Raw genomic sequence first — 57,671 nt, forward strand, 5'->3', positions numbered from 1 at the left:
GACTTTGCTGATATTGTTAACCTATTTGACGCCTTTGTTGAAATCTCATGGCATTTGACGGGGTATGGCACGCCGAAGGAGTGGGCGAGTGCGCGTTACCTCTTTGTCCTCCTGCTGACCGAGGGGGATGCGCTGTTTTTGGGTGTCGGGCTGGCCGGTTGCGGTGAAATCTCTGCTCTGTTCGTAATTTCACTTCATCAACCGGCATCAGACTGAAACGGTTTTATCAACGGGCTGCTACGCATGATGACCATGGGTAACCATTTCGATAGGAACCTGTTTGCCCGTAGCCCTAGAGAAAAAAGTGAATTGTTTCAGCGTGATTTGGAGATTCTGACAGTTTCCATTAGTTGCTGAGATCCTTGCGTCTCTGCCCTGCCATTCTCCCTCTCCATGATACAGAAGCGTTCGATTGTGGTCTCTCTCGCCCCCCATCTCCCTATTCGAACCGGGTATTTGAAAACTCCAACAAAATCGCGGGTGGGGTTGAACCCCACTCACCCCCGGTGCGTGGAGTCGGAATGGAGAAGAGAGGGCAAAATGGAGAGTTCGGGGGCCGAAATGGCATTGGGCAGGCGAAAAACAGGGCGGGATCTTCTCTAAGGCTGTTTCGTAACTGTTGAATTTGTTGGGGAAATTTCAGGAGCGCGCCAGCGCGTTGACAACTAAAGAATGATAGATAAAACTAAATGGCGGAGGAGCAGGGATTCGAACCCTGGGTGGGGTCACCCCCACAACGATTTTCGAGACCGTCCCATTCGACCACTCTGGAACTCCTCCGCAGGACTGAAGCAGCGGTCAAGGGTGAGATGTTTACCTCATTGGCTTGGGTTTGTCAAGTCTCGGACCGGGGGTTGCGAATGGTACGATAGCAGATCACCAGAAACAGGATGCCACCGATTACGGCAATCAGGCCGCCGGCGCCGGTCAAGCCCATGGCAGCCTTTTTGGTGAGGGTTTCCAGTCCCTGGGCCTCGCCGGCGGTTTTGCGTTGGATGCCCAGCATGCCCGACCAAGCCAGCCCGGCGACGTGCAACAAGGAGCCGCCGCCATACAGCCACAACTGTCGGGTCGCCCATTTCCGGTTTGGCACGTTGAATCCCAGACCGGGCAACAGGTGATAGGTCAGGCCCATATAGGCCACGGTCACCGAGACGATGGAGCCATGATAGTGGGAGGGAATGGTGACATTGATCCCCTGAATCAAAAATCCGATCACACCACCCACCCCGAACAGCACCAAGGAGAGAATCAATGCCAGTCGCAAGGGCTGAAAACGAATGTCGGGAGCGGTTTTTTTCCAGGCCATGAAGGCCGCCAATCCGGCGGGCAGGGCGGCGACACCGCCACCGTATTTCATCAAGTCGGCGAAGCCCGCCTGAAATCCCGGATCCCCGGGGATGAAACGCCAGTGCAGGATCGGCGCCAGGGCCACGGGCAGGGCGCCAAGCAGGAACAGGAAGGCCATTACCCGAGGGGTCAGACTGGGCATGCCCCCGGAGGCCGAAGCCAGCCACAACCACGCGACGATCACCAGTTGGGTATGGGTGAATTGCAGCACATGCCCGCCACCCCAGAACAAAGCCTCGTAGAAGATCACCCCGTCGAGTCCCTTGGTCAGGACTCGATAGCTCCATACCCAGGTGAGCAGCGAAATGATCAGGATGAGCAGACCGGTGCGTAGCCCGAAGCGTAACGCCCCCGCGCCTTTCGACCATCCTTCGGAAGGGCGTGAGACCAGCAGGGCGTAAAGGCTCATCACGCCGACCCCGGAGAGAAAAAGGATTAGGCCGAGGAAAAAGGCGCTGTTTTCGAGTACCGGCACATAGTTGTTCATGTAAGGGGCATCGGCCCCCAGAAACGGTGAAAAGGTGATCAGAAGGGCGCCTGTGGCGGCCACCCCCAAGGCGGCCAGTCCGATTCGTCCGGCTCCTTCCCGGAGGTTTAAACAAGCCAGCAGACCAGCGAAGGACAAAAACCATACCAGCACGGACAGATCGACATGAATCACCAGAGCGGTTTTGAAGGATCCGGTCCAGGGGATCATGTCATGGATCACCGGCATGCGGGCGATCAGAATCAGAATGACCACCAATCCGGCCCCGATCAGGGAATAAAGGGCCAGAAAGAGCCAGCCCACAGCCAGACGGCGCGCCGAACCGTCAGGAATCGGAAGGGTGTAATCATGATCCGTCATTTTGCGGGTGATCCTTTTTGCTTGGGAAAACCGGTCGATAAAGAAAGTGCGTATTGTATCCGGTTCGGGGCGGTTTGTCTTCCCTTTTACCGGTTGTCTTCCGGGGATCGGGGGATGGAGAATCCGCCGATCTTTGTGATAAGTTCCTTGCTCAAACCGGCTGGAGTCTGTCATGATTCGAGGTTCGCTCCCGTTCGTAGAGCATTCACCCGGTTTGATCTCCTTGGATTTCAGGCATGCCCCGGAATGAAACGTCCATTGTCCGACCCAGCATCCAGCCGTATTGACACGGCCCGTTTTGAGCAACTGCCCGATTTGTCCCTCTCCGAGGCGGCCTGGCTGGCCGGTGTCGCGGAAGAGGCGATGCAACGGTATCTGGAAGAGTCCAATACCCATTCCAATGCTGATGGTTTGCCTTTGTCCTCCCTGATGCGTGCGCTTTTCATGCTTCTGGGACGCAAAGAGACTCAGGCTTCCATGCTGCGACAACAACTCACCGCTGCCCTGGAAAGGGAACGGGAGCTTTCCGATACGTTGCGGACCGGATTGTTGGGTTCCGGCATTCCCTCGACGCGGGTGACGGAACCTCTCCCGCGTTTACCCGACCCTCGCCGGGTCGAACCTCCGGCTCAGCCGGTCAAAGCGGCCCCACCTGCGGCCAAAAAGAAAAAAAAGAAATGACCGCACCCATCAAGGAAATTCATCGTGCTTGACTTACTGCGCAACATCGCCATCATCGCCCACGTGGACCATGGCAAGACCACCCTGGTTGATAAACTGCTTCAACAATCCGGCACACTCGCCCAGCGGGGCGATGTCCAGGAACGGGTGATGGATTCCAACGACCTGGAACGGGAACGGGGAATCACCATTCTGGCGAAGAATACCGCCATCCAATGGCGGGAATATCGTATCAATATTGTGGACACTCCTGGCCATGCCGACTTCGGTGGTGAGGTGGAACGGGTGCTTTCCATGGTGGACTCGGTGCTGCTGCTGGTGGATGCGGTGGATGGTCCCATGCCTCAGACCCGTTTCGTCACCCGCAAGGCGTTTGACATGGGATTCAAGCCCATCGTGGTGATCAACAAGGTGGACCGGGATGGCGCCCGGCCTTTGTGGGTGCTGGATCGCACGTTCGATCTGTTCGATCGTCTGGGTGCCACGGATGAGCAGTTGGATTTTCCGGTGGTGTACGCCTCGGCTCTCGAAGGGTGGGCGTCGTTGCAGCCCGATGTCAAAGGTCGGGACATGGAAGCCCTGTTTGAAACCATCGTGGACCGCACGCCACCTCCCACGGTGGAGTTGGATGGCTATTTCCGTATGCGGGTTTCGGCGCTGGATCACAGCAATTATGTGGGAATCATCGGCATTGGCCGGGTGGAACGGGGCACGGCGGTGGCCAACAGCCTGGTGACCGTGGTGGCCCCGGACGGACAGCGTCGCAACGGCAAAATTGCCAAGATTTACAGCTTTCTCGGCCTGGAGCGCATCGAGGTGCAGTTTGCCCGGGCCGGCGAGATCATCGCCTTCACCGGGGTGGAAGGGTTGGGGATTTCCGACACTCTGTGTCATGTCGAGCATGTCGAGCCGTTGCCGGCTTTGGCGGTGGACCAGCCGACGGTGAGCATGACCTTTCAGGTCAACGACTCTCCCATGGCGGGTCAGGAGGGGAAATTCGTCACCAGCCGTCAATTGCGGGAGAGGCTTTTCAAGGAGTTGGAACACAACGTCGCCCTGCGGGTCGAAGAGACCGACAACAGCGATCGTTTCCGGGTATCGGGTCGGGGGGAGCTGCATCTGTCCATTCTGATCGAGAACATGCGGCGCGAAGGGTACGAACTGGGAGTCTCCCGGCCCGAGGTGATCCTGCGCAACATCGACGGGGAGTTCAAGGAACCATACGAATACCTCACCGTGGATGTGGAGGAGACCCATCAGGGTCCGGTCATGGAAGCGTTGGGCATGCGGCGTGGCGATTTGAAGGATATGGTTCCGGATGGTCGGGGTCGGGTCCGGCTCGATTATATCATTCCCGCCCGTGGCCTGATCGGTTTCCAGACCGAATTCCGGACCATGACCTCGGGAACTGGTCTGATTTCGCGGATTTTCCATGAATACGGTCCCCTGACCCAGGCCAATCTGGGAGGACGCCGCAACGGGGTGCTGATCGCCATGGATGTGGGCAAGACCGTGGCTTATGCCTTGTGGAACCTTCAGGAACGGGGCCGTCTGTTCGTGCCTCCGGGGGTTCCGGTCTACGAGGGGATGATCATCGGCATCAACAGTCGCAATCAGGATCTGGTGGTCAATCCCATGAAGGGCAAGCAGTTGACCAACATTCGCGCATCGGGTTCCGACGACGCCATTTTGCTGACCCCGCATATGAACTACTCTTTGGAGCAGTGCCTGGAGTTCATCAACGACGATGAACTGGTGGAGGTGACTCCCAAGAGCCTGCGCATGCGCAAGAAATTGCTCAAGGAACACGAACGCAAGAGGGGGCAGCGCGGGGTCTGACGATTTTGTCATGGTTGGAAAAGGGGAGGGGGGGCCAAGAGAATGATGACACGAAAGGAAGTGGCAACACTGCGGGAGGCGGCGGAGCAGGGTGAGGCCAAGGCCCAATGTCAACTTGGCACCCTGCACCTCAAGGGGGATCAGGATGGCGTCTCCAAGGATGACAAGGAGGCGTTGAAGTGGTTCCGGTTGGCGGCTGAACAGGGGCATCCCCTGGCCCAGCAGAATCTGGGCATGCTGTATCATCAGGGCAAGGGGGTGCCGAAGAATGGTCCTTTGGCCATCAAGTGGTTTCGTCTGGCCGCCGAGCAGGGCGCGGTACACGCTCAGTACAATCTGGGGGTGATCCTGGAGGCGGGCAAACTGGTTCCGGTCAATCTGCAGGAGGCGGTCCGGTGGTTTCGTCTGGCCGCCGAGCAGGGCAATGCCCACGCCCAGTATCATTTGGGTCTGAGCCATCGTCAGGGCAAGGGAGTGCCCAGGGATGAGCGGGAGGCGGTTCGGTGGTTTCATCTGGCCGCCGAGCAGGGATTGGCTTTGGCCTGTTTCAATCTGGGACTGATGTACGATGCCGGAGAAGGCGTGGCCAAATCCTCCCAACTGGCATTGAAATGGTTCCGGGCGGCTGCCGATCAAGGTTTGGCTCAGGCCCGGCTACAGTTGAGCCGGGTTTACAGCGAAGGCCGGGGGGTGGACCGGGATGACGCGGAGGCGGCCCGCTGGTGTCGTCAGGCCGCCGAACAGGGATATGACATGGCCCAGTTGAACTATGGTTGCATGCTCGCCATGGGGCAGGGGGTGCCGGAAGATCATGCCCAGGCCTACATGTGGCTGGAGTTGGCCGCCATGCAGGGCAACGCCGAGGCCGTCGCGCGGCGGGATCACTTGGCAGAGGTGATGAGTCCGGTCCGCATCGGACAGGCCCAATCCCGGGCGCGCCAGTGGAGACCCGCCGGACGTTGAACGATCCCTGTTTTGGAGGAATATAAACTTTTGAAAGAAAAGAAGGGGTCTGGGGAATTCATTCCCCAGGGTCTTGGTTTTTTTTAATTAATAAAATTTTGTGTTTTTAAAGTCCCAAGGGCTTCGCCCTTGGATTCCACCAGGGGCCATTGGCCCCTGGACCCCATCAGTGAGTCAAATCACGTACTTTCGTGACGTGCTGGTCTTTTTTTTGCATCGTGATGGATGGTCCATCTTGAGTTGATGCGTCTTTTGACGCTGACAAGGATGATCACTATCTTAAGCCATCAGGGGACAAACGATGCACGCTTCCACCCTCTCCGATTCCATGCGTTTGACCAATCCGGGGCTGCATGCCCAGGCTTTGCTCGAAGCCAACGAGGAGCGGATCAATGCCCTTCACCACACCCTGAAACTGCTCGAAAGCGAGCGCCGCACCCTGTGTGGTCAATTGCAGAGTCAGGTTGGTCTTTCGGCCAGCGAAATCAATTGGTTGTTTCGTCCCGCCGCCCCTCTGGGGGAACACCACTATTTCGCGGACCGTCTTGGCGTGATGCACGGAAGCTGTTAAAGAAAAGCTTTCCCGCCATCGATGGATGACCCCGGGCGGCAGGAGGTGGCGCCGCCCGGGGTTGGTTTATTGCAGGTTTGGGCTGGAACGTCGGTGATTTTGACCCATGGCCAGAATTTCCGGTGTTTCATCTGTCTTCAAAGCGGGTGCCAAGCGGCATGGAGTTTATTGCCGCTCTCTGCGGTCGCATCAATGGGGCGCCGACCACACGGTCCGGTTCACATAGTCGATATAGCTCAAGACAATGCGCAGCATCTGTTTGGAGACGGCTCCGGCTTCGTAGTCTGCCACGGGCCGCATGACCCGTTTGGTCCGGTCGTGCTGGGCGATGATCACCCGGACCGCATCCAGCACCCGATCTTTTTTCAGTCCGCTCATGATCAGTGTGCCCACATCCATTCCTTCCGGACGCTCATGGGCGTTGCGAATGGTGATGGCGGGCAGATTCAGCAGGGATCCTTCCTCGGTGATGGTGCCGCTGTCCGACACCACGCACAACGCCTCCATTTGCAACTTGATGTAGTCGCAGAAGCCGAAGGGTTTGAGAAATTGAATGTGGCGGTTCAACTGGCCCAGTTGCAGTGCGTCGAGCCGTTTCCGGGTGCGGGGGTGGGTGGAAACGATCACCGGAATGTTGTACTGCTCCGCCAGGGCGTTGAGGGTTTCGACCATATCCAGCAGGTTTTGCGGGGTATCGACATTCTCTTCCCGATGGGCGCTGACGATGAAAAATTGACCCGCTTTCAGTCCCATGCGTTGCAGCGCATCCGACTGTTCGATTTTCGGCATGTAGTGATCCAGCACCTCACGCATGTGGGAGCCGGTCTTGATGATGGTCTCGGGACGGATGCCTTCGGCGATCAGGTAACGGCGGGCATGCTCGGTGAGCACCAGATTGATGTCGCTGAGGTGGTCGAGGACCTTGCGGTTCAACTCTTCCGGCACCCGCTGGTCGAAGCAGCGGTTGCCCGCCTCCATGTGGAACACCGGAATCTTGCGGCGTTTGGCGGCAATCACCGCCAGACAGGAGTTGGTATCCCCGTAGAGCATCACCCCATCCGGTTTTTCCTGTTCCATCACCAAGTCGGCCTTTTCGATCACCCGGGCAATGGTCTGGGCCGCATTTTCCCCCACCGCTTCGAGAAAATGATCCGGTTTGCGGATTCCCAGGTCTTCAAAGAACAGTTGGTTCAGTTCATAGTCGAAGTTCTGGCCGGTATGCACCAGAATGTGTCGGGTGTGTTGGTCGAACTCGGCAATCACCCGGCTCATCTTGATCAGTTCGGGCCGAGTGCCCACAATGGTCATGATTTTAAACATTTTTCAATTCTTCCTTGATGTAATCCAGTTTCATCAGCAACGTTTTGACCTGTTCCACATTCAGGCGATGGGTGCTGTGTGACGTGTAATCGTCCTGATGCGAAATTTTTTCTTCGCCTTCGCTGAAATATTTCGCGTAGTTGAGATTGCGGTTGTCGGCGGGGATGCGATAGTACCCCCCCAGATCCTGGGCATGGGCCATCTCTTCCCGGGAGATGAGGGACTCGTACAGTTTTTCTCCGTGACGGGTTCCGATGATGCGAATCGGGTTGTCCTTCTGGAAGAGTTCCTGGAGCGCCTGCGCCAGAACCGCCACGGTGGAAGCCGGGGCTTTTTGCACGAAGATGTCCCCCTGCTGGCCGTGCTCGTAGGCGTACAGCACCAGATCCACCGAGTCTTCCAGAGACATGAGGAAGCGGGTCATGTTGGGATCGGTCACGGTCAGGGGTTTGTTTTCCTTGAGCTGGGAGACGAACAGCGGAATCACCGATCCACGGGAGGCCATGACATTGCCATAGCGGGTGGCGCAGAATACTGTTTCTCCTTCTTCTTGCATGCGGGCCTTGGCGATCATCAATTTTTCCGCCATGGCTTTGGAAATGCCCATGGCGTTGATGGGATAGACCGCCTTGTCCGTACTCAGCACCACCACCCGTTTGACCCCGTTGGCCGTGGCGGCGTTCAACACGTTTTCGGTGCCGGTCACGTTGGTGCGTACCGCTTCCATGGGATAGAACTCACACGAGGGCACCTGTTTCAGGGCGGCGGCATGGAAGACATATTCCACCCCTTTCATCGCCTGATGCACGCTGTCGTAATCCCGGATGTCGCCGATGTAGAACTTGAGCTTGTTGTGATTCATCGCGATGCGCATGTCTTCCTGCTTTTTTTCATCGCGGCTGAAAATGCGGATTTCGCGCACATCGGTCTTCAGAAAACGATTGAGCACGGTATTCCCGAAAGAACCCGTGCCACCTGTGATCATCAGCACTTTATCTTTGAACATGGCAGGTCCAGGCTTATTGGTAGGTATGCATGATGTGGATCAATTCAGGCCACCCGGGGGCGTGATAGCCTGTCGCCAGTTGAAAGCGTTGCGCGTTGAGGGAGCGGTCGATGACCAGACGGTCATCCGCTTCGATCTCGATGGTTTTGCCATACACGTCGGCGATCAGGCGCAGCAGGTCGAACTTGTTGATCGGTTCCGCCGCGACATGATACAGACCGGACAGTTCCGGATTGGGGATCACCACATCACGAATCACCTGGGCGAAAACCACCGTGGGCAATCCGGAAAAAATGGCGCGGGTGAACCCCTTGCAGCGTCCCTGCTGGGCCAGGAACCAGTCCAGCAGGCCGTATTGGCTTTGCAGTTCGTGTCCGATGGTAGAGGTGCGCAGGGTCACGGCGCCGGGCTGGTGGAGTTCCCCCAGGGCTTTGGATTTGCCGTAAACATCCCGGGCGTCGGCGAAATCCGACTCCACATATCCGCCTTTCTCGCCGGAAAAGACACAATCGGTGCTGACATGGATCAAGCGGGCGCCCGCCAGTTTGCACACTCTGGCCAGACGGTGGGGCATCAGGGCGTTGATGGGCAGGGTGATCAGTGGATCATCTGCTTCGGGTTTGTGTTTGGTCAGGCCGGCGCAGTTGATTACCACCTGGGGGCGAACGCGGTCCAGGACGGAAACCAGGGAATCGAAGGCTTCCAGCTCAATGCCGTGGATCAACCGGTCGGCGATGGGAGGGGCAAAGAACCGTTTCACCGTCGGATCGCGGACGCTGCCAAACACCTCCCAGTCCTGTTTTTCGCTGAGCACACGCAGTACGGTACTGCCGATCATGCCGCTGGCACCCAACACTAATGCTTTCATGATGACGCCTTGGAACCGTTTCAGTTAACGAGTATTTCCGGTCGGGTGACAGGTTTCGGGTGATTCGTTTCCTCACACAGCGGGTTCCCGGATGTGGTCGATGCGGATGGGCCGCGGTCGCTCAAGCGGGGGATGATGCTGGATGTGGGTGACACGATTGAGAATCGTCTGACGATTTTGGTGATGCCTCCAGATGGATAATTTTCTCAAAGAGCGGTTGCAGTGTCAATGGTGGAGGGACATTCCCCGGGAATGGGAATTCCGATTCGGGTTGATGGTACGCCTTCCGGTTTTTTGGACCGTGGGTTTTCGACGGTTGAGTGGATTATGCGGCGTTCGGTTTTTTTATTGATCAGAACCCTTGGCAGTGTCAGCCTTGTGAGGCACACTTTAGAGTGCTAAGTCGCAATTTTTCAAACCGTCAAGAGGGTGAATCATGAGCATACCCGGATCGGCTTTTGACCGATTGAGTGGCGATCTGACAATGGATGATTTCCGGAACATCGTAGATCAGGCAGAGCAGGGGGATGCCGAAGCGCAATTTTTTCTGGGTTTCACCTCTCAGGACGGCGGGGATACGCCCCGGGACGATCAAAAAGCGGTATTCTGGTGGACCAAGGCGGCGCAGCAGGGACATGCCAAGGCCCAACTCAATCTGGGCATCATGTACGAAAACGGTCGTGCGGTTCCCAAAGACGACGAACAGGCGGCCTACTGGTATCGTCAGGCCTCCAATCAGGGGAACCCGGGGGCGCAACTGAATCTGGGTATTCTTTATGACGAGGGGCGTGGTTTGCCTTTGGATCCCAGACAGGCGGTGTTCTGGTGGAGCAAGGCAGCGGCGCAGGGCAATGTCGGTGCGCAGTTGAATCTGGGCATCATGTATGAAAAAGGACGCGGGGTCTCCCAGGATGATGTGCTGGCGGTCTACTGGTGGACCAAGGCGGCGGAACAGGGGAATGCCAGTGCCCGGTTGAATCTCGGCATTCTGTTTGAAGAGGGGCGCGGCGTGCCGCAGGACTCCGTCCGGGCGGTTTACCTGTGGAGCAAGGCGGCGGAACAAGGCGAGGCCAAGGCCCAGTTCAATCTTGGCGTCATGTACGAACAGGGACGCGGTGGTCTGCCCAAAGACGAGCAACAGGCTTTGCATTGGTGGCGCAAGGCGGCGGAACAAGGGTATCCGAAGGCCCAGTTCAACCTTGGTGTGGTGTACGAGCATGGCTCGGGGGTGCCACAGGATGGTCAGCAGGCGTTGTTCTGGTATCTCAAGGCGGCGGGAGAGGGGGAGTCCGAGGCTCAATTTAATCTGGGCGCCATGTTCGCCCAGGGACGGGGTGGGCTGCCCCAGGATGATGCCCAGGCGGTACACTGGTACCGCAAGGCGGCGGAACAGGGGCACGCGGAGGCCCAATACAATCTGGGCAACCTGTATGTGAAAGGACGGGGTCTCCCCAACGATGACGAACAGGCGGTCTTGTGGTGGCGACAGGCGGCGGAACGGGGGGATGTGCGGGCGCGGTACAATTTGGGGGTGATGCATGAAAGAGGCCGTGGCGGTTTGCCGCAGGACGACGAGCAGGCGGTCTTGTGGTGGCGTCTGGCGGCGGAACAGGGGGATGTCAAGGCCCAGTACAACCTCGGGGTGATGTACGAACAGGGTCGGGGCGGTCTGCCCAAAGACGGGGCGGAGGCGGTAGTCTGGTATCGTCAGGCGGCGGACCAGGAGAGTGTGGAAGCCCGTTTCAATCTCGGCATTCTGTACGAGCAGGGTGTAGAGGTGGATCGGGACGACTTTCAGGCGGTGTACTGGTTCAAGAAGGCGGCGGAACTGGGAGATGCCAAGGCCCAATACAATCTGGGGATTTTGTGCGGCCTGGGGCGGGGCGGGGCCAGAGACGACAGTCAGGCGGTCTTCTGGTTTCGTCTGGCGGCGGACCAGGGACACGCCAAGGCCCAGTTCAATCTGGGCATCCTGTACGAGAGTGGTCGGGGTGGATTGCCCAGGGATGATCAGCAGGCCGTATTCTGGTGGCGGAAAGCGGCGGACCAGGGCCATGCCAAGGCCCAGTTCAACCTCGGGATCATGTTCGAAAACGGTCGCGGGGTTTTGAAGGATTTCACCCAGGCCCAGTTCTGGTATCGCCAGTCGGCGGATCAGGGAAATGCCAAGGCCCAGTTGAATCTTGGCTTCATGTGTGCGGATGCCCGGGGCATGCCCAAGGATGACCGGCAGGCTTTGACCTGGTTTTTCAAGGCCGCGCAGCAGGGGGATCCCGTGGCCCAGTACAATCTGGGGATCGCGTATGATACTTGGTCGGAATTGGCCGCGGACGCCAAGCAGGCGGCATTTTGGTATCGTCAATCCGCCAACCAGGGACATGCCGGTGCCCAGTTCAATCTGGCGATCAAGAACGCCAACGGCGACGGTGTGCCGAAAGATATGATCCAGTCGGTCTACTGGTTCCACAAGGCGGCGGACCAGGGGCATGCCGGGGCGCAGTTCAATCTCGGGGTGATGTATGCCATCGGGCGCGGTGTGGCTCACAACGACGAGTTGGCGGTCAGTTGGTATCGCAAGGCGGCCCAGCAGGGAGAAGCCAATGCCCAGTCCAATCTGGGCTTCATGTACGAACACGGATACGGGGTGCAGAAAGATGACAAACAGGCCTTCTCCTGGTATCGTTTGTCGGCGGATCAAGGACATGCGGGAGCGCAAATGAATCTGGGCACCTTGTACCTCAATGGTCGGGGTGTGAGTCAGGATTACGTACAGGCGTATGCGTGGCTGGACTTGGCCGCGTCGCAGGGGTTGGGGGATGCCATGGAAACCCGTCAATCGATCACCCGACACATGTCCCCGGAGCAGATCGAGGCGGCGCAACAGATGGCGCACGCCTGGGCTGAGAAACGGCCCTTCCTGGCGAGTGATGCCGCTGTCGGTGGTCGTGTCGGCATGGTGGTGGACGGATTCAATGCAACCGTGCATTTTTGACATCCAAAGACTGACACGGTTTCCTGTGCGGAGCTGGATTCGCCCATGTTGAGAATTTCGACCATCTGGTTTCTTCTGGTGCTTTCCTCCCCCTGGATCGTCATGCTTGGGGAGGAGAAATACCAGGTTGACGGGTGGTTGGCGATTGGACTGTATGAATTTGATTTGGCGGATGGTCTGTTCCGTTCTCTTTATTATTTTGTTGTTACAGTCCCGATTATTATCATGTTGTATCTGGGCAGGCCGAAACCTCAGAAGAACAGAAAGTTCATCTTTACAACACGATTTACAATCAGGATGTATCATATTGCTTTCATGATTCTGTTTTGTCTGGTTGCCTTTTATTTCAATCTGGGTATCACCGGGGTGGAAACCGATACCGGAGGCTGGAGGCTGTCGGGAATTGCCCATTACATTAGAAGTTATATTTTTTTATTGATCATTGCTATCTATGTGTTCGGGAAGCGTCCTCCTTCTATTCTGATTATTTTTATCTATTCCACGATTTCGGGCATCACGGCGGGATCCCGTTTTGTCGCGGTGGCTCCTCTGATGTTGTACCTGATGCGGTTGTTTTATGGCGAGGAGGGGGTGAAGAGAAACATACATCTGGCACTTTCCATGTTGATGATGTTCGCGCTGTTCGCCGCGGTGACCACTTCCAGACTGGTCTTGTTGGACGACCATTATTCTTTCGAGAATCTCTTCTTGTTGATTTCAGAATTGGATATGGATGATGTGGAAATTCTGTACCAGGGGTTCAATCAGCTTTTCTTGCGGTTGGGATTGGGACGGGATGTGATTCTTTCCTACGAGGTGGGGGAGAGGGATATCTGTCATTATTATTATGGATTGTATTTTAATGCCAGTTCATGCTTCAATCCGCCAATGGATTTTTATGGGTTGAGCCTCGCAACGGATAAATTCTATTTGGGAAATCCGATGCTGAGTAGTGTCTTCGTGGTCTCGAATGAATTTTTTGTGAAAATGGGTGCGGCACTGTTGTACGGGCTTGAAGCTTTCTTGATTTGTTTTGTCGTCAATTATTGTTTGAGAGGGATCCCCATTGGTGCGATCCTGGTTCATCCATTGTATTTTCTGCTTGTAGTTTTTGTTCTGGTTGGCCCCATCTTTTTTGCTGTCTATTTGATGTATGCGATTATATTTCTTTCTGTTTCTTATATCGTTGTGACCCGGTTCTATCGCGCTTTGAGAGCCGGATTGCTCACCGGTTAATGTTGGTTTTTGGAGGATGATTGCACACAAGATGAATGGACCGATGATCCTTTATGGAACCGCCTGGAAAAAAGAGCAGACGGCAAGGCTGGTGGAAGAGGCCATTGATCTGGGCTTTCGGGCCATCGACACCGCCTGTCAACCCAGGCACTACCATGAGGCCGGAGTGGGGCAGGGAGTGGCGGCGTGTTTGCAACGGGGGGTGGCCCGGGCCGACCTTTATTTGCAGACCAAGTTCACCTCCCTGGATGGTCAGGATCCCCGCACCGTGCCTTATGATCCCAAGGCGCCTCTGGCGGAACAGGTGGTCCAATCCTTTCGGGTTTCTCTTGAGAATCTGCAAACCACCTATCTGGACTGTCTGGTCCTGCACTCCCCCATGCCCACGCTGGTGCAGACCCTGGAAGTCTGGCAGGTGATGGAGCGGTTGGTCGGGGAGGGGGGGGTGCGACAACTGGGTATCAGCAACTGCTATGATCTCAATCTGTTGGACGGTCTGACCAAAGCCGTCCGGATCAAGCCGGCAGTGGTCCAGAATCGTTTTTACGCGGCCACCGGATACGATCGGGGCATTCGTGCGTATTGTCGACAACAGGGGATGGTGTATCAAAGCTTCTGGACTTTGACCGCCAATCCTGCGCTTTTGTCCCATCCCGTCCTGACCGCCTTGGCCGGGCAGTATCAACGCACGGTCCCCCAGGTGTTTTTCCGCTATTTGACCCAGGTTGGGGTTTCCCCTTTGACCGGAACCACCTCGGCCACGCATATGCGCGAGGATCTGGAAATTTTTGCGTTCGAGTTGACCGAGGCCGATTGCCAAACCATCACGGTTTTGCTGGAGTCGGTGGAGCGGAATTGAACCGGCCCTGAAAAAGGCATAGGGGCGCAGTCATGTGGTTTTTCTTTGCGTGTCGATACAGGAGATTGTGATGTCGGAATTGACGATTACGGGTGAAATCGATCCGTTTTTGCACGTGGCGTTGCAAAAAGGGGAATCGATTCTGGCGGAGTCCAATGCCATGGTCATGATGGAAGAGACCCTGACCCTGGACGGAACCTTGGGAAATCAAGGCATTCTGGGATCTTTGGTCCGGCGTTTCGCCAACGAGGAGAGCATGTTTCAGCAAAAGATCACCGCCCAGAACGGGCCGGGGGATCTTTTGCTGGCCGCGCCTTTTCCGGGGGGCATGCATCTGCTGGATATCGGGCAGCGACAATTTTTTCTGGCCGATGGGGCTTTTCTGGCCTGCACCGAGGGGGTGGTTGTGAAATCGGCGACCCAGAGTCTGGGGCATGCCCTGTTTGGTGGCACCGGTGGATTTTTCATCCAGAAAACCGAGGGACGGGGCAAACTGGCGGTGGCGGCTTTCGGGTCGGTGTTTTTGTTGGATGTGAAGCCGGGACAGCCCCTCACCATCGACAACGAACACATCGTCGCCTGGGAAACCACCCTGGAATATGAGGTCTCCACCCCCAACAGCGGACGGGGTTTTCTGGGCGGTCTGTTGAGCGCGGCCACCAGTGGGGAGTCGCTGGTCTTGCGGTTCACCGGTCAGGGACAGATTCTGTTGGCTTCCCGCAACAAGAAAACCCTGGTGGCTTGGCTTGCGGAAAATCTGCCCAAGCCCAGCGGTTCGTAAACCGGTGAGGTGGGGCCGCCGGAGCGGCTTCAAAAGGGGTGAGCGCTTTGAAGTCCATTTTTGACGCGGCCCTGGCAACGGTCATGGCCGAGCGGGTGGCGGCCCATCATCCGGATTTCGACGCGGCCCGTTTTGTCGCGGCAGTGGTGGCGGACCTTCCCGGCCTGGAACTCAAGGCCCGAGTGCAACGTTTGGCCGATGGGTTGCGGGAGCATCTGCCTGCGGATTTTCCCGCAGCCCTGGCGATCCTGCTGGCCAGCATGGGCGCAGACGATGGCACGGGGGGAATCGAGGGCGAGGGGTATGACGGATTCCGCCATTGGCCGTTTTTGGACTTTGTGGGCCGCTACGGTCTGGACCATCCCGTTTTGGCCTTGGATGCTTTGGAGCGGATGACGCTTTATTTTAGCGCCGAGTTCGCCATTCGGCCTTACATTCTGAACCATCCAGAGTTGACCTTGCAGCGGATGGGTCAATGGACGCGTCATCCGGACTGGCGGGTGCGGCGTTTGGCTTCCGAAGGCTCCCGCCCCCGATTGCCTTGGGGGATGCGTTTGTCTCCTTTCATCGCGGATCCCTCCCTTGGCTTGGCCATCATCGAACCGTTGTGTGTGGATCCTCATCCCGTGGTGCGGCGTTCGGTGGCCAATCATCTCAACGATGTGGCCAAGGATCATCCCGTGCGGGCGGTAGAGACCGCGAGACGCTGGCAGGCCAACGGTGACGCCGGAACCCGTTGGATCGTGGGGCACGGGTTGCGCACCCTGATCAAACAGGGGGATCCGGGGGCTTTGGCGCTGATGGGTTTTGCTGCCGGTGGGCAACCCCCGACGGTAACGCTGTTTCGTTTGGAGCGGGAACGGATCGTGCTGGGGGAGAGTCTTGATTTCAGGGTGGATTTGTCCTGCCTGGAGGCGGGTCGTCTTTCCATCGATTATGTGGTTCATCATCAGCGCCAGCGGGGAACGCTTTCTCCCAAGGTGTTCAAGTGGGTCTGTCGGGAGGTCGCTTCTGGCCAGATCCTGCACCTTGAAAAACGTCATCCCATCCGACCCATCACCACCCGCCGTTATTATCCGGGGAGCCATCGTGTCGAGGTGGTGGTCAACGGGGTGGTGGTGTGCGGGGCCGGGTTTGAACTGGTGATGCCGGAGTGAGGATGGGGATGGGTTGAATCGTCCCACCCCGGCTTTGCAAGAGGCCCTTCTTAAAGGGCGCGAGCCGGGGTGGAACGATTTCCGGTGGATCAGCGGTGCTGCACGGCGTCGCGGATCACGTCGAGCATTTTGGAGTCTTCGATGGTGGGCAGTTCGCCGGGATCCCGTCCTTCGGCGATGGCCAGAATGGCCCGGCGGATTACCTTGCCGGAGCGGGTTTTGGGCAGGCCCGGCACCACATGGAGAAATTTGGGCTTGGCGATGCCGCCGATCTGACGGGCCACCACGGCTTTGAGTTCGTCTTCGGTGGGAATGGCGGCATGGCTCATCAACACCACGAAGGCTTCGATCTCCTGTCCTTTCAGATCATCCTTGATGCCCACCGCCGCGGCTTCCGCCACAGACGGATGGGTACACAAGGCTTCTTCCACCTCCCGCGTGCCCAGTCGGTGCCCCGCCACGTTGATGACATCGTCGTTGCGGCCCATGATGAAATAATAGCCGTCGTCATCGTAGATGGCATAGTCGAAGGTGGCATAGAGCATCTGCCGGGCGCTGGAAAAATAGGTCTGCACGAAACGGGCGTCGTCGCCCCAGATCGTGCTCATGCATCCCGGCGGCAAGGGAGGCCGGATCATCAGGGAGCCTTTGGTATTGGGACCCAGTTCGGCACCGCTTTCGTCCAGCAGCACCGTATCGTAGCCGAAGGCCGGTTTGGTCGGCGAGCCGAATTTCAATTCCATCAGCCCCAGACCGGCAAAATTGGTGAGGATCGGCCAGCCGGTTTCGGTTTGCCAGTAGTTGTCCACCACCGGGATGCCCAGGGCCTCGGTGACCCAGCGATGGGTCTCTTTGTCCAAAGGCTCTCCCGCCAGAAACAGGGTGCGCAACGAGGACAGATCGTGGGCGTGGATCCAATCGGCACCGGTTTTCTTCAGCAACCGGATGGCGGTGGGGGAGGTGAACAGGCAACTGACCCGATAATCGGCCACCAACGACCACCAGATGCCTGGATCGGGTCGGATGGGCAGACCTTCGTAGAGAATGGTGGTGGCTCCGGTGAGCAGTGGCGCGTAGACGATATAGGAATGCCCCACCACCCAGCCGATATCGGAACCGGCGAACATCACTTCACCGGGCTGCACCCCATAGATCCACTTCATCGATTGCCGCATGGCCACCATGTGACCACCGGTATCCCGCTGCGCCCCCTTGGGACGACCTGTGGTGCCGGAGGTGTAGAGGATATAGGAGGGATGGGAGGATTCAACCCATACCGGGGGCACTTCTCGGCCCGCATGGCGGGCGATGGCGGAGGCGAAGTCGATTTCGCCGTCGATCGGGCAGGGCGTTGCGGCCAATCCCCGATTGATCACCAGCACCTGTGGCCGGTCCACGGCGATGGCGGCCAGTCCTTCCACCAGCAGGGGCTTGTAGGGGGTCACTTTGCCTCCCCGCATGCCCGCGTCGGCGGTGATGATCAGTTTCGGACTGGCGTCGTCGATGCGGGAGGCCAGCGCCAGAGCGGCAAAACCGCCGAACACCACCGAGTGAACCGCGCCGATGCGCACGCAGGCCATCATGGCCACGATGGCTTCGGGAATCATCGGCAGATAGATCAACACCCGATCCCCGGAGACGATCCCCAATTCCAGCAGCAGGGAGGCCATTTCGTTGACCTGCCGGTAAAGCTCCCGATAGCTCACCTCCTGCCGTTGATCCACTTCGGTGGAGACCCAGATGATGGCGGTCTGATCGCCCCGTTCCTCCAGGTGACGATCCACCGCGTTGTAGCAGATGTTGGTCAATCCTCCCGGAAACCATTGGGCAAACGGGGGATTGTCGTAATCCAGCACCCGGTCGAAGGGTTTGTGCCAATGGATCAGTTCCGCCTGTTCCCGCCAGAAGGCTTCCCGGTCGTCGATGGAACGGCGATACATGGTTGCATACAGTTCTGCGTTGTTCATGCCCTGCCCACTCCTTGATTTGGAAAGTGTCATGCTGAAAAAGGATCGACCAGCACCCGTCCCCGTACCCGGCCGGTCAGGAGATCCAGACAGGCCGCCGGTGTTTGTGCCAACGAAACCGTGCGATCGATAAAGTGTGCATAACCATCCTGCGGGATGATCCGGGCCAGACGGTTCCAGGCCGCTTGGCGTGTCGCCGGAGCGATCATCACCGAATCGATCCCCTGCAAACGGATGTTGCGCAGGATGAATGGAAAGACCGAAGCGGGCAGGGAGGAGTCATCCGCCAGTCCACAGGCGGCCACCGTGCCGCCATGGCGAATGTGCTTGAGCACTCCCGCCAGGGTGGCCCCGCCGGCCACGTCGATGGCGCCGCTCCAGCGTTGGGCATCCAGGGGTTTGGTGGAGGCGGTCAATTCCGACCGGTGGATCACCGTGGTCGCTCCGAGTTGACGCAGATACTCTCCATGGGTCAACCGTCCGGTGGCCGCGCAGACCCGATAACCCAGTCGCGCCAGCAACACCACGGCCCAGCCGCCCACCCCGCCGGAAGCGCCGGTCACCAGCACCTCTTTGTCGTCGGGACGCACCCCTCCCGCCTCCAGGGCCGCCACCCCCAGCATGGCGGTCAGACCCGCCGTGCCCAGGAGCATGGCCTGTTCCAGGGTCATCTCCGCCGGCAGCGCGGTCAACCATTCTCCCGGCAGTCGGGCGTATTGGGCAAAGCCCCCGTGCCGGTTTTCCCCCATGCCGTATCCGGTGCCGATCACTCGGTCTCCCGGATGCCAGTCGGGATCGGTTGAGGTGACCACCTCCCCCGCCAGATCGACTCCGGGAACCATGGGAAAACGTCGGATGATCGGGCCTTTGCCGGTGACCGCCAGGGCGTCTTTGTAGTTGATGCCAGAGCGCGCCACCCGCACCACCACGTCTCCTGGCGGCAGATCGGACACCTCCAGGGTGGTCAGTTGGGGCTGGGTGGTTCCGGTTTCATCTTGTTCCAGCAGCAATACTGTGTTTTGCATCATGAAAGACCTTTTGCAATCGTCGTGACGGAACCGGGTCGGCAGGGAGGACCGGGGGCGCAGGTCAAAGGCAAAACCTTGGGAGAGGAATCTCCCAAACCCGCTCTTTTTTTTCAATGGTTGAAAAAATGAAAAGGTTGAAGGGGTCAGGATCGGGTCGGGTTGAGGGGAGGGATCCCCCTCAACCCGACGGTCAAACGATCCGAAAGCATCCGGCGCAATATGCGCTTGCGCCGGATTCAAGGCATCAGTCTCTGGCCACGCACAAGGCGATGCCCATGCCGCCACCGATGCACAGGGTCGCCAGACCCTTGCGGGCGTTGCGGCGTTGCATTTCGTACAGCAAGGTCACCAGAATGCGGGCACCCGACGCGCCCACCGGATGACCCAGGGCAATGGCGCCACCATTGACATTCACCTTGGACAGATCCCAGCCCATGTCCTTGTTGACCGCCAGGGCCTGCGCGGCGAAGGCTTCGTTGGCTTCGATCAGATCCAGGTCGTCGATGGTCCAGCCCGCCTTGGACAGGGCCAGACGGCTGGACGGAATGGGACCGGTACCCATGATGGCCGGATCCACGCCGCAAGAGGCCCAGGAAACAATGCGGGCCAGGGGTTGCAGACCCCGTTTGGCGGCGTTTTCCGCGCTCATCAGCACCGCCACCGCCGCGCCGTCGTTGATGCCGGAGGCGTTGCCGGCGGTCACGGTGCCTTCCTTGTCGAAGGCGGCCCGCAGCTTGGCCAAGCTCTCCGCCGTGGTGCCGTGCTTGGGATGCTCGTCGGTGTCGATGGTCACATCCCCTTTGCGGCCCGGAATGACCACCGGCACGATCTCATCCTTGAAACGGCCTGCCTTCTGGGCTGCTTCCGCCTTTTGCTGGGAAGCGGCGGCGAAGGCGTCCTGTTCGGCCCGGGTCAGCCCCCACTTCTTGGCGACGTTTTCCGCCGTGTTGCCCATGTGATAATTGTGAAAGGCGTCGGTGAGTGCGTCGCGGATCATGCTGTCTTGCATTTCGGCGGAACCCATCTTGGTGCCGTTGCGCAGATGCAGCAGATGGGGAGCCAGACTCATGCTCTCCTGACCGCCCGCCACCACGATCTCCGCGTCGCCCATGGAGATGGATTGATACCCGTTGACCACCGCCCGCAATCCGGATCCGCACAACTGGTTGATGCCATAGGCGGTCTTTTCGGCGGGAATGCCCGCGTTGACCGCGGCCTGACGGGCCGGGTTCTGACCGGCGCCAGCCGACAGAATCTGCCCCATCACCACCTCGGACACATCCGCCGGCGCCACTCCCGCCCGTTTCAGCGCCTCGACGATGGCGATTTCTCCGAGTTTGTGTGCCGGAACTGCGCTCAGGCCTCCTCCGAAAGCACCCACGGCGGTACGGGCAGCAGAGACAATCACAATATCACTCATTTTTTCAACTCCCTGTTTAGATTATGGATCCTGACTGGCTTGTTCCAGCTCCACCAACACTCCACCCATTCCTTTCGGGTGAAGGAAAACAACCGGTTTGCCATGCGCGCCGATTTTCGGTTCCGGGTCCAACACCTCCAGACCATGAACGCGCAACTGTTCCACCGCGGCCCGGATGTCGGCCACTTCGTAACAGACGTGATGCATCCCCCCGGAAGGATTGCGTTGCAGAAAACGAATCAGGGGGGAACGATCTCCCAACGGATGCAACAGCTCCACATTGGTATTGGGCAGGCGCACGAACACCACCGTGACCCCGAATTCAGGCAGGTCGCAGGGGGCATCCACCTGGGCGCCCAGGATCTCCCGATAGGTCGCCATCGCCTGGTCCAGATCCGGAACCGCCAGAGCCACATGGTTCAATCGTCCGATCATCGCGACCTCGGTTTTCTTCGATTATTCAAAGGTGAACAAGATGGCATCGGCTTCCACCGTGTCACCGGCCTTGACATGCACCACCGCCACCACGCCATCCTTTTCGGCCCGGATGGTGTTTTCCATTTTCATGGCCTCCAGCACGCACAACGGATCCCCCTGGGCCACTTTGTGCCCGGCCACCGTCATCACCTCGCGCACCAGTCCGGGCATGGGGGTGGTCAGGGATTTGGAGCTGCTGGTGCGCCGTTTTTCCGGCATGCGCTTGGCCATCGCGTATAAACGCCAGGGCCAGACCGTCACCTGTACCCGGCTTCCCCCGTGGGAGAGCTGATAGCCTCCCTCGATCCGTCGGATCCGGACCGTGCGGGGCTGCCCTTCGATCCGGAAGGTCGCCAGCCGTTGGCCGGGTCGATAGGATTTGTCTACCTCCAGCCGGGTTCCGTCTTCCAGGGTGATGAGATTGTCCCCTTCGCCCCATTCCACCGTCAGCCGAACCGCCTCGCCGGCCATCATCACGATCCACTCTTCCCGCGCCGGCGGCAAGGAGAGCAGCGCCTCTTCGGCCTGTTCGATGCTCACCGCCACCACGGCGAAAAATTGTTTGAGTTCGGGCGTCAGGGGAGCGCCGCCAAAACCGTCGGCATATTCTTCGGCGATGAAGGCCGTGGTAAGCTCTCCGGCCTGAAAGCGGGCGTGACCCAAGACCGCGTTGAGAAAATCGATATTGTGGGCCAAACCGTCGATGACATAATGGTCCAGGGCGGCGCGCATGGTGGCGATGGCGGTCTGGCGATCCTCGCCCCAGGTGATCAGTTTGGCGATCATGGGATCATAGTGGATCGATACTTCCCCGCCAGGAAAGACTCCGGTATCCACACGTACCCGTTCGTTCTCCTGGGGCGGTTGATGACGTACCAGCCGTCCCGACGAGGGCAGAAATCCCGCGTAGGGGTTTTCGGCGTAGATGCGGCTTTCCATGGCCCAGCCCCGCAAGGGAACCTCGGCCTGGGTGAAACCCAGTTTCTCCCCCCGGGCGATGCGGATCATCTGTTCCACCAGATCCAGCCCGGTGATCATCTCGGTGACCGGATGTTCCACCTGGAGCCGGGTGTTCATCTCCAGAAAATAGAACTGCCGATCCTCCCCCACCACGAACTCCACGGTACCCGCCGAAACATATCCCACCGCCTTGGCCAAAGACAGCGCCTGCTCCCCCATGGCGCGGCGCATGTCGGGATCGACAAAAGAGGAGGGAGCCTCTTCGATCACCTTCTGGTTGCGTCGCTGGATGGAGCACTCCCGCTCGTTGAGCCACACCCCGTTGCCGTGGGCGTCGCAGAGGATCTGGATTTCGATGTGACGGGGCTTTTCGATGAATTTTTCGATGAAGACCCGGTCGTCCTTGAAGTAATTGCGTCCTTCGCTGGAAGCCGAACGCCACCCTTCCATCACCTCCTGGTCGTTGCGGGCCAGACGCATCCCTTTGCCGCCCCCTCCCGCCGAGGCTTTGATCATCACCGGATAGCCGATCTGGCGGGCGATGGTCACCGCCTGTTCCGGGCTGTCGATGGTCTCCGGGTGGCCGGGAATGGTGTTGACGCCCGCCGCGTTGGCCAGTTTTTTTGAGGCGATCTTGTCGCCCATGGCGCGGATGGCCTCCGGCCCCGGACCAATGAACACCACGCCTTGTTCCCGGAGGGTTTCGCTGAAGGTGGCGTTTTCCGACAGAAAGCCATAGCCCGGATGCACCGCGTCGGCCTGGGTCTGGGCGATGGCGGCCAGAATGTTTTCCACCGCCAGATACGACGCGCTGCTGGCCGCCGGACCCACCCGTACCGCCTGATCGGCCTGACGGACATGCAAGGCGTCCCGGTCGGCGTCGGAATGGATGGCCACCGTGGCGATACCCATGCGGCGCGCCGTGCGGATGATCCGGCAGGCGATTTCGCCCCGATTGGCAATCAAGATCCTGCGCATGCTTCGCATCCCCCGGCTACAGTGGCAAATTGTCGTGTTTTTTCCAAGGATTGGTCAATTTTTTGCCCATCATGTTCTGCAGTCCCCGGATGACCCGGAAACGGGTATCGTGGGGCATGATGACATCGTCGATGAATCCTTTGCGCGCCGCGATGAAGGGATTGGCGAAATTGGCCGCATAGGCGCTGCTGACCTCCTTGAGTCGGGCTTCGGGGTCTTCGGCGGAGCGGATTTCGTTGCGGAAGATGATTTCCGCCGCCCCTTTCGGTCCCATGACCGCGATTTCGGCGTTGGGCCAGGCATAGTTGAGATCGCCCCGCAGATGCTTGGACGACATGACATCGTAAGCCCCGCCATAGGCCTTGCGGGTGATCACCGTCACCTTGGGGACCGTGGCTTCGGCGAAGGCGAACAGCAGTTTGGCCCCATGTTTGATGATGCCCCCCAACTCCTGTTGCAGACCGGGGAGAAAACCGGGAACATCCACGAAGGTGACCAGCGGGATGTTGAAGCAGTCGCAAAAACGCACGAAGCGGGCCGCCTTCACCGAACTGGCGATATCCAGACATCCCGCCAGCACCAGGGGTTGATTGGCGACGATGCCCACCGTGTGGCCATCCATGCGGGCGAAGCCGATCACGATATTTTTGGCGTATCCGGCCTGGACCTCCATGAAATCGTGGTTGTCCACCACCTTTTCGATCAGCTCTTTCATGTCGTAGGGGCGCAGTGGATCGTCCGGCACCAGGGTGTCCAGGGAGGGTTCCTGACGGCGGGGATCGTCTCCGGTGTCGATGCGCACCGGGGGGGCGAGATTGTTGTCCGGCAGAAACGAGTGCAGACGGCGCAACTGCTTGAGCAGAATCAGGTCGTTGCCGAAGGCGAAATCCGCCACGCCGGATTTGGTGGCATGGGTGTTGGCGCCTCCCAGTTGTTCGGCGGTCACCTCTTCGTGGGTGACGGTCTTGACCACCTCCGGTCCGGTCAAAAACATGTAGGAGGTGTCTTTGACCATGAGGATGAAGTCGGTGAGGGCCGGTGAGTAGACCGCCCCTCCGGCGCAGGGTCCCATGATCGCGGAAATCTGCGGCACCACCCCGGAGGCGAGTACGTTGCGTTGGAACACCTCCGCGTATCCGGCCAAGGATGCCACCCCTTCCTGGATGCGCGCCCCGCCGGAGTCATTGATGCCGATGACCGGCGCGCCGACCCGGACCGCCATATCCATGATTTTGCAGATCTTACGGGCATTGGTTTCGCTCAACGACCCCCCAAGCACGGTGAAATCCTGGGAAAAGGCGAACACCCGCCGTCCGTGAATGGTTCCGAAACCGGTCACCACCCCATCTCCGGCCACATGGGTATCCCCCATGCCGAAGTCGGCGCAGTTGTGTTCCACAAACATGTCCAGCTCTTCAAAGGAGCCGGGATCCATCAAGACATCCAGCCGTTCCCGGGCGGTCAGCTTGCCCCGGCGATGCTGGGCCTTGATCCGTTCCTCGCCGCCGCCCAGACGGGCCTGATCGCGGAGTTTGTCGAGCTTGTCAATGATTTCCCACATGATTTCCGTTCCCGCTGCCACCATGAACACGCAACATCCGTTCCGCCGCCACCACGGCTCCCACTTCACCCCGGCGCACCTGTGGTTCCAGTTCGGCGGCCAGTCGTTGTACCGCCGGATCGGCCAGAAATTGTTGCCGCAATCCGTCGTGAATTCGATCCCACATCCATCCGCTCGCCTGATGGAGCCGTTTTCTGGCCAGGGCGCCGTTGGCGGTCGTCTGACGTTGGAAGGTCAGCAGGGCTTCCAGGGTTTGATCGATGCCCCGTTCCTCCTGGGCGCTGACCATCAATACCCGAGGTTGCCAGCCATCGTCGTTTTTCCCGCGATGCAACAAAGGCAGGGCGGCGCTCACCTGGGCGTGGGTCAGTTCGGCGGCCTGGGTGAACACCCCGTCCGCCTTGTTGATCAGAATCAATCCGGCCAACTCCATGATGCCCCGTTTGATTCCCTGCAATTCGTCTCCCGCGTTGGGTAACAACACCAGCACGAAGAGATCCACCATGCCATCCACTTCGGTTTCGCTCTGGCCCACGCCCACGGTTTCCACCAGAATCAGCCCGTAACCCGCGGCTTCCAGCAGGGTCATGGTCTCCCGGGTACGCCGTCCCACCCCTCCCAGGGTGGTCCCCGCCGCGCTGGGGCGGATGAAGGCCAGGGGATGGGCGCTCAAGCGGGGCATGCGGGTCTTGTCCCCCAGAATGCTGCCGCCGCTGCGCCGGGAGGAAGGATCGATGGTCAACACCGCCGTGCGCAGTCCCCTGGCCACCGCGTGCAGTCCCAGGGTCTCGATCAGCGTGCTTTTGCCGGCTCCGGGAGGACCGCTGATGGCCACCCGCAAGGCCGGTTCATCCGGTGCGGGCAGGGATTCCAGCAGGGCCACCGCACGCCGGTCGTCGTCCGGTCGGCTGCTTTCCATCAAGGTGATGGCCTTGGCCAAGGCGCGACGCTCCCCGCGACGGATCCCTGCCGTCAACTCCGGCTCCGACATCAATCAGACCGCCGTGTGCGCCAGACGACGCTCGATGGCCGCCAGCACCCGTTTGGCCGCATCCACCGCCGAGGTTCCGGGGCCGAAGATCTCCGCCACCCCCAGTTCCTGCAAGGCGGCGTATTCTTGTTGCGGGATCACCCCACCGGCCACCACCACCACATCGTTGGCCCCTTCCCGGGCCAGGGACTGCATCAGCAGGGGCAACAAGGTGGCGTGGCCTCCCGCCAGACTGGAGACTCCGATGGCGTGGACATCGTTTTCCACCGCCTGCCGGGCCGCGTCCTCGGGAGTCTGGAAGAGGGGACCGATATCCACATCGAAACCGGCGTCGGCAAAGGCCGAGGCGATCACCTTGGCGCCGCGGTCATGACCATCCTGCCCCAGCTTGACCACCAGCAGTCGGGGCCGTCGTCCGGTGCGGGCCACGAAGGCCGTCACATCCCGTGCGAGTTGTTGCCACACCGCTTCACCCTGCCAATTGGTTCCATAAACCCCGCTGGTGGCCCCGATCTGACGGCGATGCCGTCCATACACCTGGGCCAGCGCCTCGCTCACCTCGCCCACCGTGGCCCGGGCGGCCATGGCCTCGATGGACAGGGCCATCAGGTTGCCGTTGTTTTCCGTGGCGGCTTGGGTCAGGGCCGTCAGGGCCGCCTGCACCGCGATCGGATCCCGCGCAGCCCGCACCTGGGCGAGCCGCTGCAACTGGGATTCCCGTACCGCCAGATTGTCCACCACCAGCACGTCGAGTGGTTCTTCCGTGGCGCAGCGATAGCGGTTGACCCCCACGATCACCTCTTCGCCCCGGTCGATGCGCGCCTGTTTGAGGGTGGCGGCACTTTCGATGCGTCGCATGGGCAGTCCACGGGCGATGGCCTCCACCATGCCCCCGGCGGCTTCGATCTCTTCGATCAGGCTCCAGGCCTTGGCCGCCAGATCGTGGGTCAGGCTCTCCATCAGGTAGGAACCGCCCCAGGGGTCGATCACATGGGTCAGATGGGCCTCTTGCTGCAAGATGATCTGGGTGTTGCGGGCAACCCGGGCGGCGAATTCGCTGGGCAGGGCGATGGCCTCGTCCAGGGCGTTGGTGTGCAAGGACTGGGTGCCGCCAAAGACCGCGGCCATGGCTTCGATGGTGGTGCGCACCACGTTGTTGTGGGGATCCTGACTGGTCAAAGACCATCCCGAGGTCTGGCAATGGGTGCGCAACTGGCTGGATTTGGGATTTTGCGGCTTGAAGGGCGCCATGATCCGCTGCCACAACAGGCGGGCGGCTCGCAGTTTGGCCACTTCCATGTAGAAGTTCATGCCGATGCCGAAAAAGAACGACAGACGCGGGGCGAAATCATCCACATCCAGACCACGGGCCAGGGCGGTTTCCACATAGGCTTTGCCGTTGGCCAGGGTATAGGCCAGCTCCAGGGCCGCATCCGCTCCGGCCTCTTGCATGTGATAGCCGGAAATCGAGATGGGATTGAAGCGGGGCATGGTGGCCGAGGCGTGGGCGATGATGTCGCCGACAATGCGCATCGACGGTCCCGGCGGATAGATGTAGGTGTTGCGCACCATGAATTCTTTAAGGATGTCGTTCTGGATGGTGCCGCTGAGTCTGGCTTCCGCCACGCCTTGTTCCCGGGCCGCCACCACATATCCCGCCAGAATCGGCAACACCGCGCCATTCATGGTCATGGAGACCGAAACCCGTTCCAGGGCGATGCCGGAAAACAGGATTTTCAGATCTTCGATGGAGTCGATGGCCACTCCGGCCTTGCCCACATCCCCCACCACTTCCGGGTGGTCCGAGTCGTATCCCCGATGGGTCGGCAGGTCGAAAGCCACGGAAATTCCCTGACCGCCCGCGGCCAGGGACTGACGATAGAAGGCGTTGGAGGCCTCGGCGGTGGAGAATCCGGCATACTGGCGGATGGTCCAGGGCCGTTTGACGTACATGGTGGGATATGGCCCCCGCACATAAGGGGAGAGGCCGGGCATGGTGTGGGGATCCCAGTCCCGGGAGGCCAGATCGTCGGCGGTGTACAGGGCTTGCAGGGGAATCCCTTCGGCGCCGGTCCAGGCCAGATCCAGAGGCGATTCACCCCCCAGAGCCTGGGCGGCGGCTTGTTGCCACTGTTGATGACCGGTGGAAAATGGGGTGTCCTTGGGGGCGGGTTTGGTCACAAGGGTCTCCCGTGGTGCGTGGCAGCAGTGATCAACCAGAATCTCCATTATTTTTCTGTTATTCTTCGCGTTCTCGTCGGGTATCGTCCGGTGTCCGCGGGTTTGCCCGGAAGGGCTTGGCGTGACACGATTTCACGGCATTTGCTGGAAATGCCCGTGATGCCGTCAACGATCCCCGACAGGAGCGCAAGCCATCCATGTCGGTCGAGGGTATCATGGAGGCGTTTGCGGTTTTTTTCAAGACATCGGGCCAACTGGTGTGCTTTTTTTCGCGATGGGTACCCATGGGGCGGGTATTTGATCCGGGCAGGGTCGGGTCTGGATGAAGCGATTGGCGTGGTATTGCCATGTCCATTGAAAATGGCGCAGCGCAGAATGACTGCATGACTGCAAATTGAAGAAGACGGAGTTGGCTGCTCACGTCCAGGGAATCCAGCCCCGTCACCGGCCTCCGGCAGACTCAAGCGGTTCCTGGAGTGGGTGAGCAGGAAGGATTAAGCAGACCTTCAAGAAGACGGTGGAAATGATAATCTCTCGATGCGGGGGCGGAAAACCTCATGTAATTTTTCTAATTTGTCAGCAAGCCAGGAAAATTGCGACGGCCAATCTTTTTCCGACGCGACGTCGATGTTTGGATTGACTATGGCAATTTTTGAACTTTTTGCATGAGGGAGTTCAAGCCAATCAACGGAAAATTCAAGCTCTTTTTCGATTTCATCTTTGTTGTCTTGTAATGCAGCAAAAGCTGCCTTCGGATTCATATCTCTTGGATAGATATTGATCTCAACACTGATGCGTTGCTTATCAATACTGGCTACTGCGCACAGGAGAAATCCGGTGCGGCCTATGGCAAAGTTGATCCAATGACTGGTCGATGGTTTCTGAGGGCGCAGTACGGTTTTCTTGCGATTCTCTGAAAAGAAATCCCTGAGTCCCGTCCAATAGCGTTGATACAGAAGTGCATTTTCTGATAAATCTCTAGGATCTGGATTTTTAGTGACTCTTTTTCTCCAGTCGTTTGGTCGGGAAATCACGTTGAACTTGGGGGCGGGATCAGAGGTTCCGATTTTCCAGAGTTCAATTTCCAAACCAAAGAAACCGTAATCCGCTGCTGTAATTTCGTTCATCCAGTCGAGCGCTGCCCGATGTTCATCCGTGAATGAAGTGGCCACCCACACAATGGCCTTTGCACTCACTCCCGCTGCGTAGGTAAGAATCTGTCCAAGATGAGAATGGTCAGTTCTTTCCAGCTGATTCTCAATAAGTACGTATTGCTGTGTCAGGGTATCCTTGCATAGGAGATCCGCCTTGAAAATGCCAACGGAATGTTCTTGCGCGACAAGCTCAAGTTCCATTCCAATTGTCTTTCCAAGTTCCGCGAGATTTTCTTCTTGAGCAAGCCAGGGTGTGAAATGCTGCGCTTCGGATTTCCATACTGAGCGTAAATCATCCAGCTTGACAAGTGTTCCGAGTGTTATCATCGATTCGGTCCTGTGTGTATTGGAGCTGTTGTATCGTCAGGAACGATTTCCGCCCGTCCGCCATCAGGCCGGAGAACCCACCCGGGTGATGACCTGGGGATCTTCGGGGCTGGAGGGGCGGATTTCGATCACCTGGGCTGGTTCTTTGAGGTTCTGAAAATAGGCTGCGGCAGCGGCTGCGGCTTGTTCCTTGTCGGGATAACGACCGATCCAGATCAATTGCCAAGTGCGACCGTCGGCGTCGCGGGTTTCGCACAGATAGAGGTCAAGACCTTTGGCGGACAGTTGCACCAGTTTTTTGTCGGTTTCGGTCGGGTCCAGGAAGGCGGCCACCTGCACGGCGTATCCTGCCGGGTTGGGGCCGGTGGACGGAGTGGTGCGGTTTTCCGCTTGGCCTTTTTGGGGCGGGGGATTGGTGAAGGGCATGGGTTCGGAGACGGTGGAGCTGCCCTGCCGGGGCACCGGAATGATGATGCCGGGTCGGCCCTCCTGGTCGGTAAATCGCTTGAGGGTCTGGCGTGCCGCCTGTTCGTTTTCCATCCGACCGATGGAGACTTGATACCGGGTCTGTTTTCGGTCGTCCTGGATTTCTCGCAGATACAGATCGTGGCCTTTGTCCTGCAACTGTCCGATCAGTTTGATGGCGGAGCCTTCGTCCCGGAAGCTGCCGACCTGGATGGTGTATTGCAGCAGATCCGGCGTGGGTTTCCGGGAGGCGGTTTTGGTTTCGTCGTCGGACATGAGATGAACAAACTGCTGCAAGGGGATGTTTTCCATTGCTTGCAGGGTGTTCGGGTCCGGGGATGGTTTGGAGGTCGGCACGATGTTGTCGGCGGGAGAGGGGTTGTGCTCACTTGAAGCGTGGACCGTCCGGGCCAGGGCGTCCAAGGCGTTGGAAACCTTTCCCTGGGAGGGGGGACGGTGATTGTCTCGGACCGTTTCGGCCAGAGCGGCGCGGGCTTCCTGGGCCGATAGCTCTTGTTCCGGGAGTCGGGTGGTTTGCACCGGTGGTGTCGCTGGGGTCTGGAGCGATTGTGGGGTTTCGGTTGCGGGTTCCGACTGGAAGAGCGCGTCCACCAGACCGTTCATGGCCTCTTCCTGGGCGGAGGTGAGGGGCGCATCGGTTGCGGAAGCGGCGATCCGGTTGTTTTCCGGCCGGTTCGGGGTGGTTGGCAAGGCGGATGTCACCGGGGGCCGGGGGGGTTCCGGGGGTTGGGATGGGGCCGGGGGGGCAACCGCTTGCGGGGCTGGCGTTGTGGTTTGGGTCTGGGCCATGGTTGCGGGAAACGCGGAGGCCGGAGGATCCGGCTGGACCAGGGTTTCCTTGAGGCGTCCCATGGCGGCGAGCAGTCGGAACGACTCCATCAGGAACTGGAACTCCTCTTCCACCAGCAGTCGTTTGGCGGCCTGAAGTTCGTGTTCGGAGTTGAGCAGGTCCAGCAGGCTTTCGCTGCCGAGACGGTGTTGCTCCTGATGATCGCGGTTGACCGCCTGGATGGTTTCAAGATGTTTTTCCAGGCTCTGGGTCCGGGCGCGGGAGGCCAGCAGGGCGTTCCAGGCCCGATTGACCTTCTCTTCGATCTGTTGACGCACCTCTTCCATTTTATCCCGGAAGCGGGCGGCCTTGAAGGAACTCTCCTTGAACCGGGAGGTGTCGGAACCTCCCCGAAACAGATTGTACTTGAAACGCAACATGGCCGACGCGTCCTGGGAGTAGCTTCGGGTGCCGCTGGCGTTGGCGCTGTCGGAAACCGCCATCTCCAGACTGATCTTGGGCCACAACGAGGCGGCGGTGGCCTTGCTTTCGGCACGGGTGGCATCCAGGTCCGCCTTGGCGGCCAGCAGGGCCGGATGACGGCTCATGGCGGTTCCCATGGCGTCGTCGCGGGTGGTGGGCAGTTGTTTGGGATCGATACGGGGAATGTCGAGTGTGCCGGGGGGGGGGAATCCCACCAGGGTGACGAAACGGCTTTCGGCACTGCGCAACAGCCCTTCGGTGGAGGCCAGATCCGATGCGATCAGGGCAACCCGGCTTTCCGCCAGTCGGGCATCCATTTCCGCGGTGATGCCCAGACGGGTGGTCTGGCGGGTTTTGACCAGAATCTGCGAATGCAGCGTCATGGCCTCCTTGGCCACTTCCAGCAGCTTGCGCTGTTTCAGGACTTCGGCATAGGCCAGAGAGACATCCAGGGTGACGGTCTCGGCCACGTCCAGAAAAGAATAGTCCGCCCCTTCGACCTGGGCTTTGGCCTGCGTCACCTTGTGAACCGTGTTGAATCCGTCGAAAATGGGTTGATTGATGTTCATTCCCGCTTCGCCCCGGTCCATGGTCAGACCGCCCCGATCCTGTATGCGTGTGGTGGGGGTGTTGACCCACTCCCGACCTGTGCCCATATTGAAGTCGATGGTGGGGAGATATCCGGCGAAGGCCTGACGGATTTTTTGACGGGTCTCTTCCAGTTCCTGTCCGGCGGCCAACAGTTTGGGATTGGATCTCAGAGCCTCGTTCAGGGCGTCGTCCAGCGATAGCGCCCATGCGGCGTGGATCGGACTGCAACACAGCAGCCACGGCAGCACGAAGGTGAGAAGGGTCCGTTTCACAAGCAGGCACCCAAGGAACGGATGGAAGGTTGATGGTGAATGGACGTTTCGCAATTTGTATGCCTGTTATTTTGACATTCCTCCTTGAAATGCAGTCACGCTCAGCCGATAAGAGGTGCGGATAGTGACGAAGGCCAAAGGCGGGAACGGAGCCGGGATCATGGTGAAGGATTCTTTTTTTTCCAAAGATGGATGGCCGGCGCGGCTGACCCCGTTTTCTGTGGTCAAGGACTCCTTGTGGGATCTGATGTTGGTTTCGACGCTGCTCAACCTGTTGGCTTTGGTTTTGCCGTTGACGCTGTTGCAGGTCTATGACCGCATCCTGCAAAACGAGGCCACCAGCACCTTGAGCCTGTTGCTGATCGGGGTCTCCGTGGCCTTGCTGGTGGAAGCCTTCCTGAAAATGGGCCGTTCCTACATCGGTGCTTGGCTGGGAGCCCGGTTTGAACACAATGCCAGCGTCAGCGCCCTGGAACGGCTCATGAGCCTCAACTTCGCCGACTTTGAACGGGCCGGGGCGGGGGTGCATCTGGAGCGGATTAACGCCCTCAACGTCATCAAGGATTTCTACTCCGGCAGCGCGGTGCTGGTGATTCTGGACCTGCCGTTCGTGCCGATCTTTCTGATCATGATCTACCATCTGGCCGGCTTGCTGGTATTGATTCCGGTGATCGTGTTTGTATTGTTCATGCTGTTCACGCTTTACATCGGCACCCAGCTCCACCGGGCGGTCTCCGAACGCATGAAGGCCGATGATATACGGGTCAATTTCATCATCGAGGTGTTGAACGGCATCCACGCGGTCAAGTCCATGGCCATGGAGGCCATGATGCTGCGTCGCTACGAGCGGCTTCAGGAAGCCTGCGCCCAGGGCGCCTTGCATGTCGGCATGCAAAGCGCGGACGCCCAGAACATCGGCTCGTTTTTTTCCCAGTTGACCACCGTGGCCGTGGTGGCGTTTGGGGGCATTCTGGTGATCAATCACGATTTGACCATCGGTGGTCTGTCGGCGTGCAGCATGTTGGCGGGTCGATCCATTCAGCCGTTGCAGCGGGCTGTGGGCATCTGGGCCCGTTTTCAGACCATTCGCGTGGCCAAACAACGGTTGAGCGCCATTTTTGAACTCAAGCCCGACGCCCCCCCCGGAACACCCCCCCTCCCGGAAGTGCAGGGCAGACTGGTGCTGGAGAATGTCAGTTTTTCCTATCCTGTGGAAGCGGCGGAACATGCGGGCAAGGACAAAACCGGATCAATGGCGGCGCCGATGGTGATCCGGGATGTCAATCTGGTGGTCAATCCGGGGGAGAGCATCGCCATTCAGGGCACCACCGGCAAAACCACCCTGTTGTGGTTGATGATGGGAGCCATCCGTCCCACCAAAGGCAGGGTGCTGATCGACGATTATGACTTGGCCCATTACGATCCCAGTTCCTTGCACTCCCAGGTGGCCTACATGCCCCAGGTGGGCATGCTGTTCAAGGGAACCATTCTGGACAATATCCACATGTTTCGGCCCGAACGGGAAGAGGCGGCTTTGGAAGCGGCGTCCAAGCTGCATCTGGAGGATTTCATCGCCAAACTGCCCAAAGGTTACGAAACCATCATCGACGATGGGGCCGACGAATCCATTCCCCGAGGCATCAAGCAGCGCATCACCATTGCCCGTGCCCTGGTCTCCGCGCCCCGCATCGTCTTGTTCGACGAGGCCAATACCGCCATCGACAGCAGCGGCGATGAGAAATTGAAGGCGTTGCTGGAAGCCATGCATGGCAAAACGACCCTGATCATGGTCACCCATCGCCCCTCCCTGGAGAAAATTGCCGATCGGGTGTACGAAATCAAGGATGGCACCCTGGTTCCCAAACCTCCCAGGGCTCCGTTCGCTCCTCCCCCCTCCCCGGCGAAGCTGGATTCCCGGAGGTCTTGACCCGATGCCCGATTCCATTTTTTTCTCCGGCGAGGATCACGAACTGGAGTCCGTGCGGCGCATGATCCGTCCCCGGCAGCCTGTGACCGGTTTGCTGGCGGAGTTCGCCCGGCTTTCGGATTTTGGCGCCTGCATGATTCCATTGCTCATGTCTTTGGGCTATCGGGGGGATTTGCGCCATGTGGCCGAGGCGTTGCCCCACTTTGCCGAAACCCTGGACCTCACCGGCCTGCGCAACATGATGGCCAATCTCACCTATGTCAGCCGACCGGCCCACCTCGACCTCAGAGAGATTGATCCCCGCTTGATGCCCTGTCTGTTCGTGCCGGACCAGCAGCCTTGTATGGTGCTGCTGAAACGCAAAATGGATGGATGGATTCTGTTCAATGGGGCCACCGGTCAACTGGAGCGTCAGCCCCTGGCTTACATTCCCGGTACCATCTATTTTTTCGCGCCCATGGACCTGGGAGAACGGGCCGCCATCCAAAAGCGGCTCGGTTGGTTCCGCATGGTGGCGGAACGGTTCCGGCAGTTGATCGTCTATATTTTCATGGTCACCTTCGCCATCACCTTGTTGCAGGTCGCTCCGCCACTGTTCACCATGGCTGTCTATGATCGTGTGGTGGGCAGTCGGTCCCTGGAGACCTTGGGTTATTTGCTGATCGGGATCGGCGTGGTGATGACTTTCGATTGGCTGATGCGGAAATTGCGCACTAAAATGCTCATGTATATCGGTTCACGCATGGACAGCATTGTCAGCAACGCCATTTTCATGCGCATTCTGTCCCTGACCCCCAGCTTTACCGAACGGGCTCCCACCGGCGCCCAGGTGGCCCGCATCAAGGATTTCGATTCGGTGCGTGAGTTTTTCACCGGGCCGTTGATGATGGTGTTTTTCGAGTTGCCTTTTTCCATCGTTTTTTTTGGGGTGATCGCCCTTCTCGGTGGGCCGTTGGCCATCGTGCCCATGGTGACCATGGCTTTGTTCGTGGCCTTGTGGGCCGTGATGATGCCCATGGTGGCCCGGGAAGAGGCCCGCTCCCGTCGAGCGAGCAGCCGCAAACAGGAATTCGTCGTCGAGGCTTTGGGCCGGATGCGGGCGCTCAAATACGGGGGAATGGAGTCCATCTGGCTGGAACGGTTTCGTCAATTGTCGGCCCAGGCCGCCATGGCCAACTTTCGTACCGCCCTCATCAACGCTGCGGTCAACGCCATCTCCACCGTGTTGATCGTCGGTTCCGGGGTGGTGGTGATCGGACTCGGGGTGTTCCGGGTGATGGACGCCTCCATGACCACCGGTGGTCTGGTGGCCTCCATGGTGTTGGTGTGGCGGGTGCTGGCTCCGATCCAAAGCGCTTTCATCGCCATGACCCGGCTGGAACAGGTCCGTTCCAGCATTACCCAGATCAACGGATTGATGAATGTCGTCCCGGAACGGGAAGAGTATACTTCCATCGAACCGATCAAAACCTTCAAGGGTCAGATTTCCTTTGTGCGGGTCAGCATCCGTTATGTTCCCGAGGCGGAACCCGCCCTCATGGGAGTCAATTTCGAGGTCACTCCGGGTCAGGTGGTGGCCCTGATCGGTCCCAACGGTTGTGGCAAGTCCACGGTGGTCAAGCTGATCGCCGGACTCTATGCCCCCCAGGCCGGAAGCATCCGCATCGACGGATTGGACATCCGCCAGATGAATGTCATCGAATTGCGTCACGCCGTGGCCTATGTGCCCCAGACCTGTAGCCTTTTTTATGGCACCATTGCCCAAAATCTCCGACTGGCCCACGCCACCGCATCGGACGAGGATCTGGAAGATGCCTGTCGCAAGGCCCAGGTGTATGACGAAATCATGGCGTTGCCCAAAAAATTCTGGACCCGGGTGGGGGACCAGAAATCCGCCCAGCTTCCCGCCAGCATGGTCCAGAAACTCTCCTTGGCCCGCGCCTATCTGAAACCCTCCCAGATCATGCTGTTCGATGAACCGGCCAACAGCCTTGGCTGGGAGGATGATCAGGCCTTCATTCGGGTGGTCAAGGAGTGGCGGGGCAAACGGACCATCTTTATCGTCACCCACCGGCCCAGCCATGTGCGCATCGCCGATCTGGTCTTGTATTTCGATCAGGGCTATTTGCGTCTTGCCGGCAAGCCGGATGATGTGTTGCGTCAAATTCCAGGAGGTTTTGTATGACCACTCCGGATCCCAAGGAGAAGCCACCCGCCAAGGCGGATGGACGCCCCGCGGCCCGCTCCATGATGGTGGCCATTGGCCGTCCGCCCAAAAAGGACAAGGTCGCGGAGAGCGTGGTCCCGGAACCGGCTGCACCGCCCCGGATGGCGGCTTCGTTTACCGTCGGCGCCCCCCCGGACCTTGCGGAGAAAACCAAGAATATCCCGGCCCCGGGAGCCGCGTCCGTCCAGCCCCCCACGGCCTCTGCCGCCATGGTTGAGCCTCCGGCTTCCGTGGTCCCGGTGGTGGTGCCTGTGTCGGTGGTGGCTTCTGCTCCTGTCGTGTTGTCCACGGTGGCCGTGGCCCCGACTCCGATTCCATTGCCGCCACCGCCCGTGTCCCCGCCACCGCCCGTGTCCCCGCCACCGCCCGTGTCCCCGCCACCGCCCGTGTCCCCGCCACTGGTCACGTTGGCGGCGGCTTCAGTCGCGCCTTCCTCCTCCGGGCATGCGCCATCCAGGTCTGCCGATTCTCAGGCGGCACTGTTGGTGGACCCCGATGTGCTCAAACCGGAGAAAAAAGTTGCCCAGACCATGAAACAGGGCAACAAGCAGCGGCGTTATCTGGCCCAGTCCGTGGTCTTGGAGGAGTCTGGCCTCTCCAGTCTGGTGCGTCTTGCCCTGGGGTTTACGGCAGGGGTTATGATCTTGTTTCTCGTTTGGGCCTCCTTTTCCCGGATGGAGGAGATGGCGCCTACGGTCGGCGAGGTCATGCCTGCGGGGCCGGTGCAACATGTCCAGCATCTGGAAGGGGGGATCGTCAAGGCGATTTTGGTCAAGGAAGGCTCTTTAGTGGATGTGGGTGCGGTGCTGTTTCAGATGGCCCCGGAGTCGGCCCTGGCGGAACTCAACCAAATGCGCGCCCGGCATGCCGCTCTGGAGGCGCAAATTGCCCGCAACCGGGCCTTCCTGGAGGAAAAAGAGCCGACTTTCGAGACGATTCCCACCGAATTTTCCCATCTGATCCGGGATCAGGTGCAGCTTTTGACCGCCCAGCGGGCCTTTCGGGAAAGCCGACGGGATGTGTTGCGGCTCAAGATGGATCAACGCCGTCTGCGCATTTCCAATCTTACCTCCCAACGGGATTCCCTGGAACAGCAGTTGCGTTATTTCGACGAAGAGGTCGCCATGCGTCGGGCCGGTCTGGCCAAGGGGGTGATGTCCCGGTTGGCCGCCCTGGGCAGCGAGCGGGATCGCAGCCGTGTGGCCGGGGATCTGGAACGTACCCGGGGCGATCTGGTGACCGCCCAGAAGGAGCTGGATGAGGCGGTCAAGCAATTGGTCTCCCTCAATGACGAGGTCAGGCAGGACGCCCTCAAGGAGTTGGGTGCCATCACGTCCGAGTTGAGCCAGTTGCGTGAAGGCATGTTGCGTCAGCAAAACCGGGTCGAGCGTCTGGATGTGCGGGCGCCGGTCAAAGGGGTGATCAAGAATTTGCAGATGGAGACCTTGCGGGGTGTGGTGCCTCCCGGTGGGCTGCTGACCGAAATCGTGCCGGTGGAGACTACACGACGGGTGGAGACCCGCATCAATACCCGCGATGTGGGCCACGTCAGAGCCGGACAGGCGGTGACGGTCAAGGTGACGACCTACGATTTTTCCCGCTATGGGGGGATCGATGGGGTGTTGGAGTCGATTTCCGCCACCACCTTCAAGGAGTCAAGCGATCCGAACCCCTATTACAAGGGAATCATCCGGCTGGAACGGGCTTATGTGGGCAACGATCCCAAACACAACGAGGTGTTGCCCGGCATGGCGGTCCAGGCGGATATCCATACCGGCTCCAAGACCTTGATGGAATATATGCTCAAGCCGATCTACGCATCGATGGACAAGGCGTTCCGGGAGCGGTGATCCGGGGAGCGTAACGCGTTGCGGGGGGCCGGGATCGTAATAAGGTGGGGGGGTCAGGAGTGTTTCCACCACTCTTTGGGGATGAGGTCGAGTTCGGCCAGTTTCACCAGCAGTTTGCCCCGGGTGATGGGTTTGTTGAGATAGTCGGTACATCCCCCGGTATCGAAGGCTTCGGAGATTTCCGACATGGCATCCACGGCAGTCACCATGATGATCGCGGCCCGGTTTTCGTCGTGTACTTGATAGTTTTCTTCCAGGGCGCGCATTTGTTTCAATGCCTCCTGGCCGTCCATGATCGGCATCATGATGTCCAACAAGACCAGGTCGTAAGGGTTGCCATCCACCAGTTCCGCTTCGAAAATCTCCACAGCCTCCTGGCCATTGGTGGCCACATCGCAATGGGAAAAGGGCTTGAGAATATCGGCCAGCAGGGCGCGGTTTTCCGTGATGTCGTCTACGATCAGGGTGTTCATGTCGTGTAGTGAATCCGGTCTGTCAGGAGTTTAATGTGGTTGATGCAAAGTATCCGGATTTATTATTATCAAACATGGCGCGCCTCCGGCAAGAAAAAATTCAAAAAAAACCGGGAATGGAGGCTCCATTCCCGGTTTTGATAAGTATCTAAGATGTTAGGAATCAACTCTCGGAAGATGATCTTTGATTGATCCATTTGTAAGTCATGAGAATGAAACCCAAAGCGATAAACGCCCCCGGGGGCAGGATGAATCCCAAGGCGGGTTGAAAATCGGGTCCGAACACCACGTGACCCATGATTTGTCCGGAACCGAGAATTTCCCGGATGCTGCCCAGCAGGGTCAGGGCGAAGGTGAAGCCCAGACCGGTGAACACGCCATCGAGAATGGAGCCGATCACGGTATTTTTCGAGGCGAAGGCTTCGGCCCGACCCAGAATGATGCAGTTCACCACGATCAGGGGAATGAACAGACCCAGCACCTTATGCAGATCATGCACGAAGGCGTTCATGGCCAGATCGATGATGGTGACGAAGGCGGCGATGATGATGATGAAAGCCGGAATGCGTACATCGTTGGGGATCACCTTGCGCACCATGGAGACCACCATGTTGGATCCCACCAGCACGGACGCGGTGGCCAATCCCATGCCCAGTCCATTTTCCGCCGAGGTGGTCACCCCCAGGGTGGGACACATGCCCAGCATCTGGACAAAGACGCCATTGTTCTTCCAAAACCCGTTGACAATGATTTCCTTGATTTCTCCGCTCATGGGGCAGACTCCGCACTCGGGGTTTTAAAGATCTTGTCCTGGTTTTCCGCGTAGTATTCCAGGCCGCGTTTGATCGCGCCGACCACGGCCCGGGGGGTGATGGTGGCTCCGGCAAACTGGTCGAACTCGCCCCCATCCTTCTTGACGCCCCATTTGGCGTTTTTCAGACTTTTGCCGAGAAAGGCTTTGGGCCAGTCGGTTTTGACGATCTTGTCACCCAGTCCCGGAGTTTCGGCGTGGGAGACGATTTGAACACCGGTCACTGCGCCTTGGGCATCCACGCCCATCAGAATGTCGATCGTGCCCGAATAGCCATCCGGGGCCGAGACCATGAAGGCCACGGCCAGGGGATCCTTTCCTTTGCGGGCCCGGTAGAAGGAAACCGGTTTTTCCTGACGGTTGATGCGTTTATCGGTCAGTTGCACCGAGTCTTTTTCCGGGGCGTTGTCGAATCCCTTGGGCATGACCTTGGCCAAGGCGTTCAGGAGTTCCTGACGTTGGGTTTGGGCGATGGGTTCACGGGTGACGCCTTCCACTCCGGCCAGGATGGCGGTGGCGATCAGGCCCACGGCCATGAGAATCACACCCATTTTGAGAAAATGCGGCATTGGCGGCCTCCTATGCGTGCTTTTTCGCTTTGCCGTAGATCACGGGGCGCGAATACTGGTCGATGAGCGGCACGGTCGCGTTCATGATCACGATGGCAAACGAGACCCCTTCGGGATACCCTCCCCAGGTGCGGATCAGGTAGGTGAGCAGACCACAGCCGAAGCCGAAAAGAAGCTGTCCTTTGGGTGTGACCGGCGAGGTGACCATGTCCGTGGCCATGAAGAAGGCCCCCAGGATCAGACCACCGGTGACCAGATGGAAAAATGGATCCGGATATTTGGCGGGATTGGTGTACCAGAAGATGATGGCGGGCACCACCGTTCCCAGCAGCATGGAGATGGGAATGTGCCAAGTGATGACTTTCTTGCGCAGCAGATAGATGCCACCCAGGGTCAGCAGCAAGGCCGAGGTTTCTCCCAGGGAGCCTTTGATCATGCCGCCGACGGCGGCGAACAGATCAAATCCGTAGTTGCCACCGAGAGCCTCCCGGACCGTGTGGCCCATGCTGACTTCGGTGCGGTACTGGCCCAGAGGCGTGGCCGTGGCGATGGCGTCCAGGAGTTCCGGGGTATTGAAGGGGGAGGAGATGATCATCGCCAACCCTTCGGAAAGGGAAAGGGCGTGTTCGCTCAGCAGAGGGGCCGGGGCCGGCCAAGTGGTCATCTGCACCGGAAAGGAGACGAGCAGAAACACCCGGGCGATGAGGGCCGGATTGAACATGTTGTAACCCAGGCCGCCATACAGATGTTTGCTGATCAGCATGGCGAAGAATCCCCCCACCACACACATCCACCAGGGGGAGTTGGGAGGCAGGGTCATGGCCAGCAACAGACCCGTGAGGGCGGCGGACTGGTCATTCAAGGTGGAGGGGCGGCGCCGGATGGCGTTGGCGAGGCGTTCCGTGACCATGCAGGCCGCTACCGTGATCAGCATCACGAACAGTGCCGACCAGCCAAAGACCATCACCCCCATGGCGGCGGCGGGCAGCAAGGCCCAGATCACCGCTTTCATCAGGGCCGGAATCGAACTGCCCCCATGCACATGGGGCGAAGAGGGGGTCAACAGGGGAGTGGGGCTCATGGCGCGCTCTCCTCGGTGGCGGGTTTGTCGGTCGAAGCCGGTGGTTGCGCGGGGGCGGGAGTGGGTTCAGCCGGTTTGGGGGCTGCGGCTGCGGCCTTTTTGCGGGCCTCGGAAGCGAGGCGCATCTCCTCTTTCTTGCGTTCTTTTTCTGCTTTTTCCGCATCGGCGCGCAACTGTTTCTCCTTGGTGCGCTGGCGGTTGAGTTCCGCCTTTTCCCGGTCGTGCTTTTTGGCGGCCAGGGCCAGTTTGCCGTAACGGAAATAGTGGACCAGGGGAATGTGGGCCGGACAGGCGAACGCGCAACTGCCACACTCGATGCAGTCCATGATATGGACTTCCGGCAACTGGTCGATGAGATCGTGTCGGGCGCGCCAAGCTATTTCGCAGGGGGTCAGTTCAACCGGGCAGACATCCAGACAACTGCCGCAGCGGATGCAGGGCTGTTCCGGTTCCACAAAGGTCTCTTTGGCCAGCATGACCAGCAGACCCGAGGTGCCTTTGACCACCGGCGCCTGAAGATCGTTCAGGGCCACACCCATCATCGGCCCCCCCATGACCACCTTTTTCACGCCGGGTTTCAGACCGCCGCAATGATCGATCAGAGCCTGAACCGGAGTGCCGATGGGTACTTCCAGGTTGGCGGGTCGGGGAATGCCCAGGCCGGTGACCGTGACCACCCGACGAATCAGGGGATGTCCGAACAGCACCGCCTCCCGTACCGCCGTGGCGGTGGCCACGTTGTGGACGATCACCCCCACGTCGATGGGCAGTCCTCCGGAGGGAACCTGACGGTTGATCACCACCTCGATGAGTTGTTTTTCCGCGCCCTGGGGATACATCACCGGCAGGGCGACCACTTTGATATGGGGGGTCTCCTCCACCGCACGGCTCATGGATTGAATGGCGCCGGGTTTGTTGTTTTCGATGGCGATGATGCAGCGGCTGGTTTGCAACGCCTGCAGCATGATGCGAATGCCTTCGACAATCTCACGGGAACGCTCTTCCATCACGCGGGCGTCGCAGGTGAGATAGGGTTCGCACTCCACGCCGTTGATGATCAGCAGTTCGGCCACCTTGCCATCCGGGGGGGAGAGCTTGATGAAACTCGGAAACGTGGCTCCGCCCAAGCCCACCACACCGGCTTCGCGGACTTTGTTGCGGATGGCCTGGGGATCGGCGGTGTAGGGGTTGTCCAACCCTTTGAGATCCGGATGCCACTGATCGTTGCCATCCGGAATCAAGACGGCGCAGGGCATGGTCAATCCCGAAGGATGAGCCACCACATGTTCGACGATGGCCTGGATGGTCCCGGAAGTGGGAGCGTGTATCGGTGCCGAGACAAACCCGCTGGGAATGCCGATGACCTGTCCCTTGTAGACCCGTTCTCCCGGTTCGACACACGGGTCGCAGGGGGCGCCCATGTGCTGGTGCAGCGGAACATAAAGCTGTTTCGGCGGCGTGGAAAGCTCTTCGATGGCGCAGTGCCGGGAGAGTTCCTTGTACTCTTTCGGGTGTACGCCGCCGTGGAATTTCCGTAAAATGGTTGCCACGATTCCCATGGTGGGGTCTCCTTGATTGGGATTAGTGGAGCGTGACATGGGGACCGGTCGGCTTCTCCCATTTCCAGGAATAGATCGAATTCGGGAGCGGGACCATTTCGATGCAGTCCACCGGGCAGGGTTCGACGCAGGCTTCGCAGTCGGTACACATGTCGGCGATCACGGTGTGGGATTGTTTGTTGGCGCCGACGATGGCATCCACCGGACAGGCCTTGATGCAGGCGGTGCAGCCGATGCATTTGTCTTCGTGGATCACCGCGACCCGGGGGCCTTGATCCACTTCCATAACCACCGGTTCGATGCCCAGAATGCCTGCGATGGCCTCCATGGCTTCCACGCCCCCCGGAGAACAGAGGCTGATGGCGATTTTTTCCTCACCGGCCAGGGCTTCGGCGTAGGCATGGCAGCCGGGAAATCCGCAGTTGCCGCAATTGGTGGAGGGCAGTGCCGCCTCCAGGCTTTCCACGACCGGATTTCCCTCCACATGAAACTTGATGGCCGCATAGCCCAGTCCCAGTCCCGCCACCAGGGCCATGCCACCCATGCTCAATATCGCTTCGATCATGGCGATCTCCTTTTGGATCGTTTGATTATCCTTTACAAGATTGGGGATCCTACTTGACCATGCCCGCGAAGCCCATGAAGGCCAGCGACAGCAGACCGGCATTTACCAGGGCAATGGGCGCGCCTTTGAACAGCGCCGGAACGTCGGACAGATTGATCCGTTCCCGCATGCCGGCAAACAGCACCAGAATGAGACCGAATCCGGTGGCCGCGCCGAAACCGTTGAAGGTCGCCTGGAGAAAGTTGAGTTCCTTTTGAATGTTGATGATCGTCACCCCCAGCACCACGCAGTTGGTGCTGATGAGGGGCAGAAAGATTCCCAACGAGTCGTAGAGGGCCGGACTGGTTTTGTGGACGATCATTTCGGTCAACTGGACCAAAGCGGCGATGATCAAAATAAAGGCCAGTGTGCGTAAATAATCCAATCCGAGGGGGTCCAGAATGTAGCGTTGGGTCAGCCAGGTGATGATGGAAGAGACAGTGATGACAAAGACCACGGCGTAGGCCATGCCCACGGAGGTTTCCACTTTTTTGGAGACTCCGAGAAACGGACAGATACCGAGGAATTTGGTTAGGACAAAATTGTTGACGAGAATTGTGCTGACCAGAATCATAATGTAATCAGTCATGATGGCGCACCTTGGGTTGGGTAGGAGTGGGTGCTGTACGGCTCTCGGCGCCCTTCTGAACATCGGCAACCCTGCAAGGGGGAAAGGGCGAATATTAGATACTCCTGATCAAGCCGGCTGGCAATGGGAAAAAAACAGGATTGAATCATTTCTTAAGCGGCGAGATGGCTTGACGGATGGGGCAAAAGTGTTCATCCTTATATTTTTTTTTGGCAGAACAATATGTTGTTTTCCCTTTAGCATCATGGAGGATCGGCATGTCCCACATCCACGCGGAACAGGTACTGGAAGCATTAAAAAAAGTCATGGATCCGGATTTGAAACGTAACATCGTCAGTCTGGGATTCATCAAGGATCTGGTGATCGATGGGGGTCGGGTGGCGTTCAAGGTGGAATTGACCACTCCTGCCTGTCCGGTCAAGGCGCTGCTGCAAAAACAGGCACATGATGTGGTGGCCGCGTTGCCGGGAGTGGAACAGGTGTTGGTGGAGATGACCGCCCAGGTGCGTGCCTCGGTGAAAAAGGATAACACGGACCTGATTCCCGGTGTGCGCAACGTGATCGCCGTGGCTTCCGGCAAGGGTGGCGTGGGCAAATCCACCACGGCGGTCAATCTGGCCCTGGCCTTGGCGGAAAGTGGGGCCTCGGTGGGCATTCTGGATGCGGATATCTATGGCCCCAGCCTGCCCCGCATGCTCAACGTCAACGAAAAGCCTGAACCCGGCGAGGGGCGCAAGATGGTTCCGATCAGGGCGCATGGTCTGGCTGCCATGTCCATGGGATTTTTCATGGACGAGTCCCAACCCGTGGTGTGGCGTGGACCTATGGTGGGCATGGCGGTGGAACAGATGTTGCGCGATGTGGATTGGGGAGTGTTAGATTATCTGGTGGTGGATCTGCCTCCGGGCACCGGTGACGCCCAGTTGACCCTGGCCCAGAAAGTGCCCATCACCGGCGTGGTGATCGTCTCCACCCCCCAGGCGGTGGCCCTGGCGGATGTGCGCCGCGGAGTGAACATGTTTTTGAAGGTGGATGTGCCGGTCATCGGGGTGATCGAGAACATGTCGTATTATCTGTGTCCCCAGTGCGGCCATCGGGCCGATATTTTTGATCACGGCGGAGCCCGCATCGAGGCTGAAGCCATGGGGACCGTTTTTCTGGGGGATATCCCGCTGGATATCGCCATCCGCGAAGACATGGACGCCGGCAAGCCGATTCTCGTGGCCCGTCCGGACAGTCCCCAGGCGCAACGCTATCGGGAAATCGCTTCCCTCATCGCGGCCCGGGTGGCCACCATGGGTTTCCAGGAGAGCCGTTTTCCCAATATCGTGGTGGAGTGAGTCTCAGGCGACTGCGACGGATCGTTTGGTCGCAGTCGCCGTTTTGTTTCATGGTCGAGGGGTCTCCTGGCATGAAATTCAGTCACCGTTTTTTTGAAAATGTCGATTGCGAGTATTATCCCTGCCATGTGGTGCCGCCGGGCCATCATCTGAATTGCCTGTTTTGCTTTTGCCCGCTTTATTCTTACCGGGATTGTCCCGGCACCCCCATTTGGCTTGAATCCGGCATCAAGGATTGCTCCGGATGTACCACCACCGCGTTGGAGGATGCCCACGACGTGGTCATGGATTTTTTGATGGATCCGCAACGCGTCCGTCAATCGTGAGGAGAAGGTCCGAATGAATGTCACAAGCCATCCCTGTTCCCGTTGCGAAACCTTGCCGGGACATTTGAGCAGTCATGGGAATCTTTATCTGTGGCCACCCCTGGGACACAGTATGGCCAAGGTCACCGGGTTTCTGACCCGGGCCGGATACCGGTTTGAACAGGTGGTCGCACAAGGGTATCTGGCCATTGAGATTCCCGAGCAGGGATTCGATGGCTGTTGTACCGGCATTCATGAGGCGATTGGCAGCAAGGAAGGGCAAGATACCCTGGCGTTGTATCTGGATGGAAACCGGGTGCCGGATCTGAACGACATTCGCAAGGTGATCAGCCTGGATGTGTTGATTGCCAGACAAAAGGAAGAGTGGTTGATCGATGTGTTGAGGGAAAAAAGATTGACCAACCATTTTCAGCCTATTTTTCATGCCAACGATACACGCGAACCTTTTGCCCATGAGTGCCTGTTGCGCGGTTTGACCCAAGAGGGGGAAATTATTCCCCCTGGAAAATTGTTTCATGCGGCCACGACCACAGATTTATTGTTTCAGTTGGATCGGGCTGCCCGGGCCATGGCGGTGAAGAATGCGGCCTCCTGTGGCATCGACAGCAAGATCTTTATCAATTTTACCCCAACCTCCATCTATGATCCTCAATATTGTCTGCAATCCACGGTCAAGATCATCAAAGAAAGTGGTCTCATGCGCGACCGGATCGTGTTCGAGGTGATCGAAACCGAAAAACTGGATGATCCGGCACATTTGGCGACTATTTTGAAATTTTACCGGCATGCGGGATTCCAGGTGGCTTTGGATGATCTGGGTTCCGGTTATTCCTCTCTCAACCTGTTGCCCGTTTTGAAACCGGATTATATCAAGATTGATCGCGAGTTGATTTCCGGCATACACAAAGACCGGTTCAAGATCGTGATCGTGGAGAAACTGGTGGACATCTGCAAGGATCTGGGCATTCTGGTGGTGGCGGAAGGGATCGAGATCCAGGAGGAGTTGACGGTCTTGCAGCAATTGGGTGTGGATTTCGTTCAGGGTTTCTTGTTGGCGAGACCGTCTGCCAAAGGCTGGATCTCATAATAAACCGGCTCATGATTCATGTCCCCGACGCGTTTGTGGCTCGAAAAGCCATGGAAAAGGCCATGTGACCTGCCAGCATGGTGCCTGTGAATCCTCCGCCCGGCCTGGAAAAGGCGGAAGCCAACCAAAGTCCCGGCACGGGTGTTTTGGCTCCGGGTCTGTGGCGACCCGCCTGCATCGGGGTCTGGGCAAAACCATAAACCGAGCCTCCTGGGGTGTTCAGATAGCGGGCCATGGTTCGGGCTGTTGCCATTTCGCTCACCACGATTTTTGACTCGATGCCAGGGAACCGGCTGGAAAAATCCTGAATCAAGGCTTTCATCCAGGCTTTTTTCTTTTGGGCATAGGCGCGTTTGTCCAGAATATCCCAGTTGGCCAGCCGGTCCAGACCGGTCAGGACGATCAGGTTCATGCCGTTGGTGGCGAGTCCCGAGTCGATAGCGGCATAATTGGCCACCACATAGGGTGGAATGATGTTTTGCGGGCTTTCGGCCAACAACCCCGCCGCTTCCCGATAGTGTCCCAGAGTATGCATCCAGTCGGGAAATAGAAAAGTGGAGTGGTGAATCAATCCATAATTCTGAGGTTGTGTCTTCACCCCAAGGTAGATGCACCACAAAGAGGTGGCTGGTTCCAACCCGGCGTAGTTGGCTCGGAAAAGCCGACGCTCCTGGGGAGGCAGCATTTCGGCGGTGACCATGGGAGCGGCGTTGGCAAAGACCATGGGGGCTGAGACTTCGCATGCGGAGGTGCCATTCCGTGAGGCGCACGTCACCCCCGTCACGCGCCCTTTCTTGATGAGAATCCGATTGACCACCTGACCGCAGCGCACCTCTCCGCCGTGGGTGCGGATGATTCGGGCCAAAGCTTGACTTAATTGACCGGAACCCCCTTTGATATAATAGTTGCCGCGATAAAATGATCCTTGTGCGGTGGCGAAAAATTTCAGACTGAGCCGGTCCGGATCATCACCGTAATAGGGAAGATTGGCGCACAGTGCCAGTTTGATTCCTTCCTGTTCTCCGAACAAGGCCTCCAACCATGGGCTGATACTGGATCGTTCGTAGTGGGCCATCGACCATCGATGCGGATCGGATGAAGGCTCTTGCGGTGCGGATTTGCCCAGGATCTCATCGAACCAATGGTGAATGGCGCGACTGTGGGAGGGGAAATGGGCTTCCACCTGACCGCGGTGCTGATCGGCCAGACTGGGCATGACAAAGCGGCCAAAGGCGGGGTGGTGGACGGCGTATAATTCCGGCAGTGGCACCAGGGTGATATGGTCGAAAAGGCCGAGATGTTCAAATAATGCACGGTTGGGATCGTCGGCTTCAAAGCCGTCCATTTGATGCAACCCGGCATCGATGCGCAGTTTGCCACGGGTGAAGTTGGTGGCGGCTCCACCCACCTGATCGTGTCTTTCCAGAACCACAACCCTGGCCCCGGACTTTGCCGCCAGGGCCCCGGCGACCAGTCCACCGAGACCACTTCCGATGACGATGGCATCAAAGCTGTTGTGCATCCGTGTTCCTAATACCGGGTGTGCCCCCCTTGGGAATAATTTGATTGTGATTGGATGAGAAGTCAACAGAAAAATCTCCATGATGCCATGTATTGGGATCAATAGTGTTGGGTCTCTGTTGGATTTTTAAGAAAGAGTGAATATGTTTACAAATGTATCGCCTGCGTGCTGCATTTTTTGTACAGACTGTATTGACTTGTGGATGGAGTGGGATCATGTCAATTTATTTTTTCAGACACATATTTTATAATATTTTTTATTAAAAAAATAAAATTGCTTGACTTTTTTTTGAGACGTGTTACTGTTTTTCTAAGTTTTTTCTTTTTTTTGTCGTTATCAAATAAATAGTTATTATTTATGTCCTGGAATTGGCCATGTCCAAGAGAATATATACCTCCAGTATTTTCTCTCCGGTCTCCGGACCTGAGAACAATATTGCCAAAATCAGACGCAAGGCGGCGTTGCTGAAGACCGGAGCTTTGCAAAATGCGATTCTCAACAGCGCCAATTTTTCCAGTATCGCCACCGATGCCAAGGGGGTCATTCAGATCTTTAACGTCGGTGCGGAGCGCATGTTGGGCTACGAGGCCGTTGAAGTGCTCAACAAGATCACCCCCGCCGATATTTCCGATCCCCAGGAACTGATCACCCGCGCCAAGGAGTTGAGCAACGAATTTTTCAAGTTGATCACGCCGGGTTTCGAGGCGTTGGTGTTCAAGGCCTCCCGGGGGATTGAAGACATCTACGAGTTGACTTACATCCGCAAGGATGGCAGTCGTTTCCCGGCGGTGGTGTCGGTCACGGCTCTGCGTGATATCCAGGATGTGATTATTGGCTATCTGTTGATTGGCACGGACAATACCGCGCGCAAACTGGCGGAGGAGGCCCTGCTGAAAGCCGGGGCGCTGCAAAACGCGATTTTCAACAGCGCCAATTTTTCCAGCATCGCCACCGACGCCAAGGGGGTCATTCAGATCTTCAACGTGGGAGCCGAGCGTATGCTGGGTTATACGGCGGTTGAAGTGATGAACAAGATCACCCCCGCCGATATTTCCGATCCGAAAGAGGTGATCGCCCGCGCCAGAACTTTGAGCGAAGAATTGGCCACGACGATCACGCCAGGTTTTGAGGCGTTGGTGTTCAAGGCCTCCCGGGGGATTGAGGATATCTACGAGTTGACGTACATCCGCAAGGATGGCAGTCGTTTTCCGGCGGTGGTGTCGGTCACGGCCTTGCGGGATGCCCAGGAACTCATTATCGGCTATTTGTTGATCGGAACGGACAACACCGCGCGCAAGCAAGTCGAAGCCAAGCAAAAGAAACTGGATCAACGTTTGCGAGATCAACAATTTCTGACCCGCTCTCTGATTGAATCCAATATTGACGCCCTCGTGACCACAGATAAATCCGGAATCATCACCGAAGCCAACAAACAGATGGAGGCCATTACTGGTTGTACCCGCGATGAATTGATCGGCGCCCCTTTCAAGAACTATTTCACCGACCCGGAGCGGGCCGAAGCGGGTATCAATCTGGTGTTGAGCGAAAAGAAATTGATTGATTACGATCTCATCGTGCTGGCCTGGGATGAAAAACAGACCCCGGTATCGTTGCATGCCACCACCATTTACGGTCGCAGTCGGAATTTGCAGGGGGTTTTTGCCGCCGTGCGCGACATGACCGAACGCAAACGTCTCGATCATGTGATCGATGAAAAAAATGCTGAATTGGAAAATGCTAAGATCCTGGCGGAAACGGCCAATCTCGCCAAATCGGAATTTTTGGCCACCATGAGCCATGAGATCCGTACCCCGATGAACGGGGTGATCGGTTTGACTCACTTGTGTCTTCAGACGGAATTGACCGGACAGCAGCGGGATTATCTGGTCAAGGTGAGTGTCAGTGCCAACATCCTGCTGCAACTGATCAATGATATTCTGGATTTTTCCAAGATCGAGGCCGGCAAGTTGACCATGGAAAATGCCCGGTTCACCCTTGATGAAGTGTTGGGTGGGGTGGTGGCCATCCTGAGTGATCGTAGTCAGGAAAAGGGGCTGGAGTTGCTGTTGTATACCAAAAAGAATGTCCCCAATTGTTTGAAGGGGGATTCTCACCGTCTGGGGCAGATTCTAACCAATTTGGTGGGTAATGCCATCAAGTTTACCGAAAAAGGGGAGGTTTCCATCATCACCGAGGTCTTGCAAGAGACCGAACACACGGTCTTTCTTCAATTCGCGGTACGGGATACCGGGATCGGCATGACGTCGGAGCAGTTGGGCAAGTTGTTTCAGGAATTTTCCCAAGGCGATACGTCCATTACCCGCAAATATGGGGGAACCGGTTTGGGACTGGCCATCAGCAAACGTTTGGTGGAGATGATGGGAGGGCAGATCGGGGCGGAAAATGAACCATCGCGGGGCAGTCGTTTCACCTTTACCGCCCGGTTCGACAAGGTGGATTGTCCGGAAACGGCATCCTTGATGCCTTCGGAAGATCTTTGTGGATTGCGCATCCTGGTGGTGGATGACAACGCAGGAGCCTTGCAGATCATTGCCGAACATCTGGAATCGTTAACCTATCATCCCATTTGTGTCGAGAGCGGTCCTGCGGCTCTTCATGCTTTGGTTGAGGCCGATCAGGATGATGCGTCCTTTGATCTGGTGCTGGTTGACTGGAGAATGCCGGATATGAATGGCCTGGAAACCTCCCGGCGCATCAAGCAAGATCTGCATTTGAGAAAGATTCCTTATATTATTATGGTGACGGCCTATGGTCAGGAGTATATCGCCTCCAGCGCAGAGGAGAAGAAGTTGCTGGATGGTTTCCTGATGAAACCGGTGAATATTTCTTCCTTGTTGGATGTGATCATGATCGTTTTTGGTCACAAGCCGGCCAGGCAGTTGATGGGGAATTCCAACACGCAACGGGCCAGTCTGGCCGGGGCGCGATTGTTGCTGGCGGAAGACAACGAAATCAACCAGCAGGTGGCGATGGAGTTGCTGGAACAGGCGGGGATCACGGTGGTGGTGGCCAACAATGGACTGGAGGCGGTGAATCTGGTGGGCAAGGAGCATTTTGACGCCATTCTGATGGATCTCCAGATGCCGGTCATGGATGGATTGACGGCCACAAAGCGCATTCGCAAAGAGAAAAGTGCCGAATTGTTGCCCATCATCGCGATGACAGCCAATGCCATGGCCGGAGATCGGGAAAAATGTTTGGATGCTGGCATGAATGATCATATTGCCAAGCCCGTGGAGCCGGACGAGATGTATGCCACCTTGGCCAAATGGATTACGATTCAATCGGGTGTGAGTGGGCAATCCTCGGTATCGTTGGCTGCGTGCAGAGGGGCGAATCTGGTTTTGCCCATGCCGCCTTTGCCGGGAATCGATGTGACTCGGGGGTTGCGCAATGTGGGTGGCAACAGCACGTTGTATCGAAAAGTTTTGTTGAAATTTGCCTGCAATCAAGGGGGATCGTGTCTGGAGATGGAGCGGGATCTGGCCTGTGGTGACCAGATGGCTTTGGAACATGCCGCCCATGCCCTGAAGGGGGTTTCCGCCACGCTTGGGGTGTTGAAATTGGCTGATCTGGCAGGAAAAATCGAAATACAGTCCAAGAATGGATTGTCGGGATTGTCGGAACTGCTGGCCACAACAGCCAATGAACTGGCACGCATCGTCTCAACCATTGAAACCACACTGGTGCCATTGCCGACCATGACCCCAGAGGGAGATCAGCCGGCGGTGGATGTGGGGCCGGAAGTGTTGGCGCCCTTATTCAACGAGGCGGTTGCGTTGCTTTTTGCCTTTGATTCTTCGGTGGCCAAGGTGGTGGAGGAGATCATCTCCTTGGTGCATAGTGAACATCGGCGGAACAGGGTGGCCTCCATCAAGATGGCTTTGGGGGCGTATGATTTTGAGACGTGCCTTTCTCTTTTCCATGCCTGGTCCCAGGAAGAAGGGATTCATTTGGAGGAGTATCAACCATGCCATATGCCGTCAACGCGCCCAGAAAGACCGTTTTAATCGTCGATGACCTTTCGGAGAATTTGGACGTTCTGGAAGGGATCCTCACCCCCCATTACCGGGTTCAGGTGGCGATCAGTGGACGGTTGGCGATTCGGATTGCCTTTTCGACGCCACCGGATTTGATCCTGCTGGATGTGATGATGCCGGAGATGGATGGGTACACGGTGTGTCGGTTGCTCAAAAACGATGAGCGTACCTGGGAGATTCCTGTGCTGTTCGTGACCGCCAAGTCCGAGGAAGAAAATGAGATCAGAGGTTTTGAACTGGGGGCGGCGGATTATCTGATCAAGCCGGTCAGTTCCGCCATTATTCTGGCTCGGGTCAAGATCCACCTGGACTTGCACGATCAGAGGAAACTGCTGTCCGATCAGGTTGCGGTGCGCACCGCGCAGTTGCTACTCCAGAACATGGAATTGGCAGAGACCCGCCAGGAGGTGATTCGTCAACTGGGTCGGGCGGCGGAGTATCGGGATAACGAAACCGGTATGCATGTGATACGTATGAGTCGGTATGTCCATTTGCTGGCCATACATGCGGGGTTGAGTGAACCGGAAGCGGAGTTGTTGATGCTGGCGGCACCGATGCATGATCTGGGCAAAATCGGGATTCCAGATCACATTCTGCTGAAGCCAGGCAATTTGACCGTAGAGGAATTTGCCGTCATTCAGACCCATTGCGAGATGGGATATCGGATCATTGGGACGCAAAAGAGTGACATTTTGAGTCTGGGTGGGTTGGTCGCGTTGACCCACCACGAGAAATGGAACGGCAGTGGCTATCCGGCCAAACTGTGTGGGGAAGCCATTCCTGTGATGGGACGATTGACGGCCATCGGGGATGTCTTTGATGCCTTGACCTCTGTCCGACCCTATAAAAAAGCTTGGTCCGTGGATGACGCCTTGAACGTGATCTCCCAGTCGGCGGGAGAACAGTTTGATCCGCGACTGGTCACGATCTTTATCGGTTTGAAATCGGAAGTTGTGGAAATTATGCAGCAATATCAAGATGACGTTGTATGATGTCGATCGCTTTCATCCCGTTCGTCCGGCAAAAGATGAAACCATTACAGTTGAGGTTGCAATCTTCACCATGAATCCATCTGACATGCAGGGAACCCTGGAAGGCACCATTCTGCTGGTGGATGATCAGCCGGAACAAATCGACGTGATCAAATCGTCGTTGGAGGAGTATTTTGTAGTCAAGATCGCCATTCGGGGAAATTTTGTGTTCCCGGCGTGTCGTCGTGGGATCATCGATCTGATCTTATTGGATATCATGATGCCGGGACTCAACGGATACGAAATCTGTCGTCAGTTGAAGAGCAATCCGGAAACCAAAGATATTCCAGTGATTTTCCTGACCAGCAAAGATGGTCAGGACGATGAGGCCGTTGGCTTGAAGTTTGGCGCGGTGGATTTTATCCGCAAACCCAGCAGTCCGTCTGTGGTATTGGCCAGATGCCGCAATACGATTGCCCATCAACGGGCCAAAGAGAATCTGCGTCGCAAAAACGAGGAACTCCAGCAGGCCCTGAAAGAACTTCAACAGGCCATGAGGATTCGTGAAGATATGGAGCGGATGTCCCGTCATGACCTCAAAGGTCCGCTTTCCACGATCATCGGCTTGCCGGAACTGATTCTGGAAGATTATAATTTGACCGACAAACAGAGAAGATACATCAAGAGAATCGAAAGAAGCGGTTATACTCTGTTGGAGATGATCAACAAATCCCTGGATCTATTCAAAATGGAAAATGGTACCTATACGTTCAATCCGGAGGAAGTCGATCTTTTGGCCATTTTAGAACGTATCGTGGGTGATCTGGGGCAACATTCTGGTCCGCTGGGGGTTGATATGGTTATTGAGGGGGAAAAGGATGCGGAACCCCTTGCTTCTTTTATTGTTCTCGGCGAAAAGATGCTTTGTTATCCGCTCTTTTACAATGTTTTGTTGAACGCCATCGAGGCTTCTTCTGAGAATGGGCGGATTGTGATTGGTTTGTCTACCACAGGCGATACAGGAACCATCCGGATCACCAATACAGGGGAAGTGCCTTTGGAGATCCGGGAACAATTCTTCGACAAATACGTCACTTCGGGCAAAAGCGGTGGCACCGGTCTGGGAACCTATTCCGCTTGGCTGGCGGCGAAAACCCAGTTGGGTGGGATTGAACTGGATACCAGTCACGCCGGTGAGACCTCGGTGATTGTCACGCTGCCCTGTCCCGGATGAAAGGGTCCTGTTTTCCGTGGTCAAGGGGTGATCCAGGGGGTTATGCCTTTTCCCGTGGCGCAGTTTTGGGAATGCCCACCCCTTTGACCAGGGCATAGATGGCCGGAATCACCACCAGGGTCAAAAGGGTGGAAGAGACCATGCCCCCCACCATGGGGGCGGCGATGCGGCGCATCACCTCCGAACCGGTTCCGGTACTCCACAGGATCGGCAGCAGACCCGCCATGATTGCCACCACGGTCATCATCTTGGGGCGTACCCGCTCTACCGCCCCTTCCATGATGGCGTGATACAGATCCAGACGTGTAACCGGTTCATGCATTTCATGGCGTTTTTCCAACGCCTCCTTCCAGGCGTGATCCAGATAGATCAACATCACCACTCCGGTTTCCGCCGCGACCCCCGCCAGGGCGATGAAGCCCACCGCCACCGCCACGCTCATGTTGAAGTGCAGATGATCCATCAGCCAGATCCCCCCCACCAGGGCGAAGGGCAGGGAGAGCATGACGATCAGGGTTTCGGCGATGCGACCGAAATTCAGATACAGCAACAAGAAAATCAGGAAGATAGTCAAAGGCACCACAATCTTGAGCCGCTCCTTGGCCCGTTCCATGTACTCGAACTGCCCGCTCCATTGCAAGAAAGTGCCGGGTGGCATCTGCACCGCCGTGCGTACCGCCTGCTGGGCGTCGGCCACGTAACCGCCGATGTCCCGATCCCGAATGTCGATGTAAATGTAAACCGACAGCAGGGCGTTTTCGGTGCGGATGGCTGCCGGTCCTTTTTCCAGGCGCACCGAGGCCAATTGTCCCAATGGAATGGTGGCCCCGTTTTCCGCCTGCACCAGCACCCGTTGGGCAATGGATTCCGGATCGGAACGGAAATCCCGGGGATAGCGCACGTTGACCGTGAACCGTTCCCGGCCTTCCACGGTGGTGGTGACACTCTCCCCACCCAGAGCGGTGAGAATGGTCTCTTGCAGATCGCCGATGGTCAAGCCGTAACGGGAGATGGCATCCCGGTCCGGATCGATGGTCAGATAGAAGCCTCCCCCGACCCGTTCCGCATAGGCGCTGGTGGTGCCCGGCACCCCCTTGACCACGGTTTCGATTTGTTGGGCCAAAGGTTCCAACTCTTCGAGGGTCTTGCCGAACACCTTGATGCCGATGGGGGTGCGGATGCCGGTGGAAAGCATGTCGATGCGGGCCTTCAGGGGCATGGTCCAGGCATTGCTGATGCCGGGCATCTGCAATGCCTCATCCATTTCCGCGATCAGTTTGTCCAGAGTCATGTCCGGTCGCCATTCGTTTTCCGGCTTGAGATTGATCACGGTCTCGAACATCTCCGTGGGGGCTGGATCCGTGGCTGTGGCGGCCCGGCCCGCCTTGCCCAGCACCGAGGCCACTTCGGGGAAACTTTTGATGATCTTGTCCTGGGTTTGCAACAGCTCTTCCGCCTTGGTCATGGAGAGACCCGGCAGGGTGGTGGGCATGTAAAGCAGCGTGCCTTCGTTCAGGGCGGGCATGAATTCGCTGCCGATCCGTTGGGCCGGTGCGATGGTGATCACCAGGGTGCCGATGGCCAGCAGAATGAAGACGATCTTGAAGCGCAACACCAGTCGTATGATCGGACGATAGAGCCAGATGAGCAATCGGTTGATGGGATTTTTGTGTTCCGGCAGAATCCGCCCTCGCACGAACAGCAGCATCAGCACCGGCACCAGGGTGACGGAGAGAAATGCCGCTCCGGCCATGGCAAAGGTCTTGGTATAAGCCAACGGTTTGAACAGTCGTCCTTCCTGATCTTCCAGGGTGAAGACCGGCAGAAACGATACGGTGATCACCAACAGGCTGAAAAAGAGCGGCGGTCCCACCTCGGCGGCGGCCTCCATCAACACCCGATGGCGGGGTGCGTCGGGTGGGGCACGTTCCAGGTGTTTGTGGGCGTTTTCGATCATCACGATGGCCGCGTCCACCATGGCGCCCACGGCGATGGCGATTCCCCCCAGGCTCATGATGTTGGAGGTCATGCCCAAGGCGTTCATTAAGATCATGGCGATCAGCACCCCCACCGGCAGCATCAGAATGGCCACCAGGGCGCTGCGCACATGCAGCAAAAAGAGGATGCACACCCCGGCCACGATCAGGCTTTCTTCGATCAAGGTGGTCTTGAGGGTCTCCACGGCCCGCAGAATCAGTTCCGAGCGGTCATACAGGGCTTCGATGCGTACCCCTTCTCCCAGGCTGTTGGCCACCTCCGCCAGTTTGGCCTTGGTGTTGCGGATCACCGCCAGGGCGTTCTGGCCGAAACGCTGCAACACGATGCCGCTGACCACTTCCCCTTCGCCGTTGAGTTCCGCCAGACCCCGGCGTTCATCCGGTCCCAGTTCGACCCGGGCCACGTCCCGCAGGCGGATCGGGGTGCCCCGTTCTTCTTTGAGGACGATTTTTTCGATATCCTCCACCCCCCGCAGATACCCCTTGCCCCGTACCACATATTCGGTTTCCGCCATCTCCACCACCCGTCCTCCCACATCCCGGTTGCTCATGGCGATGGCTTGGGTAACCCGGGAGAGGGAAATCTTGAAGGCCTGCAATTGTTGGGGATCGACGATGACTTGATACTGCTGCACAAAACCGCCGACGCTGGCCACTTCCGCCACCCCTTCGGCCTTGGCCAGATGATAACGCAGATACCAGTCCTGAAGGGTGCGCAGTTCCGCCAGGGTTTTCTCCTTGGCCAGCACCGCATATTGAAACACCCAGCCCACCCCGGTGGCGTCCGGTCCCAGGGTGGGGGTGATGCCGGTGGGAAGGCGTTTGGCCGCGAAGTTGAGATACTCCAACACCCGGCTGCGGGCCCAGTAGATGTCGGTGCCGTCTTCAAAGATGATGTAGACGAAGGAGACCCCGAAGAAGGAAAAACCCCGTACCAGCTTGGAACGGGGCACCGAAAGCATGGCGGTGGTCAAAGGATAGGTGACCTGATCCTCCACCACCTGGGGAGCCTGTCCGGGGAACTCGGTGTACAGGATCACCTGCACATCCGAAAGGTCCGGAATGGCGTCCAGGGGGATGCGGGAGAGGGCATGGGCGCCGGCTGCCACCAGAAACAGTGTCCCGAGCAGCACCAGCAGCACATTGCGGCATGACCAGCGGATGAGGGTATCGATCATCGTTTCGTTTTTGGAGTTCCCGGTTTGTTGCTTAATGAGAGAAATGACCCAGCGCGGCCCGCAGATTGGCTTCGGCGTCGATGAGGAAATTGGCCCGCACCACCACCTTTTCCCCTTCCGTCAGCCCTTCCAGGATTTCCACATAGCCAT

General features: G+C 58.0%; 43 protein-coding genes and 1 tRNA gene (1 of these 44 running past the window's edge). 19 read left to right on the forward strand and 25 right to left on the reverse strand.

What is annotated here, in order from left to right; all coding sequences use genetic code 11:
* On the forward strand, positions 1-216 hold a 216-nt coding region (locus HQL98_11300), incomplete at its 5' end, for a hypothetical protein (protein MBF0272635.1).
* 474 nt (positions 217-690) lie between these two features.
* Here HQL98_11300 and HQL98_11305 read toward each other — a convergent pair.
* Together HQL98_11305 and HQL98_11310 are read right to left on the reverse strand one after the other, a co-directional pair.
* Positions 691-780, reverse strand: a tRNA-Ser gene (locus HQL98_11305).
* A 55-nt stretch (positions 781-835) separates the two neighbouring features.
* A complete protein-coding gene (locus HQL98_11310; GenBank protein ID MBF0272636.1) occupies positions 836-2,197 on the reverse strand; it encodes a cbb3-type cytochrome c oxidase subunit I in 1,362 nt (453 codons plus the stop codon).
* 246 nt (positions 2,198-2,443) lie between these two features.
* Between HQL98_11310 and HQL98_11315 the strand changes: the two genes are divergently transcribed.
* From HQL98_11315 to HQL98_11330, 4 genes are all read left to right on the forward strand, one after another.
* Entirely contained in the window at positions 2,444-2,878 is a 435-nt protein-coding gene (locus HQL98_11315; protein MBF0272637.1) for a hypothetical protein, read from the forward strand.
* 24 nt (positions 2,879-2,902) lie between these two features.
* On the forward strand, positions 2,903-4,717 hold the full coding sequence (typA, locus tag HQL98_11320; protein MBF0272638.1) for a translational GTPase TypA: 1,815 nt from the start codon (positions 2,903-2,905) through the stop codon (positions 4,715-4,717).
* A gap of 42 nt (positions 4,718-4,759) precedes the next feature.
* A complete protein-coding gene (locus tag HQL98_11325; protein ID MBF0272639.1) occupies positions 4,760-5,680 on the forward strand; it encodes a sel1 repeat family protein in 921 nt (306 codons plus the stop codon).
* 301 nt (positions 5,681-5,981) lie between these two features.
* Entirely contained in the window at positions 5,982-6,251 is a 270-nt protein-coding gene (locus HQL98_11330) for a hypothetical protein (GenBank protein MBF0272640.1), read from the forward strand.
* A gap of 189 nt (positions 6,252-6,440) precedes the next feature.
* On the opposite strand, the gene wecB is transcribed toward HQL98_11330, so the two are convergent.
* The 3 genes from wecB to HQL98_11345 are packed head-to-tail and all read right to left on the reverse strand — an operon-like array spanning position 6,441 to position 9,445.
* Positions 6,441-7,571 (reverse strand): UDP-N-acetylglucosamine 2-epimerase (non-hydrolyzing), encoded by a 1,131-nt coding sequence (gene wecB, locus HQL98_11335; GenBank protein MBF0272641.1) that lies wholly within the window; start codon positions 7,569-7,571, stop codon positions 6,441-6,443.
* The gene (locus HQL98_11340; protein MBF0272642.1) at positions 7,564-8,577 is read right to left on the reverse strand and encodes a polysaccharide biosynthesis protein; all 1,014 of its coding nucleotides are present in this window, start codon (positions 8,575-8,577) and stop codon (positions 7,564-7,566) included. Before HQL98_11340 ends, wecB begins: the two co-directional genes overlap by 8 nt.
* 13 nt (positions 8,578-8,590) lie before the next feature.
* A complete protein-coding gene (locus tag HQL98_11345) occupies positions 8,591-9,445 on the reverse strand; it encodes an SDR family oxidoreductase (protein ID MBF0272643.1) in 855 nt (284 codons plus the stop codon).
* A gap of 436 nt (positions 9,446-9,881) precedes the next feature.
* On the opposite strand from HQL98_11345, the gene HQL98_11350 reads away from it, so the two are divergent.
* The 5 genes from HQL98_11350 to HQL98_11370 all read left to right on the forward strand — a co-directional run bounded on the left by HQL98_11350 (position 9,882) and on the right by HQL98_11370 (position 16,470).
* Positions 9,882-12,437, forward strand: coding sequence for an SEL1-like repeat protein (locus HQL98_11350; GenBank protein MBF0272644.1), 2,556 nt, complete (start codon positions 9,882-9,884; stop codon positions 12,435-12,437).
* A gap of 45 nt (positions 12,438-12,482) precedes the next feature.
* Positions 12,483-13,673 carry a hypothetical protein gene (locus HQL98_11355; protein ID MBF0272645.1) on the forward strand — a complete coding sequence of 397 codons (1,191 nt, stop codon included), beginning with the start codon at positions 12,483-12,485 and terminating at the stop codon, positions 13,671-13,673.
* A 16-nt stretch (positions 13,674-13,689) separates the two neighbouring features.
* On the forward strand, positions 13,690-14,532 hold the full coding sequence (locus HQL98_11360; GenBank protein ID MBF0272646.1) for an aldo/keto reductase: 843 nt from the start codon (positions 13,690-13,692) through the stop codon (positions 14,530-14,532).
* A gap of 70 nt (positions 14,533-14,602) precedes the next feature.
* Positions 14,603-15,313 (forward strand): TIGR00266 family protein, encoded by a 711-nt coding sequence (locus HQL98_11365; protein ID MBF0272647.1) that lies wholly within the window; start codon positions 14,603-14,605, stop codon positions 15,311-15,313.
* Positions 15,314-15,360: 47 nt separating this feature from the next.
* Positions 15,361-16,470, forward strand: a complete 1,110-nt coding sequence (locus tag HQL98_11370) for a DNA alkylation repair protein (GenBank protein ID MBF0272648.1) — start codon at positions 15,361-15,363, stop codon at positions 16,468-16,470.
* An 89-nt stretch (positions 16,471-16,559) separates the two neighbouring features.
* Here the strand turns inward: HQL98_11370 and HQL98_11375 are convergent, their stop codons facing one another.
* The 10 genes from HQL98_11375 to HQL98_11420 all read right to left on the reverse strand — a co-directional run bounded on the left by HQL98_11375 (position 16,560) and on the right by HQL98_11420 (position 32,115).
* Positions 16,560-18,437, reverse strand: coding sequence for a propionate--CoA ligase (locus HQL98_11375; GenBank protein MBF0272649.1), 1,878 nt, complete (start codon positions 18,435-18,437; stop codon positions 16,560-16,562).
* 29 nt (positions 18,438-18,466) lie between these two features.
* A complete protein-coding gene (locus HQL98_11380; GenBank protein MBF0272650.1) occupies positions 18,467-19,462 on the reverse strand; it encodes an oxidoreductase in 996 nt (331 codons plus the stop codon).
* A 247-nt stretch (positions 19,463-19,709) separates the two neighbouring features.
* Complete coding sequence (locus tag HQL98_11385; protein MBF0272651.1) at positions 19,710-20,885, reverse strand: acetyl-CoA C-acetyltransferase; 1,176 nt, start codon at positions 20,883-20,885, stop codon at positions 19,710-19,712.
* Between the two features lie 21 nt (positions 20,886-20,906).
* Positions 20,907-21,320, reverse strand: coding sequence for a methylmalonyl-CoA epimerase (gene mce / locus HQL98_11390; GenBank protein ID MBF0272652.1), 414 nt, complete (start codon positions 21,318-21,320; stop codon positions 20,907-20,909).
* Positions 21,321-21,341: 21 nt separating this feature from the next.
* Positions 21,342-23,300: an acetyl/propionyl/methylcrotonyl-CoA carboxylase subunit alpha gene (locus tag HQL98_11395; protein MBF0272653.1), complete on the reverse strand. Its 1,959-nt coding sequence runs from the start codon at positions 23,298-23,300 to the stop codon at positions 21,342-21,344.
* A gap of 16 nt (positions 23,301-23,316) precedes the next feature.
* Positions 23,317-24,861 carry an acyl-CoA carboxylase subunit beta gene (locus HQL98_11400; GenBank protein MBF0272654.1) on the reverse strand — a complete coding sequence of 515 codons (1,545 nt, stop codon included), beginning with the start codon at positions 24,859-24,861 and terminating at the stop codon, positions 23,317-23,319.
* Positions 24,845-25,852, reverse strand: a complete 1,008-nt coding sequence (meaB, locus tag HQL98_11405; protein MBF0272655.1) for a methylmalonyl Co-A mutase-associated GTPase MeaB — start codon at positions 25,850-25,852, stop codon at positions 24,845-24,847. Before meaB ends, HQL98_11400 begins: the two co-directional genes overlap by 17 nt.
* Before the next feature lie 3 nt (positions 25,853-25,855).
* On the reverse strand, positions 25,856-28,081 hold the full coding sequence (gene scpA, locus HQL98_11410; GenBank protein MBF0272656.1) for a methylmalonyl-CoA mutase: 2,226 nt from the start codon (positions 28,079-28,081) through the stop codon (positions 25,856-25,858).
* Between the two features lie 458 nt (positions 28,082-28,539).
* On the reverse strand, positions 28,540-29,514 hold the full coding sequence (locus HQL98_11415) for a DUF4268 domain-containing protein (GenBank protein ID MBF0272657.1): 975 nt from the start codon (positions 29,512-29,514) through the stop codon (positions 28,540-28,542).
* A gap of 63 nt (positions 29,515-29,577) precedes the next feature.
* Positions 29,578-32,115: a TolC family outer membrane protein gene (locus tag HQL98_11420; protein MBF0272658.1), complete on the reverse strand. Its 2,538-nt coding sequence runs from the start codon at positions 32,113-32,115 to the stop codon at positions 29,578-29,580.
* A 160-nt stretch (positions 32,116-32,275) separates the two neighbouring features.
* On the opposite strand from HQL98_11420, the gene HQL98_11425 reads away from it, so the two are divergent.
* The 3 genes from HQL98_11425 (at position 32,276) to HQL98_11435 (ending at position 38,119) form a co-directional block, all read left to right on the forward strand.
* The gene (locus HQL98_11425) at positions 32,276-34,042 is read left to right on the forward strand and encodes an ATP-binding cassette domain-containing protein (GenBank protein ID MBF0272659.1); all 1,767 of its coding nucleotides are present in this window, start codon (positions 32,276-32,278) and stop codon (positions 34,040-34,042) included.
* Positions 34,043-34,103: 61 nt separating this feature from the next.
* Positions 34,104-36,227, forward strand: coding sequence for a peptidase domain-containing ABC transporter (locus HQL98_11430; protein ID MBF0272660.1), 2,124 nt, complete (start codon positions 34,104-34,106; stop codon positions 36,225-36,227).
* Complete coding sequence (locus HQL98_11435; protein MBF0272661.1) at positions 36,224-38,119, forward strand: HlyD family type I secretion periplasmic adaptor subunit; 1,896 nt, start codon at positions 36,224-36,226, stop codon at positions 38,117-38,119. Before HQL98_11430 ends, HQL98_11435 begins: the two co-directional genes overlap by 4 nt.
* A 53-nt stretch (positions 38,120-38,172) precedes the next feature.
* Here HQL98_11435 and HQL98_11440 read toward each other — a convergent pair whose 3' ends face one another.
* The 7 genes from HQL98_11440 to rsxA all read right to left on the reverse strand — a co-directional run bounded on the left by HQL98_11440 (position 38,173) and on the right by rsxA (position 43,805).
* The gene (locus tag HQL98_11440) at positions 38,173-38,592 is read right to left on the reverse strand and encodes a response regulator (protein MBF0272662.1); all 420 of its coding nucleotides are present in this window, start codon (positions 38,590-38,592) and stop codon (positions 38,173-38,175) included.
* 163 nt (positions 38,593-38,755) lie between these two features.
* A complete protein-coding gene (locus tag HQL98_11445) occupies positions 38,756-39,364 on the reverse strand; it encodes an electron transport complex subunit E (protein ID MBF0272663.1) in 609 nt (202 codons plus the stop codon).
* A complete protein-coding gene (gene rsxG, locus HQL98_11450) occupies positions 39,361-39,972 on the reverse strand; it encodes an electron transport complex subunit RsxG (protein MBF0272664.1) in 612 nt (203 codons plus the stop codon). The genes HQL98_11445 and rsxG overlap by 4 nt, the downstream gene beginning before the upstream one ends.
* A 10-nt stretch (positions 39,973-39,982) precedes the next feature.
* Positions 39,983-41,053 carry an RnfABCDGE type electron transport complex subunit D gene (locus HQL98_11455; GenBank protein MBF0272665.1) on the reverse strand — a complete coding sequence of 357 codons (1,071 nt, stop codon included), beginning with the start codon at positions 41,051-41,053 and terminating at the stop codon, positions 39,983-39,985.
* A complete protein-coding gene (gene rsxC, locus HQL98_11460; GenBank protein MBF0272666.1) occupies positions 41,050-42,612 on the reverse strand; it encodes an electron transport complex subunit RsxC in 1,563 nt (520 codons plus the stop codon). The genes HQL98_11455 and rsxC overlap by 4 nt, the downstream gene beginning before the upstream one ends.
* 22 nt (positions 42,613-42,634) lie before the next feature.
* Positions 42,635-43,177, reverse strand: a complete 543-nt coding sequence (gene rsxB / locus HQL98_11465) for an electron transport complex subunit RsxB (protein ID MBF0272667.1) — start codon at positions 43,175-43,177, stop codon at positions 42,635-42,637.
* Between the two features lie 49 nt (positions 43,178-43,226).
* The gene (rsxA, locus tag HQL98_11470) at positions 43,227-43,805 is read right to left on the reverse strand and encodes an electron transport complex subunit RsxA (protein ID MBF0272668.1); all 579 of its coding nucleotides are present in this window, start codon (positions 43,803-43,805) and stop codon (positions 43,227-43,229) included.
* Positions 43,806-44,062: 257 nt separating this feature from the next.
* Between rsxA and apbC the strand changes: the two genes are divergently transcribed.
* The 3 genes from apbC to HQL98_11485 all read left to right on the forward strand — a co-directional run bounded on the left by apbC (position 44,063) and on the right by HQL98_11485 (position 46,558).
* Positions 44,063-45,145: an iron-sulfur cluster carrier protein ApbC gene (apbC, locus tag HQL98_11475; protein ID MBF0272669.1), complete on the forward strand. Its 1,083-nt coding sequence runs from the start codon at positions 44,063-44,065 to the stop codon at positions 45,143-45,145.
* Between the two features lie 71 nt (positions 45,146-45,216).
* A complete protein-coding gene (locus HQL98_11480) occupies positions 45,217-45,471 on the forward strand; it encodes a metal-binding protein (protein MBF0272670.1) in 255 nt (84 codons plus the stop codon).
* Between the two features lie 13 nt (positions 45,472-45,484).
* Positions 45,485-46,558 carry an EAL domain-containing protein gene (locus tag HQL98_11485; GenBank protein MBF0272671.1) on the forward strand — a complete coding sequence of 358 codons (1,074 nt, stop codon included), beginning with the start codon at positions 45,485-45,487 and terminating at the stop codon, positions 46,556-46,558.
* Positions 46,559-46,574: 16 nt separating this feature from the next.
* Here the strand turns inward: HQL98_11485 and HQL98_11490 are convergent, their stop codons facing one another.
* Entirely contained in the window at positions 46,575-48,080 is a 1,506-nt protein-coding gene (locus HQL98_11490; GenBank protein ID MBF0272672.1) for an NAD(P)/FAD-dependent oxidoreductase, read from the reverse strand.
* A gap of 374 nt (positions 48,081-48,454) precedes the next feature.
* On the opposite strand from HQL98_11490, the gene HQL98_11495 reads away from it, so the two are divergent.
* The 3 genes from HQL98_11495 (at position 48,455) to HQL98_11505 (ending at position 54,346) form a co-directional block, all read left to right on the forward strand.
* Positions 48,455-52,111: a response regulator gene (locus HQL98_11495; GenBank protein ID MBF0272673.1), complete on the forward strand. Its 3,657-nt coding sequence runs from the start codon at positions 48,455-48,457 to the stop codon at positions 52,109-52,111.
* A complete protein-coding gene (locus HQL98_11500; protein MBF0272674.1) occupies positions 52,072-53,133 on the forward strand; it encodes a response regulator in 1,062 nt (353 codons plus the stop codon). Before HQL98_11495 ends, HQL98_11500 begins: the two co-directional genes overlap by 40 nt.
* Before the next feature lie 70 nt (positions 53,134-53,203).
* Entirely contained in the window at positions 53,204-54,346 is a 1,143-nt protein-coding gene (locus HQL98_11505) for a response regulator (GenBank protein ID MBF0272675.1), read from the forward strand.
* 40 nt (positions 54,347-54,386) lie between these two features.
* On the opposite strand, the gene HQL98_11510 is transcribed toward HQL98_11505, so the two are convergent.
* Together HQL98_11510 and HQL98_11515 are read right to left on the reverse strand one after the other, a co-directional pair.
* Entirely contained in the window at positions 54,387-57,521 is a 3,135-nt protein-coding gene (locus tag HQL98_11510; GenBank protein ID MBF0272676.1) for an efflux RND transporter permease subunit, read from the reverse strand.
* Between the two features lie 31 nt (positions 57,522-57,552).
* A protein-coding gene (locus HQL98_11515) for an efflux RND transporter periplasmic adaptor subunit (protein ID MBF0272677.1) crosses the window boundary here: on the reverse strand, positions 57,553-57,671 show its 3' portion. 1,255 nt of this gene lie beyond the right edge of the window; the window shows 119 of its 1,374 coding nt (coding positions 1,256-1,374); the start codon falls outside the window, past its right edge — the gene reads right to left on this strand; the stop codon is at positions 57,553-57,555.

It is taken from the genome of Magnetococcales bacterium, assembly GCA_015231755.1.
Lineage (GTDB): Bacteria > Pseudomonadota > Magnetococcia > Magnetococcales > Magnetaquicoccaceae > Magnetaquiglobus.

Excerpts from the sequence above, each read along its gene's own strand:
- HQL98_11340 (MBF0272642.1), bottom strand. The coding sequence starts at position 8,577 with ATGTTCAAAGATAAAGTGCTGATGATCACAGGTGGCACGGGTTCTTTC.
- HQL98_11325 (MBF0272639.1), top strand. The coding sequence starts at position 4,760 with ATGATGACACGAAAGGAAGTGGCAACACTGCGGGAGGCGGCGGAGCAG.
- rsxA (MBF0272668.1), bottom strand. The coding sequence starts at position 43,805 with ATGACTGATTACATTATGATTCTGGTCAGCACAATTCTCGTCAACAAT.
- HQL98_11485 (MBF0272671.1), top strand. The coding sequence starts at position 45,485 with ATGAATGTCACAAGCCATCCCTGTTCCCGTTGCGAAACCTTGCCGGGA.
- HQL98_11510 (MBF0272676.1), bottom strand. The coding sequence starts at position 57,521 with ATGATCGATACCCTCATCCGCTGGTCATGCCGCAATGTGCTGCTGGTG.
- HQL98_11500 (MBF0272674.1), top strand. The coding sequence starts at position 52,072 with ATGCCATATGCCGTCAACGCGCCCAGAAAGACCGTTTTAATCGTCGAT.
- HQL98_11415 (MBF0272657.1), bottom strand. The coding sequence starts at position 29,514 with ATGATAACACTCGGAACACTTGTCAAGCTGGATGATTTACGCTCAGTA.
- HQL98_11360 (MBF0272646.1), top strand. The coding sequence starts at position 13,690 with ATGATTGCACACAAGATGAATGGACCGATGATCCTTTATGGAACCGCC.
- HQL98_11375 (MBF0272649.1), bottom strand. The coding sequence starts at position 18,437 with ATGAACAACGCAGAACTGTATGCAACCATGTATCGCCGTTCCATCGAC.
- HQL98_11395 (MBF0272653.1), bottom strand. The coding sequence starts at position 23,300 with ATGCGCAGGATCTTGATTGCCAATCGGGGCGAAATCGCCTGCCGGATC.
- HQL98_11355 (MBF0272645.1), top strand. The coding sequence starts at position 12,483 with ATGTTGAGAATTTCGACCATCTGGTTTCTTCTGGTGCTTTCCTCCCCC.
- HQL98_11435 (MBF0272661.1), top strand. The coding sequence starts at position 36,224 with ATGACCACTCCGGATCCCAAGGAGAAGCCACCCGCCAAGGCGGATGGA.
- mce (MBF0272652.1), bottom strand. The coding sequence starts at position 21,320 with ATGATCGGACGATTGAACCATGTGGCTCTGGCGGTTCCGGATCTGGAC.
- HQL98_11430 (MBF0272660.1), top strand. The coding sequence starts at position 34,104 with ATGATCCGTCCCCGGCAGCCTGTGACCGGTTTGCTGGCGGAGTTCGCC.
- HQL98_11380 (MBF0272650.1), bottom strand. The coding sequence starts at position 19,462 with ATGCAAAACACAGTATTGCTGCTGGAACAAGATGAAACCGGAACCACC.
- HQL98_11425 (MBF0272659.1), top strand. The coding sequence starts at position 32,276 with ATGGTGAAGGATTCTTTTTTTTCCAAAGATGGATGGCCGGCGCGGCTG.
- HQL98_11505 (MBF0272675.1), top strand. The coding sequence starts at position 53,204 with ATGAATCCATCTGACATGCAGGGAACCCTGGAAGGCACCATTCTGCTG.
- HQL98_11310 (MBF0272636.1), bottom strand. The coding sequence starts at position 2,197 with ATGACGGATCATGATTACACCCTTCCGATTCCTGACGGTTCGGCGCGC.
- HQL98_11440 (MBF0272662.1), bottom strand. The coding sequence starts at position 38,592 with ATGAACACCCTGATCGTAGACGACATCACGGAAAACCGCGCCCTGCTG.
- HQL98_11365 (MBF0272647.1), top strand. The coding sequence starts at position 14,603 with ATGTCGGAATTGACGATTACGGGTGAAATCGATCCGTTTTTGCACGTG.
- rsxC (MBF0272666.1), bottom strand. The coding sequence starts at position 42,612 with ATGGGAATCGTGGCAACCATTTTACGGAAATTCCACGGCGGCGTACAC.
- meaB (MBF0272655.1), bottom strand. The coding sequence starts at position 25,852 with ATGTCGGAGCCGGAGTTGACGGCAGGGATCCGTCGCGGGGAGCGTCGC.
- HQL98_11330 (MBF0272640.1), top strand. The coding sequence starts at position 5,982 with ATGCACGCTTCCACCCTCTCCGATTCCATGCGTTTGACCAATCCGGGG.
- HQL98_11400 (MBF0272654.1), bottom strand. The coding sequence starts at position 24,861 with ATGTGGGAAATCATTGACAAGCTCGACAAACTCCGCGATCAGGCCCGT.
- rsxB (MBF0272667.1), bottom strand. The coding sequence starts at position 43,177 with ATGATCGAAGCGATATTGAGCATGGGTGGCATGGCCCTGGTGGCGGGA.
- HQL98_11455 (MBF0272665.1), bottom strand. The coding sequence starts at position 41,053 with ATGAGCCCCACTCCCCTGTTGACCCCCTCTTCGCCCCATGTGCATGGG.
- HQL98_11315 (MBF0272637.1), top strand. The coding sequence starts at position 2,444 with ATGAAACGTCCATTGTCCGACCCAGCATCCAGCCGTATTGACACGGCC.
- HQL98_11480 (MBF0272670.1), top strand. The coding sequence starts at position 45,217 with ATGAAATTCAGTCACCGTTTTTTTGAAAATGTCGATTGCGAGTATTAT.
- HQL98_11345 (MBF0272643.1), bottom strand. The coding sequence starts at position 9,445 with ATGAAAGCATTAGTGTTGGGTGCCAGCGGCATGATCGGCAGTACCGTA.
- HQL98_11385 (MBF0272651.1), bottom strand. The coding sequence starts at position 20,885 with ATGAGTGATATTGTGATTGTCTCTGCTGCCCGTACCGCCGTGGGTGCT.
- HQL98_11445 (MBF0272663.1), bottom strand. The coding sequence starts at position 39,364 with ATGAGCGGAGAAATCAAGGAAATCATTGTCAACGGGTTTTGGAAGAAC.
- HQL98_11490 (MBF0272672.1), bottom strand. The coding sequence starts at position 48,080 with ATGCACAACAGCTTTGATGCCATCGTCATCGGAAGTGGTCTCGGTGGA.
- HQL98_11350 (MBF0272644.1), top strand. The coding sequence starts at position 9,882 with ATGAGCATACCCGGATCGGCTTTTGACCGATTGAGTGGCGATCTGACA.
- apbC (MBF0272669.1), top strand. The coding sequence starts at position 44,063 with ATGTCCCACATCCACGCGGAACAGGTACTGGAAGCATTAAAAAAAGTC.
- scpA (MBF0272656.1), bottom strand. The coding sequence starts at position 28,081 with ATGGAGATTCTGGTTGATCACTGCTGCCACGCACCACGGGAGACCCTT.
- rsxG (MBF0272664.1), bottom strand. The coding sequence starts at position 39,972 with ATGCCGCATTTTCTCAAAATGGGTGTGATTCTCATGGCCGTGGGCCTG.
- wecB (MBF0272641.1), bottom strand. The coding sequence starts at position 7,571 with ATGTTTAAAATCATGACCATTGTGGGCACTCGGCCCGAACTGATCAAG.
- HQL98_11495 (MBF0272673.1), top strand. The coding sequence starts at position 48,455 with ATGTCCAAGAGAATATATACCTCCAGTATTTTCTCTCCGGTCTCCGGA.